The organism is Marinobacter psychrophilus (genome assembly GCF_001043175.1).
Taxonomy (GTDB): domain Bacteria; phylum Pseudomonadota; class Gammaproteobacteria; order Pseudomonadales; family Oleiphilaceae; genus Marinobacter; species Marinobacter psychrophilus.
Window position 1 is genome coordinate 2016686 of sequence record NZ_CP011494.1, and the last position, 57671, is coordinate 2074356.

Genomic DNA, 57671 nt, shown 5'->3' on the forward strand with positions numbered 1-57671 from the left:
CTTCACTCTGGCGAAACAATTCAGGAAACGACTGTGGGTGAGTTGAACATCGCAGGGTTGCCTGCCGTTACAACGCCTGCCGGTTACTACGCTTCGGGAGCCCCGTTCGAGATCATTTTTCTTGGTAAGCTTTGGTCTGAACGCGAACTGATTGAACAGGCATTTGCCTATGAGCAGGCAACGTTGCATCGCAATCCCGCAGTTTAAGGGGGTCAGTCAGAATATTTCGCATGTAGCTAGACTATATTGAAACGATAGTGCTTTTGTTACTTCGTCTTCAATTTCAAGATGAATTCAGTGTGATTCGTTGCTTTAGGATTAAGCGTTGACGACTTTTTTTTGTTTTAACCTACTAGCAGAGGATCACACTGTTCGAGCTCGCATTTGCTGTGCCCGACAGGAGGGTTTTGAATTCATGGCAGAGCTCTTGTCCATTGAAGAAACTGGACAGAAAATTCAATGTCAGATGGTGCCTCAGAAAAGCAAAGACCTTGTTCTCAGCGACGGAATCATTGGATATTTGAAGCAAGCTCGCTTACCAAAAGCCCAAAATATCAACGTGGATAACTGAGAATTACCAGTGCTGGACAGTTTAAAGGAGCGATCATAGACGGTAGGTCTCTTCGATAGGTTGACTTGGATCGCTTCAACGCATCAGCACCCTTAGTGTAGGCCGCAGGCAACGCTAGAATCTCTTTGAGCTTGAACGATCGCTGAGCAGAAGTTTCGGGGCTAAGCTCGTGGACTCGAAGCCCGAGCTTAAAGCTAATTTCAACCAGCGCTGTGTTCTTTTTCTGGTATCGGTGTTTGGATGACGCACAGGAGGTGAGAGAACTGATCGGGCGTAAGTACGCGAGCCTGGACGGTTTTGCTCATCGGAAAGGCTCCTGGTAAAGGATTAGATGAAAGGTCAGGGCGAAAACAGAATCCGTAATAATGTTCTTTTAACGGATTTTTGGTCAAAGAGTGGTAATAACGTAGACCACGGTTGGGGTTTTATCTTGCAGAGTCACAAACAAAGCTTATTAACCAATGTATTTCGGATATTCAAACTCGGTAACGTCTCCAATATTGGCTCGATTTGCCTTTAGGTTATGATGCCGTGTTCCAAGAGTGCAACCAGCGTCCTAAGCCAATCAATCCCATCGCGAGTTTTTAAACACTCCGCAGGAGTTTGTGACCGGGCCTAGAAAAGGGCTACGCAACCAACCAACTCAGATAGCTTTCGGTTGTGAGACGGTAGTACGCCAGATTAAGTACTTTGCGTGGAAATTAAGTACTTTGTGTTGAAAAATTAAGTACTTTGTGTGGTCGTCCATCCAGCAAGTGGGCGAGCAGAGTGTACAGGTACGCCCATTTTGTCCAATACTCCTAAATATTGGACATTTCATAGTGAGTGCTAAAGAGGGGTTTGGTTCGCAACCTTTGACGCCTTTCCTCAAATCTGGCTGGGCTTGACGTTGCCGACATCAGTTAATGGCAATGCCACGTTCTATAAGACGGCTCCTCAGCAACTCGACCCTGCGTCGATTCACTCCCAGATCGTAGAATCCGATAAGCGATTGCGACCTCACGTCCAGATGTTGTTTGTCGGAATCAACCAGCAGTTCGAGATAATCCGGGTAGCCAAGCAAGTCGCTGCGACAAGTGATATCCGCATACCCAAATCGAGCACTGTTGAGCGAAGCGCCAGGCAGTTCGATCGCCACGGCTCTGATCAGCGCCCAGGACGACTGACTCAGTGGTTCAGCCAAACGGATAGGCTCCACAAAATAAAGACCATTAGTGGACGTGCTCGATACGCAGTTTAAAAATGGCGCACAGCCATCAAGGCTGAACTGGACGCCTGCAGGAGGCACTTTACCCGTAGAGGCGCATCCTGCAAGCAGGAGTATTGAGATGGCCAAGAAATGACGCATAGCGATGAGGTGCCCCTGACAAGTGTCCCGATGGGAACAAGAGAAGTTAATTCAGTGCATCTTGCACTGCTGACCCATGAATAAACAAATCCTTACTCCGAGCCTGTACTGCGCATAATGTATATTATGTTAAATTAACTATAGTGACGGGATGTTTAGGCAAGTTAAAACGATCAGAAAATAGCTGGCCGCCGGCCTGCATAACCTTGCGAGAGTTGAAATGGCTGAGAGGCCGTTTGGCCGCTGCCCTGCCCGGCCTTCGTCAATCCGAGGCGCACCCATACGTGCCCCCGGTGATCTACGAAAGACCAAAAATTAAATTTGGTGCTCGATGTCGGCAATACCAAACGTGTGCCTTACGCTCTATACCCCATCACGTGTCGCTAGACTCGGGTAATGCGGAGAGGCGCTCTTTCATCCAGCTGATCAACCCCCCGCGAAGCAAGAACCGTACTTGTCGCGGCGACATGGCGTGACGCATCTCGAATTTGTACTGGCGCGTAACGTTTTCGACCACCAGCTCGCCGCCCTCTGTCAGCACTTGACGCAGATTGCTCAGGCGCAACACGTCTTCGGTTTGAATGCCGTCGTAGTCCTCAGGATCAACGAAGGTCAGCGGTAGCACGCCAAAATTGATCAGATTCTGCGCGTGGATCCGCGCAAAACCCTTGGCTAGAACCGCGCGCAGCCCAAGATACTGAGGGCCTAATGCCGCGTGCTCTCGACTTGACCCTTGCCCATAATTGCTGCCGCCCACCACCACGTGGCCGGGCAACTGCTTGGCTCGCGTGGCGTAGGTGGGATCGAGTCGGTCGAAGGAAAACTCGGCGATCTTGGGGATGTTGCTGCGAAACGGCAGCACCCGCAAGCCCGGTGGCATGATCTCATCGGTGGAAACATCATCCGCCACTTTGAGCAAAACCCGCACTTCGATCTCATCAGGCAGCGGCTCGAAGTTCGGCAGCGAAGCAATGTTCGGGCCCTTCACAAGGTCCACGTGCAGCGCCTCCTCAAGCGGTAACGGCGGCATGAACATCGCGCGGTTGATAATTGGGTGGTCTGGGTCCGCGATGCGTGGATAGGAGATGCCAAGCGTGCGCGGGTCGGTAATCACGCCGGTGAGTGCGGACGCCGTGGCTGTCTCCGGACTGACCAGGCACACCTTGTCTTCACGGGTGCCTGAACGGCCAGGAAAGTTGCGCGGCACCGTGCGCAGAGAAATCTCGTTTGTGGCTGGCGCTTGACCCATGCCGATGCAGCCGTTGCAGCCAGCCTGGTGCAAGCGCGCGCCAGCGTGCAACAAGTGGGCTACGTGGCCGTCGCGTACCAAGGTTTCGAGCTGAGCTCGGGAAGTGGGGTTAATGTCGAACGACACGCGGTCGTTGACTTTGCGATCCTGAACCATCAGCGCCGAAACGGCGAAATCACGGTAGCCCGGATTGGCCGACGATCCAATGTAGGTCTGGTAGATCCGCTCGCCGGCAACCTCGCTGACCGGGCGCACGTTCCCGGGGCTGGACGGCATGGCGATCAGCGGCACCAGGCTGGACAAATCAATCTCTTCGTTCACATCGTAGGTTGCGTCTGCATCCGCGGCCAGCTCGACCCAATCCTCTTCCCGCTGCCAGGCGCGCAGAAAGCGGCGCACCTCCAGATCGGAAGGGAAAACGGTGCTGGTCGCGCCAAGCTCGGCGCCCATGTTGGCGATCACGTGTCGATCCATCGCACTCAGTGTGGCCAGCCCCGGCCCGTAGTACTCGACGATCCGGCCCACACCGCCGTCGACGCCATGACGGCGCAACATCTCCAGGATCACGTCCTTGGCGCTCACCCAGTCCGGCAAACTGCCGGTGAGCTTCACGCCCCAGATCAGCGGCATACGGGTGAAGAACGGTTCGCCCGCCATTGCCAGCGCCACTTCCAACCCACCAGCACCGATGGCCAGCATGCCAATTGCGCCGGCGGCCGGCGTGTGGCTGTCAGAGCCAAGCAACGTCTTACCCGGTTTACCGAAATTTTCCTGGTGGCAAGGATGACTCACCCCGTTACCAGGTCGCGAATACCACACGCCGAAGCGCTGACAGGCGCTGCGCAGAAAAAGATGATCGTCGGGGTTTTTGAAGTCTTCCTGAATGATGTTGTGGTCAACGTACTGGACGCTCACTTCAGTCTTCACCCGGTCCAGGCCCATCGCCTCCAGCTCCAGCATCACCAGCGTACCGGTGGCGTCTTGAGTGAGCGTCTGGTCAATGCGGATCCCGATCTCCTCGCCGGGTTTCATGTCGCCATGCAACAGATGCGACTGAATCAACTTCTGCGTAACGTTCATGCTCATGATCTTTCTCCCAACTTTGATAAGATTACGGAATCACACAAAGTTAATGTAGCAATCCTATTTTCATCGCGGCAAATTAGAGGCACCCATCAAAAACTCATCCGCCGCACGCGCGGCCTGACGACCCTCACGGATTGCCCACACCACCAGCGATTGGCCGCGCCGCATGTCCCCCGCGGCAAATACTTTGTCGATCGAGGTCTGGTAGCAACCGTCGCCATCGGTGGTTGCTTTAACATTGCCGCGCCCATCTTTGTCGACAGCGAATGCTTCCAGCACTTGGGTCACTGGCGACACAAAACCCATCGCAAGTAAAACCAAATCCGCTTTCATTTCGAATTCAGAATTTGGCACCTCCTGCATCTTGCCGTCTATCCATTCAACGCGGGCTGCAATCAGCTTCTCGACCTTGCCGCCCTTCCCTTCGAAACGCTTGGTTGCAACCGCCCAATCCCGGTCGCAACCTTCTTCTTGTGACGAGGAGGTACGCAACTTGATCGGCCAGTACGGCCATACCAACGGCTTATCCTCTTGTTCCGGCGGTTGCGGCATCAGCTCAAATTGCGCCAGGCTGGCTGCGCTATGACGGTTGCATGTGCCTACGCAGTCTGAACCGGTATCGCCACCACCGATAACAACGACGTGCTTACCGCTAGCCATGATCTGTTTGTTGAGTTTGTCACCTGCATCCACCTGATTTTGCTGTGGCAGGAATTCCATCGCAAAATGGACGCCTTCCAGCTCACGACCAGGCACTGGCAGATCGCGCGGCAATTCGGCACCGCCCGCAAGGATGATGGCATCGAAATTTTGATCGAGTTGCTTTGGCGAGATGGCTTCTTTGGTCCAGTTGATGATGTTTGACGGAAAATCTTCGCCGATCAACACACTGGTGCGGAACTGCACGCCTTCGGCTTGCATCTGCTCAATGCGGCGGTCGATATGCGACTTTTCCATCTTGAAGCCCGGAATGCCGTAACGCAGCAAACCACCAATTCGATCGTTTTTTTCGAACACAGTCACATCGTGACCAACACGCGCGAGTTGCTGGGCTGCAGCCAGACCAGCAGGGCCGGATCCAACCACGGCAATTTTTTTACCTGTTTTGAAGGCTGCTGGTTGCGGCATAACCCAACCGTTTTTCCAGCCCTTGTCGATGATGAAATGCTCGATTGATTTGATGCCAACCGCATCGTTGTTGATGGCAAGCACACAGGCAGATTCGCACGGTGCGGGGCAGATGCGGCCGGTGAATTCGGGGAAGTTGTTAGTTGAATGAAGTGTCTCTAACGCTTCGCGATAATTGCCGCTATAAACCAGCTGATTCCAGTCGGGGATGATGTTGTTAACCGGGCAACCGGTCATGCAAAACGGGGTACCGCAGTCCATACAGCGCGCACCCTCCGTTTTCGCTTGTACATCTTTCAACGGCAGGATGAACTCTTTATAGTTCTTGACGCGTGAATCGGCTGGTAAATACGATTCTTTCTGACGCTGAAATTCCATAAAGCCGGTTATTTTACCCATTGCCTACCTCTGTCTTATCTAACTCTCCTTGCCAGGGAGAGGGTTCGGGGTCGAATCCCCATCCTGACCTTCCCCCGCAGGAGGAAGGTACTGGCGTAGCAAACTTACACTGCGTTTTTTTCTTTCTGCCGAATAGGCACTCGCGCCACATTCATCTCACTCAGTGCGCGTTTGTACTCGTTCGGGAACACTTTGATAAATTTGTTGCGGCCATTGGACCAGTCATCCAGCAAATTGCGTGCATGCGTGCTGCCGGTGTACTTGAAATGGCGCTCAATCAGGCACTTTAGAATCGCCTCGTCAGTCTCACTTTGATCGCCACGCAGCAGGCTATGCCATATCGAGCGATCGACTTTCGCTTCTTGCTCGGCGTGGGCGAGGACAGGTTCCAGCGTGACCATCGCCATATTGCATTTTTTGGCAAAATCACCGTCAGGGTCCCACACGTAAGCAATACCGCCAGACATACCGGCGGCAAAGTTGCGGCCGGTATGTCCGAAAACCACCACTGTGCCGCCCGTCATATATTCGCATCCATGATCGCCGACACCTTCAACCACTGTAATGGCGCCGGAATTACGCACTGCGAAACGCTCGCCGGAGACGCCGTTGAAAAATGCCTCGCCGGCGATCGCGCCGTATAAAACGGTGTTACCGATGATAATATTGTCGTCTGCCAAACCGGGAAACTCTGTATTCGGACGGACAATAATGCGTCCGCCCGATAAACCTTTGCCGACGTAATCATTACCTTCGCCGACTAGATCTAGCGTAATGCCGTGCGCCAGAAACGCGCCGGCCGATTGACCTGCAGTCCCTAGTAACTGGATGTGAATGGTATCGTCGGGCAAGCCTTCGTGACCGTATTTTTTGGCAACGACGCCAGACAGCATGGTGCCAACCGTGCGGTTAACGTTCCTGACCGGCAAAGTGAACGAGACTTTTTCACCTTTTTCGAGCGCTGCTTTCGCTTGCGCGATCAGCTGATGGTCAAGCGCTTTTTCCAAGCCGTGGTCCTGCTCCTCCGTGTGATAGCGAGGTACCGAAGCAGGTACTTCCGGCTGATAGAAAATCTTGCTGAAATCAAGCCCCTTGGCCTTCCAATGCGTAATCGCTTTTGACTTGTCGAGCAAGTCGACGCGACCGATCAATTCATCAAATGTGCGTATACCGAGTTGCGCCATCAACTGCCGCGCTTCCTCGGCTACAAAGAAGAAATAGTTGACTACATGTTCTGGCTTGCCGGAGAACTTGGCGCGTAGCAGCGGGTCTTGTGTCGCGATGCCGACCGAGCAGGTATTGAGGTGGCATTTACGCAACATAATGCAGCCCTCAACCACTAGCGGGGCGGTTGCAAAACCGATTTCGTCCGCGCCCAGCATGGCCGCAATGACGATATCTCGGCCGGTTTTCATTTGGCCATCGGCTTGTACCCGAATGCGGCTGCGCAATCCGTTCAGCACCAGCGTTTGCTGGGTTTCCGCCAAGCCCAGTTCCCAAGGTGTTCCCGCATGTTTGAGTGAAGACAACGGCGTGGCGCCGGTGCCGCCATCATGACCGGCAATCACCACGTGATCGGCCTTGGCCTTGGTGACGCCGACCGCGACCGTGCCAACCCCGACTTCGGACACCAACTTAATGGAGATCGACGCGCTAGGGTTTACATTTTTCAAATCGTGAATCAGCTGCGCCAAGTCTTCGATCGAATAAATATCATGATGCGGCGGCGGCGAAATCAAGCCCACGCCCGGCACCGAGAAACGCAATTTTGCGATATATTCAGACACTTTGTAGCCCGGCAACTGCCCACCTTCTCCCGGCTTGGCGCCTTGTGCCATCTTGACCTGGATTTGATCAGCGGAATCCAAATACGCGGCTGTCACGCCAAAGCGACCCGCCGCGACCTGCTTGATCCTGGAGCGCACCGAATCGCCATCTTGCAAGACAATATCGGCTTCAATCTGGTCATGGCCGATAACAGATGCCATGGTCTCGCCCTGCTTGACCGGGATGCCTTTCATCTCTTGGCGATAACGGCTCGGATCTTCACCGCCTTCGCCGGTGTTGGACTTGCCGCCGATACGGTTCATTGCGACCGCCAACGTGGCGTGCGCTTCGGTGCTGATCGAGCCAAGCGACATTGCGCCAGTGGCGAAGCGCTTGACGATTTCTTTCGCCGGCTCGACGTCATCCAGCGCAATCGCCTTAGACGGGTCCAGCTTGAATTCAAACAAACCGCGCAGGGTCATATGCCGCTTGCTTTGGTCATTGATGATCTGTGCATATTCTTGGTAAGTGCTAAAACTGTTGGATCGGGTCGAATGCTGCAGCTTGGCAATCGCATCCGGCGTCCACATGTGCTCTTCGCCGCGCACGCGAAACGCGTATTCACCGCCGGCATCGAGCGCATGCGCCAAAACCGGATCGCTGCCGTAAGCTTGCTGATGCAGACGTAACGCCTCTTCTGCTACTTCGACGACGCCGATACCTTCAATATTGGATGCAGTGCCTTTGAAATATTTGTCGATAAGCGACTTATTCAAGCCGATCGCTTCGAAAACTTGCGCGCCGCAGTACGACATATAAGTCGATATGCCCATTTTCGACATCACCTTCAACAAACCCTTGGCGAGCGCTTTCTGGAAATTCTGGATGGCTTTTTCCGGCGATAAGTCACCGGACAATCTGTTGGCCATTTCCGCTAGCGTATCCATTGCCAGATACGGGTGGATGGCTTCTGCGCCAAAACCGGCCAGCAGCGCGAAATGATGCGTTTCGCGGGCAGAACCGGTTTCCACCACCAGGCCGGTTGACGTGCGAAAACCCGTGCTAACCAGGTGCAAATGGATTGCCGACGTCGCGAGCAAGGCCGGGATCGCTACTTGCTCGGCGTTCACCTTGCGGTCGGACACGATCAGGACATTATGGCCCGATTTGATTGCATCCACCGCTTGCGCGCACACCGATGCCAGGCGCACTTCCATGCCGTCTTTACCCGAGGCCACCGGATAGCAAATGTTCAGTTCGTAGGATTTGAAATTACCGCTGGTGTGGGCGCTGATGTTGCGCAGCTTGGCGATGTCTGAATAGTCCAGAATCGGTTTCGATACTTCCAAGCGCATCGGCGGATTGTTGTTATTGACGTCGAGCAGGTTTGGCCTGGGGCCTATAAAGGATACCAGTGACATTACCATCGCCTCGCGGATCGGATCGATCGGCGGATTCGTCACTTGCGCAAACATCTGCTTGAAGTAGTGATACAGCGGTTTGAGCTTGTCAGACATCACAGCCGGCGGCGAGTCGTTGCCCATTGAGCCCGTCGCTTCTTCGGCATTCAGCGCCATCGGCGACATCAATACCCTGACGTCTTCCTGGGTGTAGCCAAATGCCTGCTGACGGTCAAGCAAGGATGCGCGGGTATTTTCTGCCGATGTTTGCGTCTTGATGTCGTTGAGCGTGGTTTCGTGAAGCTTAATGTCGTCCAGATTGATACGCACCGAATTGATCCACGACTCGTAAGGCTTGGCGTTGGCGTAGGTATCTTTAATTTCCTGGTCATCGATGATGCGCCCAGCTTCGAGGTCGATCAGGAACATCTTGCCAGGCTGCAGGCGCCATTTCTTGATAATTCTGGATTCGGGAATCGGCAGCACGCCGGATTCGGATGCCATCACCACCAGGTCGTCGTCCGTTACGATATAGCGCGCGGGACGCAAACCGTTGCGATCCAGCGTGCCACCGATGTAACGACCATCGGTGAACGCTATCGCGGCAGGGCCATCCCACGGTTCCATCATCGCGGCGTGGTATTCGTAAAAGGCGCGGCGGTTGTCGTCCATCAACGTGTGATTTTCCCAGGCTTCGGGGATCATCATCATCATCGCTTGCGCGATCGGATAGCCTGCCATCAGCAGCAGTTCAAGCGCGTCATCGAAGCACGCGGTGTCAGACTGCACGTCGTCAATCAGCGGGAACAATTTTTGCAAATCGTCGCCCAGCACGGTGGATTTCATCACGCCTTCACGCGCGCGCATCCAGTTGACATTGCCCTTGACGGTATTGATCTCGCCATTGTGGGCAATCAGACGAAAAGGGTGGGCCAGCGGCCATTCCGGAAAGGTATTGGTTGAAAAACGTTGATGCACCAGTGCCAGTGCGGAAACGCAGCGCTCATCCTGTAAGTCTTTGTAATAAAGACCGACTTGAGCTGCCAGCAGTAAACCCTTGTAAACAATGGTACGGGCCGACATCGAGGGTACGAAAAACTCTTTGCCGTGGGGCAAATCCAGCGCCTGGATCGCGTGACTGGAAGACTTACGAATCACGTACAGTTTACGTTCCAGCGCGTCGCTCACCGTGATGTCTGGCCCGCGACCTATGAAGATCTGGCGGATCACCGGCTCTTTTTCACGCACGGTAGGCGACATCGGCATCTCGGTGTCGACTGGCACGTTGCGCCAACCCAGCACGACCTGCCCTTCGGCGCGCACCACACTTTCTATCTCTTGCTCGCATGCGATACGGGATGTCGTTTCTTTCGGCAAGAAAATCATGCCTACGCCATATTCTTCGGGCGGCGGCAGTTCGACACCCTGCTTGGCCATCTCGTCGCGATAGTACTGATCCGGCAGTTGAATCAGAACGCCCGCGCCGTCGCCCATCAACTTGTCGGCACCGACCGCGCCGCGATGGGCGAGATTCTTCAGGATGAGCAAGCCTTGCTTAACGATGGAATGGCTTTTATGGCCTTTGATATGGGCGATAAAACCGATGCCGCAGGCATCATGCTCGTTGGCAGGGTTGTAAAGGCCGTATTGCTGGGCGTGTTTGATTTTGGCTTCGATGTCGTGCTTGTGTTCCAAAGCGCACTCCTCATGGATGTTGCGGGAATCGGGCAGCGGCAAAATGGCGCGTTTATCCACCGTGGCGATGGCGGACAAGAATGACGATTTGGACTTCATTATATTCCTTAACGGGCTTCAGTGAAGCTATATCAGTCATGACACAGTCCTGAAGAGAGCAAACGCTGATGCCGAACAGGGCTCATCGCGGTTCAGCTCCGGTGACAGAGCCTTTCACCGTTACCGGTTTGCCCTGGATAAAGTTGATGCAGACTCCGTCGAGTTCTTCCAAAAACAGGGGCGCGCTCATGAAACCGCACGTATAGGGCGCCTGCCCGTCCCGACTGCAGCCGTCGCTTTCCAGATGTTGACACGACGTGCAGACGCCGAAGTGAGGCTTGCCTCTTTCTTGCGTCACCTGGCCGAGCAAGCGTTGCAAGGCACTGGCAAAATGACTTTGGACACTGGGAGGTAGTGATTCCGCAGCACGGACCAGAGATTCGAAGGGGTCGTTCGCAAGAATGCCCCGGGCTTTCTCGGTCAGAACGAGCCGGACACTGCGCCTGTCGTCCTCTGACCGCATGCGTGTCAGATAGCCTTGGGTTTCGAGGCTTTTGATTGTCTGTGACGCCGTACCCCGCGTTGTAGCATGAAATGCGGCGAAGGCGGACGGCGTTTGCGAGAAACGGTTGGCCTGTGCGAAGTATCTAAGCGCAGCCCATTGGGCTGCTGTCAGCCCCTCTGCGAGACCCTCGCCGGACGCTATGCGTCCCAAGTGAAAGACCAATTCCGCGTTAGCGCGACCGTTCATTTCCAGCTCCTTGATCATACTCAATTTGGTGACGTCTAATTTCAAGCCCCCTCGGTAATTTTTTTATAATAGCGATTAACAACTAATTTAACAAGATTGTAGTTTCGGAGCGATACCATAATATGGCCGTATTCGTGAAGGGTGTGAGGCCATAAAAATCGTTGATAGCTCACCTTTTCACTATTCAGACCATAACCAGATAATGTCCAATGCGATAGCGTTTCGATACTATATTGACAAGTTAGCCATGCTTACTTAGTATCGTTACGACACTAATTAAGGAAAAAAGCGATATGGGCGCGCTTACCAGCCATCAGCAAGAAAGCCGAGGCCCGTCACGAATGATGACGGGAATGTGCTTCGATAACAGCTATGCCCGCCTGCCCGCCACCTTTTATCAACACTGTGAGCCTCTCCCAGTAGCGGCACCAGAATTGCTCGTACTGAACAAACCTCTGGCCGGGGAACTGGGGATGGATGATTCAGACTTGATGGCAAATAGCGATCACTTAACGCAACTGTTTGCCGGTAACCGGTTGCCGATGAATGCACAGCCACTGGCCATGGCCTATGCCGGGCACCAGTTTGGCCAATTTATGCCGCAACTGGGAGACGACCGGGCGATTCTTCTGGGTGAGGTTATCGACGGCTGCCAACAGCGCCGTGACCTGCAACTGAATGGCGCAGGCCGGACACCGTTTGCAGGGAGTGGAGATGGCCGTTCGCCGCTCGGACCGGCAATACGTGAATATCTGGTGAGTGAGGCGATGCATGCGCTGGGTGTTCCCACTACCCGAGCACTGGCGTTGACGACAACCGGCGAAAAAATATACCGCCAGGGAGCGGAGGCGGCAGCTGTTCTGGCAAGAGTGGCCAGCTGCCATATTCGGGTAGGTACCTTTGAGTATTTCGCCCGGCGTCAACAGTGGCAGCCATTGCGGCAGCTGGCTGATTACAGCATTGCCCGCATAGCCCCTGAATTGATGATCGACCCCGATCCGTATCTCGCGCTGTTGCGCCTGATGGTAGCGCGGCAGGCAAAGCTGGTCGCACACTGGATGAGTTTGGGGTTTGTTCATGGGGTGATGAACACCGACAACATGTCTCTGGCCGGCGAAACCCTGGATTATAGCTCCTGCGCCTTCCTTGATCATTACGACCCCGATGCGGTGTTCAGTCCGATCGACATTACCGGCCGGTATGCATACAACAGCCAGGGTTTCGCGGCGCAATGGAACCTTGCTCGTCTGGCTGAGGCCCTGCTTGCACTTTTTGATGGGTCAGAATCCCAAGCCGTGGCCCAGACCTCGCGGGCGGTGCAGGAGTTCTGGCCAATGTACGAAGAACATCTGCTAGACCTGATGCGGGCCCGCCTTGGCCTGGAGGCTGTGATGCCGGAGGACCGCCAGTTGATTCAGGATCTGCGGCAGCTGTTGGCCCTGCAGAAAGTGGATTACCACACTTTTTTCCTGAGCCTGGCAGAGGATGTGGAGGGCGGCGGCATCACGGCAGGGCTTTTCGGTGCTGATGCCGGTGATTATCTGAACTGGTACCGACGTTGGCATCTCAGGCTGACACTGACCGGCCGCAGCCCTTGCCAGTGTGCGCATGCAATGGCTACGGCAAACCCTGTGGTTATACCGCGCAATCATCTGGTAGAACACGCCATTCGGCGGGCCCAAGAGGGAGATTTCAGTGAGTTTCACCAACTTCTGGAGGCTGTCACCCGGCCGTTCGAGAAGCCGGCAAACGCTCGATATCTGCAGCCACCGAAGCCGGAGGATGTCTTGCGCAGCACGCTTTATGGCACTTGAGACGGTTTGTTCGTGGGTCCGAGAGGGAGTGTAGTCTCCGGTTTATAGGGTTACAGCGATGGTGACCTTAGGTGTTGAATCAAAACCGCAAAAACCAAGGCTCTTGGAGCCTTCAATGAAAGATAAGGAGTGACGATCATGGCGACCACTGATAAAGAAGTGAACGAGCTGGTCAAGCGGGAATACGAACACGGTTTCGTGACTGAGATTGAATCCGACACTTTCGAACCTGGATTGAACGAGGACGTGATTGCCCGCCTTTCCGGCCTTAAGAAAGAGCCGGAATGGATGCTGGAGTGGCGGCTAAAGGCCTATCGTCGTTGGCTGGAAATGGATGAGCCGAACTGGGCGCACGTGGGTTACCCAAAAATTGACTACAACTCAATTTCCTATTATTCCGCGCCCAAGCGCAAAGAAGACATGCTCCAGAGCCTGGACGAAGTCGACCCGGAGCTACTCAGAACCTACGAAAAACTGGGCATCCCCCTGCACGAGCGTGAACAGCTGGCAGGCGTGGCGGTCGATGCCGTGTTTGACTCAGTTTCAGTAGCGACAACGTTCAAAGAACCACTCGCCAAAGCAGGCGTGATTTTCTGCTCCATGTCCGAAGCCATTCAGGAACACCCGGAGCTGGTCAAAAAATATCTGGGTTCTGTCGTTCCGGCGGGTGACAACTTCTTTGCTGGCCTGAACTCTGCGGTCTTCTCCGACGGCACCTTCGTGTACATACCGAAAGGCGTGCGTTGCCCCATGGAACTGTCTACCTATTTCCGCATTAACGCAGCCAACACTGGGCAGTTCGAACGCACCCTGATCATCGCCGAAGACAGCAGCTACGTCAGCTATTTGGAAGGCTGCACCGCGCCTATGCGGGATGAAAATCAGCTCCACGCAGCTGTGGTCGAACTGGTGGCCCTGGACGACGCCCAGATCAAGTACTCCACCGTTCAGAACTGGTATCCAGGCGATGAAAACGGCAAGGGCGGCATCTTCAACTTCGTTACCAAACGTGGCGCTGCCATCGGTAAAAACTCCAAGATTTCCTGGACTCAGGTAGAAACCGGCTCTGCCGTTACCTGGAAGTATCCGAGCTGCATCCTTCGGGGCGAAAACAGCGTTGGCGAATTCTACTCCGTGGCGCTGACCAACAATTACCAGCAGGCCGACACTGGCACCAAGATGATCCACCTCGGCAAGAATACGTCCAGCACTATCATCGCCAAAGGGATTTCTGCCAGTAACAGCTCGAACGCCTATCGTGGCCTGGTGAAGTTTGGCCCAGGCGCAGAGGGTGCGCGCAACTTTACCCAGTGCGATTCACTGCTGATTGGCGACCGCTGCGGTGCGCATACCTTTCCGTACATCGAGAGCAAAAATAAATCGGGCATTATCGAGCATGAAGCCACGACCTCCAAGGTCAGCGACGAACAAATGTTCCTTTGTCGTCAGCGCGGAATCAACCCTGAACAGGCCGTTTCGATGATTGTGAACGGCTTCTGTAAAGAGGTGTTCAAGGAACTGCCGATGGAGTTCGCCGTTGAAGCTGGCAAATTGCTTGAGGTGAGCCTTGAAGGCTCTGTCGGTTAAAAACAGAATTTGAGATTACAGAGAGAAGCCAATACATGCTGAACATCAAAAATCTACACGCGTCCGTTGAAGGTGAAGAAATCCTCAAGGGCATCAACCTGGAAATTAAAGCCGGGGAAATTCACGCCATTATGGGTCCCAATGGCTCAGGTAAAAGCACCTTGTCACAGGTGCTGGCAGGCAGTGAAAACTTTGAAGTCACCGAGGGTGAAGTCACCTTCAACGGTGAAAATCTGCTGGACCTAAAAACCGAAGAACGGGCCCGCGAAGGCATTTTCCTGGCGTTTCAGTACCCGGTAGAGATTCCAGGCGTCAGCAACCTGCAGTTCCTGCGCACCGCCGTCAATTCCATGCGCGGCCACCGTGGCGAGCCGGAGATGAATGCGGCTGAGTTTATGAAACATGCGAGGGAAGTATCCATGCAAGTTGATCTGGATCCGGCCTTCCTTAAGCGCGGCGTAAACGAGGGCTTTTCCGGCGGCGAGAAAAAGCGCAACGAGATTTTGCAGGCGCTGCTGCTTCAACCCAAGCTGGCCATTCTGGACGAAACCGATTCCGGGTTGGACATTGATGCGCTGCACGTGGTTTCGGACGGTGTTAACGCCCTGCGCGCTAAAGATCGAGCCATCTTGATGGTGACTCACTACCAGCGCCTGCTGAACCACATTGTGCCGGACTATGTTCACGTGCTGGCCGATGGAAAAATTGTCAAATCTGGCGGGCGCGAGCTGGCCTATGAGCTTGAAGAGCGCGGCTACGGCTGGCTCAACGTGAAAGACAAAGAAGCCACAGACAGCTAAGGAGGACACCGAATGAAGTCAGCACCCACGCTTTCTCGCGTCTTTCTTGAGCCAGCCGGCAACTACCTGCCCGAGCCTTTGCTCGAATTGCGCAAAAAAAAGGGTATGGCTCTGGTGGATATGCCATTGCCGACCCGTAAAACCGAGAACTGGAAGTATTCCGTCCGCCACCTAAAGCTGTCGGATGAGCTTGCCGTTGCCCTCCCCTCTCGTGGCAAGGAAGGCACCAGCCTGTCCACGGCTGGATACCACGTAGTTTTTCGCAACGGCGTAATGGTTCCGGAAGCCAGCGACTTTCCGGATCTTGACGGCATTCGTATTCAGCGGTTCTGCGACCTTGACGACCAAACTGTCGCTGCGCTGGCAGAACGCCTGGACAACACGTTGGACAGCCAAACCGTGCAGATGGCCAGGCTGAACTCCGCCCGGTTTGAGGATGGCCTGTTTATCCAGCTGGACAAAGAAGCCGTTCTCGACCAGCCGCTGTTTATCATCCATGAAGTCACCGCTTCGTCGGTAGGTTCCGCCTATCCGCGGATTTACGTCGATGCGGCAAGGCACAGCCAGATGACGCTGGTAGAAGAGTACATTTCCAGCGGTAGTGAGCCGGTGATGGTTAACACGGTCACTGAATTTGTTCTGGCGGAAGGTGCCCGAATAACCAGCGTGAGGCTTACTCTGGAAGGCGAAAGCGTTCAGCACATCGGTGCAACGGGTGTTCGCCAGGCGGCTGCCTCGCGTTTTGAAAGCCACTGCGTTGGCTTTGGCGGCCCGCTGCGTCGGCACGATCTGCAGTTGCGCCTTGAAGGTGAAGGGGCCGAGTGCAAACTGAACGGTGTCGTGGTCACGCAGGGCAAGCAGCATTATGACAACCACACGTCAATCGAGCACATAGCAGCCCATTGCAACAGCGAAGAAACCTATCGCAACATCGCTGCGGGCCAATCTCATGCGATTTTCAATGGGCGTATCCATATTCATCAGGATGCCCAGAAATCCAACGCCAATATGAGCAACAAGAATCTGTTGCTCTCAACCGGTGCGGAAATCGACACCAAGCCCGAGCTGGAAATTTACGCCGACGACGTAAAATGCGCCCACGGCGCCACCATTGGCCAGCTCAATAAAACCTCGTTGTTTTACCTGGTTTCCCGTGGTGTCGGTCGTCGCGAAGCCAACACGCTGTTGACCATCGCATTTATCAACGAACTGGTTGAACAGATTCCTGTTGAAGCGGTTCGAGAAGCCGTGCAGTTTCGGCTGAATGACTTTTTCACTCAAACGTTTCAGGAGGCGTGAGCCGTTATTCACGACCCTGCAGAAAATCCAGCGTCTTTTTGCCTGATGGAGGTGGAACCATGACAACCGCAGTATTCACACCAACCGTTGCCGTCACCATGACGCCAAGCGCGGTCAAACACGTGCTTAAACAAGTGAACAGGCAAGCGCAAGCCAAAGGCATTCGCCTGGCCATTCGGAAGAGCGGTTGCTCCGGGTTCAAGTATGAAACCCAATGGGCCGAGGATGTCGCAGCGGACGACAAAATCTTCCATATTGACGGTGTCGATGTTTACGTCAAAGAAGAGCACCTGGCGCTGGTCAACGGTATTGAAATCGATTTCGTGACGGAAGGCGTGAACTCCGTGTTCCTGTTCCGCAATCCGAATGCCACCGCTGAGTGCGGTTGCGGGGAAAGTTTCACCGTCTCTTGATTGATATCAAACAAGACCCGATAAGGCATGCAAGAACGTGAAGTGGTCCTGACCAAACTCGAGGTAGACGCCCGACCGGTGCTGACAGTATGTCAAGAGTTTCCCTCATTTCCAAAGGGCCAGAGGAGGTAACGATGACTTGTAACAAGCCTGAGCAAAGTAAAGATGAGAGCTGGGATCAACACTTGGCGTGGATGGATCCTGTAAGCAACGAGTGTAAAACCAACCAGCTCAAGCGCCGGCGTGAAAACGCAGAACAGGGGGTATAGCTCGTGAACATTAATGCGGAAGTAACACCAGAAGCCCATGGTTTCCTGATGTCCTTGCTTGCAAAGCAGGCAGTGCCTGGAATGACGGTGCGTGTTTACATGGAGAATGGTGGCACTCAGAAGGCCGAGACCTGCCTGGCCTTCTGCCCGCCCGGCGAAGAATCAGCCAAGGATTTCAGGAAAGAGTTTGGTGACCTGATCCTCTATTTCGACGCGGCGAGCGTGCCTTATCTACAAGACATGCAGATCGGCCTTGATGAAGAGGATGGTCTTCAGACCCCGACGATCAAGGCACCGAACTCGAAAAAACTGGCAAAGCAGCCCAAGACATTTGTTTTGTCAGAAGACTGTCCTGCGTTAAAGGTGCCCTCCGGTGAGTCTGTCACGCTAACGCAGGGAGCTTCTGTCTTGATAACCCAAGCGCTTGGCGGCAGCTTCACTGTTAACTACCAGGGCAATCTGTATCGACTGTCCCCAGAAGTTACCCGGAAACTGGGCTTTCAGTCAGACGCCATCGTGTTTGAACCCCCTGAGGATGGGAAAATCAGTGATCAGCAATGCTGGGATGCGATGCGACTGGTCTACGACCCGGAAATTCCGGTGAATGTTGTAGGTCTGGGTCTCATCTACAAACTGGATATTGACCAGGACAAACACTTTGTATTTGTTGAAATGACCCTGACGTCGGCGGGTTGTGGAATGGGCGCCATTATTGCCGGCGACGTAAAAGACAAGCTATTGCAGGTCCCGAATGTTAAAGACGGCAAGGTGGATGTGGTGTTTGATCCGCCCTGGAGCTACGACAACCTGGAGGAGGAAGCGCGGCTGGAACTAGGGCTAATCTGAGCCAGCATCGTGACCAGTACTGGCAAGGGAAGCGACCATCAGAAACAAGTGGAATTTCTGGCCTACTTAGGTCCTGCCCTGGAGCACCAACATGCTGACCGATGAAGCTGAACGGATGCGGACCGCCAGAAATGACCGTATCAGCCACGAACGAGACGGATCTGTCGCGACTCTAATGAACACCGAATACTCGCCGGGTCGAGCCCGGGCCATCGCTTACGCCAATGTTGCCCTTGTCAAGTACTGGGGCAAACGTGATGCGGACTTGAACCTGCCGGACGTCGGCTCGATCTCGATCGCGCTGGACGCGCTGTGGACCCGCACCCGGGTAGAACTGGATCCGGCGCTGGAGCAGGATAGCTTCGAGCTCAATGGTCAGATTGAGGCCTACGGTTCAGGGCGCGTGACGGCACTGCTGAAGCGCATGCGCTCCATCGGTGGAAGTGAAACCCGGTCTCGGGTTTTCAGCCAAAACAACTTTCCTACCGGTGCTGGTCTGGCCTCGTCGGCGTCGGGTTTCGCCGCGCTGGTGACTGCGGCGGATCGCGCCTACGGGTTGGATCTTTCTCCCTCCAGGCTTTCGGAGCTTGCGCGAATCGGGTCCGGCTCCGCCGCGCGCTCGATTTTTGGTGGATACGTGGAGATGCACCGCGGCGAACTCCCCGACGGCAGCGACAGCGTCGCCGAACCCTTGGCCGCGGCGGCGGACTGGCCGTTGGCGATCGTAATCGCGGTTAGCGAGCGCGGTCGAAAGTCGGTGGGATCCACTGAAGGCATGCAGCGGACCGCACAAACGTCACCGTTCTATTCAGCTTGGGTGAACAATCAACCCAACGACCTCGCGCTGGCGCGAACGGCTATCGCGACTCGTGATTTCGATGCGCTGGCGCACGTTTCTGAAGCGAGCGCACTGGCCTTGCACGGCCTGGCCATGTCGGCCCGGCCGGGTCTTCTGTATTTCAATGCAACGACCATGGAATGCCTGCATCGCATACGTCGTTTGCGCGGCCGGGGCGTTGCGGTGTTTTTTACCGTCGATGCCGGCCCTCAGGTTAAAGCGATATGTGCACCGGAAGCGGCAGATACGGTGGCCGCAGCGCTCGAGGATGTGCCCGGCGTGACTGAAATTCTGCGTGCTGGGCTGGGCAGTGGTGCGGTGAGCATGGACGACGGTCAGACGTGAATGTGAACTGCGTCCAGGCCTCTGCGCCGGGCAAACTGCTTTTAATTGGTGAATATGCCGTGCTCGACGGGGCACCGGCGCTGGTGATGGCGGTGGACCGGAGGGTGAAAGTCCGGTTGCAGCGGGCATCTAGCGGTACGGGCTGGTTGAGTGCCGTTCAGCTCGGATTTGAGCGGGCAGCCATGCGGGTCGAGGGCGATGTGTTGCGCTGCGATGGCGCAGATTCCTCCGTGCTGGGCCTAACCGGTCGGTTGATACCGGGCATCATGCGGGTGCTGGGCCGGTCACCCGGCGAGATCACGACAATGAACGTCGAGATCGACTCTGGGGCCCTTTTCGAATCCGACCGCAGACGATTGATAAAGCTAGGCTTGGGCTCGAGTGCGGCCGTCTGCGCGGCACTGGCGGTGGCGTTGACCGAGTGGTTCGCAGAGACGGCAGGTCCGGCGGATCCGCGCGCGCGCCTGCGTCGATGGTTGCCGGTTTATCGCGAATCACTGGGCGCCCGTGCCAGTGGCGCAGACCTGGCCGCGGCGTTTTGCGGTGGTATCAGCGAATTTCGATCCACCGACGAATTCGCGATCTGCACACCGACGAACTGGCCAAAGGATCTACATTGGCGCGCAATATGGACCCGTCAGGCTGCCCAGACCACGGATTTCGTCGGTGCGTTCGATACCTGGAAGCTGGCGGATCCTGTTAGTGCAGGCCGGATTCGGTCCCGCTTGGACGAGATTGCGCGCCACGCCGCCGCCAACGCGCACGACGGGGCTGTCCTGTTCGATGCTTGCGCCGCCTACGCCGCTGAGATGGTCGCGCTGGGCGATGCCATGGGCAAGGAGGTCATGACCGCCCCCCATCGACGGCTGGCCAAACATGGACACGAGTGCGGGGTGGTCTACAAGAGTTGTGGCGCCGGTGGTGGCGACCTTGGAATTGCCCTGGCGCGTGATGCAGAGAAACTCCGGGCATTCGAGCTCGGCGTCTCAGATTGCGGTGGGGTTCCCTTAAACTTGGCAATATCGGAATTTGGCGCAGAAGCTGCGTGGCGCCCGGAGCCCGAATCGGGCAGAAAACTTTAACAAGGAACAAGCATGGCAAGAATTCCCGAGTTCTACAAACTTTCGGTTTCGCAGCGGGTTCGCGAAGTTCGCAAGCAGGGCCTGCTTTCGAACCAGGATTACCAAGCGCTGGCTAGCGGCAATCACACGCTCTCGATCCAGTCGGCCGACAAGATGATCGAAAACGTCATCGGCGTCATGGGGCTGCCGTTGGCGCTGGGCCTGAATTTCCTGATCAACGACAAGGCATACGCCATTCCACTGGTCGTGGAGGAGCCTTCGATCGTTGCGGCGCTGAGCTCTGCGGCCAAGATCGCACGGGCCGGCGGCGGCTTCCGGGTCGAAAGCTCCGAGCCGATTTTGATTGGCCAGATCCAAGTCGTTGACGTACCGCATCCGCAGCGCGCCAAGGCGGCACTGTTGCAGCGTAAAAGCGAAATCCTGAACCTTGCCAACAGCCTGCACCCAAACATGGTGGCTCGCGGCGGCGGGGCCAAGGATCTCCAAGTGCTGATTCACCCATCATCGGGCCAGCGCGGTGACATGGTCGTCGCCCACCTGCTGGTGGATACGTGCGACGCGATGGGCGCGAACCTGGTCAACACAATGTGCGAAGGCGTTGCCTCACTGGTCGAGAATATCGCCGAAGGCAAGGTGTTCCTGCGGATTCTTTCAAATCTGACCGATCGAGCCCTGGTCAAGGCCCGGGTCTCGATTCCGCTGGACGCGCTGGCCGGCCGCGGTTTCGATGGTGAGCAGGTGCGCGACGGAATCATCCTGGCCAACGAATTTGCCTCGATCGACCCCTACCGTGCGGCGACCCATAACAAGGGCATCATGAACGGAATCGATGCCGTGGCGCTGGCCACAGGCAATGACTGGCGCGCCCTTGAGACGGGCGCCCATGCCTGGGCTGCGCGCGGATCCCACTATACGTCGCTGACCCAGTGGACGCGGGGCGAAGACGGCTCGTTGGAAGGCGAGCTCGAGATTCCGATCAAGGTCGGTATTGTCGGGGGTGCGCTGCAGTCCAATCCCACGGCGGCAATGAACCTCAGGCTTCTGGGCGTGAGTTCGGCGCGCGAGCTGGCCGAAGTGATGGGCGCGGTGGGTCTTGCGCAGAACTTTTCGGCAATCCGCGCGCTTGCGACCGAAGGCATCCAGCAAGGCCACATGACGCTGCACGCCCGAAGCGTGGCAGCCGCGGCCGGTGCAACACCAAAAATCTTCGAAACCGTCGTCGACCGGCTGATCGAATCCGGCGAGATCAAGATCTGGAAGGCGCGAGAGTTAATCGAGCAAGCCGTCAGCCCTCGCGTGAAGGCCGCTAAGGAGAAGCCGCAGTCTGAAACCGCTACCGAGGAACGCAACGTATCCAGCGGACACGGCAAGATCATCCTGTTAGGCGAGCACGCAGTTGTTTACGGGCGGCATGCGATCGCGACGCCGATACCGTTGGCCATACAGGCGCACGTGCAGCGCGGCGGGGACGGCGTGGAACTGATCATTCCGCGCTGGGGCGTAGAGCAGCGATTGCACCGAAGCGCAGAAAAACAGCATGCTTATGAGAAATCCTTGGCGATTATTTTCAAGACGCTCGGACTCGAACGCGAAAGCATGCGTTTGGAAATTTTCCCCAACGTACCGCGAGCCATGGGACTGGGCGGATCGGCGGCGATCGCGGTGGCCACCATTCGCGCACTGGACCGTTGTTTTGAACTCGGCCTGGATGACGAGCGCGTCAACGAGCTGGCGTTCGAGTGCGAAAAGATCGCACACGGGACGCCATCGGGTATCGATAACACGCTCTCGACCTATGGCCAGACCATGCTCTTCCGTTCCGGTGAATCGCCGCTGCGCAAGGTGATCGAGATCGATCAGGCCGTGCAGTTGGTCGTCGGTATCAGCGGTGTCGAGAGCCTGACCGCGGCGACAGTCTCGCGTGTTCGCAAGGCACGCGAAGCGCACCCCGAGCTGTACGAAACTATCTTCAACCAGATTGATTCGCTGGTGATCGAGGGCGTGGATGCGCTGGTCGGGCACAAGCTCGAGACGCTGGGAGAGCTGATGAACATTTGCCATGGCCTGCTGAACGCGATGCAGGTGTCGAGCTGGGAACTGGAGGAAATGATCCAGATTGCCCGCCGCCACGGTGCTCTCGGGGCAAAGCTCACCGGTGGCGGTGGTGGTGGTTCCATCATTGCCCTGTGTCCGCCGGAACCCGGCGCTGCCGATCGAATAGAATCGGGTATCCGTGAAGCCGGCTATCAGACGATTCAGGTTACAATGGGCGGTAAGCCGAAAAATAGGTGAGGATATGCGCGAAAAAGTATCGTTCGATGACGAGCCCCTTATACTCGTTGATGAAGATGACAACGAAGTAGGCTATCGCTCAAAAAGCGACTGCCACGAGGGCCATGGAACCCTGCACAGGGCGTTCTCGATTTTCCTGTTCGACGAACAGGGCCGAGTGTTGCTGCAGCAGCGTGCTGCGGGCAAACCGCTCTGGCCGCTGTACTGGTCCAACAGCTGCTGTTCGCATCCCCGACGCGGTGAGACAATGGACCAAGCGCTTCACCGCCGTCTACGGGAAGAACTGGGGCTGGAAGCGTCGCTGACATTCGTTTACAAGTTCATCTACCAAGCCGATTTCGGTGATCGCGGTGCTGAGCACGAATTGTGCCACGTATACATCGGCTCATCGGGCGGCGAAGCCCGGGTGCACCCGGCTGAAATTGCCGACTGGCGCTGGGTGCCCATCGAAGAAGTGACTCGCGAGCTCGAAGACGCGCCATCCGAGTACACACCCTGGTTCAAGATGGAATGGAAGGCACTGATGGACCAGGGGCGCAACCATATCGACACTAGATAGTGAACGAACTGCCGCAACCACAGGTTGAGCTGGCGTTCGGGTTCTGCACGACAAACTGTGCTCCTTGCAGCCCCTCCTGATAATCGACCATTGCGCCTACAAGATACTGATAGCTCATGGGGTCGACCAGAAGACTCATGCCGTCTTTTTGAATCACCGCGTCTTCATCATCTTGCACCTTATCGAACGAGAAGCCGTACTGAAATCCAGAGCAGCCGCCGCCGGTTACGAACACCCGAAGCTTCAGGTTCTCGTTGCCTTCTTCTTCGACCAATTCACGTACTTTGGACACCGCACTTTCACTGAGAAACAGCGGGGTTATGGTGTGTTCCTGGACTATGCTCAAAATTGCCTCCGGGTACTTTGGTATTTGACTGTTTTTTGCATCACGTATTTGGCTGTGCTAAACGTTGCAAATGTTTTTTAGCGATGGGATCGCCCTGCTCTGCTGCAAGACGATACCAATGGCCCGCCAGGGTCATGTTCAGCGCGATACCTGAGCCATTTTCGTAAAGCTCGCCCAGACTGCGGTGTGCTAAAGCAAAATTTTGTTGTGCGGCGAGCTGCATCCAATAAAAAGCGATGGTCTCATCTTTAGGCACTCCACGGCCCCGCAAGTATCGCATTGCCAATAAACGTTGCGCACGGGCGGAGCCTTGCTCAGCATCGGTTTGTAAACCCACCACCGATTCTTCCCAGGTCAAAAATGCTTTTTTTTCGGTCATGACGAGCAGCTGTAGTGCGACGATCCGCCAACTTCGAAGAGCTCCAGTGGCTTCAGTCGATAGTATTTCTTCTCTACGTCTTGCGATTGCTCGGCGTATGGCTGGGTCATGACGTCCTGCAGTTCTCGTACTAGAGAGTAGTTACCGGCTGCTGCTTGCTGATACGCAGGCACAACGAACCACTCCCGCAAACTGTATTTTGGGTTGACGAGTTTCATCTCTTGAGAGAGCTCCTCATGAGCGCGAGGCGGAGTTGCCGTTGCGTCGGTTGTACTGATAATGCCGGCAAGCGTTTTCCATTTTGTGAGCCACTCCTCCCAACGCTTGTCCATGCCTTCGAGGTCTGTTTTCAAAGTTGAGCCTTTATAAAAGCTTTTTTTGAGCACGCCAATGTCGTCGGGCACCGTTGAGAGTTGGCGAAAGAAAACGGTGTAATCAACAGATGTTTGCATCATCAACGTTGTGAGTTCACTGAATAAGGCTTGGTGAAAGGCGGCGAGCCCAAGTTTGGCAGCCCACATCTTCTTCATTTGCGTTTGCATCGCTTTTGGAAAATCACCTTGGATCTCGTCGAGCTCAATTAGACGGTCCTGATGCGCCGTCAGCAACGGGCGTAACGCCGAACAAAACGTGTGGAAGTTACGTTCGGCGGCTTCTGGCTGATTCAGGAACGAGAAGTGGTGTCCGCCGCCCGTCCATGGCTGGTACTGCGGATCAAATGCATCGCAGAATCCGAAAGGGCCGTAGTCGAGGGTGAAACCGCCGGCCGCACAGTTGTCACTGTTAAAGTTTCCCTGGCAATAGCCGACACGAATCCAGTTCGCTACAAGCGATGTGAGTCGACCGCGAAACTCCCGCGCAAGCAACACCACTTTTTCGCTGGTTGCCAGGTTCTGATCGATGACGTCACCATATTCACGGTCGATCAGGTGCAACACAATCTGCTCAAGCTCTTCCATCGCTTGCGGGTGTTCTTTCTTGCGTGCACGGCGACCGAAGAGCTCCAGTTGACCAACCCGAATAAACGAAGGTGCAACCCGCGTCGAGATGGCGACAGCGTCCGATACCAGCGTGTCCGGATCTCTTGAATGCGAGCCTTCCGAATACCAGGGCCTCCTGACCTTCTCTGTTTTCGACACGTACAAACTCAGCGAACGCGATGTTGGCACCCCAAGCGCGTGCATGTGCTCCTGCGCCAGAAACTCCCGAACACTCGACCGTAGAACGGCCCGGCCGTCCGCGCCGCGGCAGTATGGCGTGCGGCCGCCACCCTTAAGCTGCATTTCCCAGCGCTGACCGTTGATGACGGCTTCAAGCACCGAGATGGCGCGCCCGTCGCCGTACCCGTTGCCAGTTTGGAACGGGCACTGTTGAATGTACTCGGTGCCATAGATAGAAAGCGCGTAGCCACATGCCCAACCGACCTTGCGCATCGGCTCTGGAACGAATGCGATGTCGCCGGAGAATACACGAACAAAGTCGGCCGACTGCGCCATGCTGTCGGCGAAGCCCAATTCGCGAAACAGGTTTTTGCTATGCGCGACGTACTCCGGGTTTTCGATTGGCGTGGGAGTGACGGGAACATAGTGGCCCGTGAAAACTTGTCGTGGGGCGTGGTCGTGTCCATTTACTGTCGCGTCAGGGTCGCAGTTGAGGGAATCCATAAGCGAATAATTTGCCAACGTTGCAAGATCGTTGAGCGTCGAGATATTAGGGGCGGTTTTCTGGGGCGGTCGCTTTATCACAATGACTCCTTATGGCGCGGGTAGAAAGGTTGCGTTCCTGCTGCGTGGTCGGTCACATCAATAATCTCCTCGATTTCCGGAGCGACTCTTTTGAGCATGACTTCGAATCCCTGCCTCAGCGTTACCTGAGAGGACGCGCATCCCTGGCAGCCTCCGCTCATGGTGATAGAAAGCTTCCCTTGCCGTACCCCCACAATAGAAATCTTCCCGCCGTGGTTAGCGATTGAACGATTGACCTCTTTATCGAGCAGTTCCTGAACAGCCGTCGTGAGCTCTGCATCGGTTTTTCCTTGCCTGCTGTTAGCAACAGGCATCTCTAGGATCGCCGGAACGCCGCTGCGCAGTTGCGTACGGATGGCCATTCCGATATCTGCTTTCAACCCTGACCAAGAGGCAGTCGGTTCTTTGCAGACGGTCACCACGCTATCGGCAATCAGCACGTTAGCCACGCCAGTAAGCGCGAACAGTTGCTCTCCGAGCGGCGAACCCACGGCTCGTTCTTTGTTGCCAAAAAAGAACGGGCCGCCAGGATGCAAGGTACGGCTGACGATGAACTTGCACGTGTCAGGATCGGCGAGCGAAGATTCGGCGCGAATACTGACCGGTTGATCTGCAAGCAGAAAATTAGACATTTTCAACATCGCCCGCTGCAGCGCTCGCACCCAAGGCGCGTAGGTTGTTAAATGAATATATTCCGCTGTTATGGCCGTCGTTCCAATCGAATTTGACCGCGTAGTTACCGATGCTCACGATCTGTTGCGGAGTCACATCAGGTCGTATCGTCTTTGGATCGAGCAGCTTGCGTCCGCTCATCTCCTCGACACAAAGGGCGCAATGACATGCCAGGCGCAGATCGCGGACGTCAAAGTCATCGCGATGACCATCCTCCCAGAGAACGGATAAAGTGCGCGGATCGCGACGCAGTAAACCGATCGGGGTGTTTTGTGATCCAGCCGGCCGCGCCGCATCTTCCGCCCAGTCCGGAGCCCCGTCGTTGCTGTCCCATGTCCAGACAAAGGGTTTTAGTACGGTGATCGACGCGTGAAGTTGCTCTACAAGCGCCGTAGCGATGGATGCATACACCTTGGAGCTAACCGATGTTGGCTGTCCCGCCACGATCGGGAGACCTTCATCACCGCTGGTAACGACATCGACATCGAGAGGTAAGGCACCCAGAAACGGGACATTAAGCTCTTCGCTCATCTGCTCACCGCCACCGTGACGAAAGATATCCGTGTTCTCGCCGCAGTGAGGACAGGTGAAGGTGCGCATGTTCTCGACTAGTCCAAGAATCTTGACCTGCACTTTCTCGAACATCCGCAAGCCTCGGCGAGCGATCTTGAGGCTCACAGTCTGTGGCGTCGTTACGATCACTACGCCCGACAGTGGCATACTCTGTGCCAGCGTCAACTGGACATCGCCCGTGCCGGGTGGCAGGTCAAGAATCAGGTAGTCCAGCGATCCCCATTGCACGCCGTCGACGAACATTTTGAGGTATTTTCCAACCATTGGCCCGCGTAAAACAGCCGGCTCGTCATCTCCGGTGAGCATGCCCATCGACACCACCTTCAGGCCGTGCTGTTCCGCCGGGATCATCTTTCCCTCCGGGGTCGTCGCTGGCCGCTCACAGGTTGGGATGCCGAGCATGCCGGGGATACTGGGGCCAAGAATGTCGGCGTCTACGATTCCGACGCGCGACCCTAGCCGCTGCAGTGCTAGGGCTAAATTTACACTCACCGTGGATTTTCCGACGCCGCCCTTGCCACTTCCGACGGCGATGATGTGACGTATCCCCGGCAGCTTATCGGTGCTAACGGCCGACCTAGGTGATGCGTCAGGCGCGTGAGATTGATTACGGTCAGTGTTCTGCATGGTTAAATTCCTTGTATTTTCAATTAACGGGGGAGAACGTGGCTTTGATCTCTGCCGCCAAAATAACAACCGATCCCAGTTCATACGCTTATTGCCTACCATCATTTTGCGAAAGTCGATAAACCTGAAACTCAGTAGGTCGGCATCGTGCCGTCGATTTGCAGAGCCCAGGCGTGAACGCCACCTGTAAGGTTGCTAACGTGGTTAAAACCCTGTTTTTGTAAAAACAACCCGACTTGCATACTACGTACGCCGTGGTGGCAGATGCAGACAATTGAATGCTCCAGGTCCAGTTCGGAAAGCTTGTCATGAATGGTATTCATCGGCATCGTCAACGCACCGCTAATATGACAGATCTGGAATTCCCACGGCTCACGCACGTCGAGTAATACGGGGTTCGGGCGCGCGGCATCTACGAACCATGCTGCGAGCTCTGGTGCAGTCAAGCTCTGCATCGTTGCAAGCCCGCCTATTAATGGTTTTGAGGTCATCAAGCCAGCGCTGACTGAAGCAATTTCTGCAGTTCACCTTGCTCATACATTTCACGCACAATGTCGGCACCACCGACAAACTCACCCTTGATATAGAGCTGAGGAATGGTCGGCCAGTCGCTGTACACCTTGATGCCATCGCGGATTTCCAGATCAGCCAGCACATCGACAGCAGCAAAATCCCGCACGCCGCAGGCATTCAATATCTGCACCGTCGTATTCGAGAAACCACACAGTGGAGACTGGGGCTTGCCCTTCATATATAACACGACGGTATCCGTTGTGATCTGACTAAGAATTTTTTCCTGTACGTTCATTCGTGATTTCTCCGACGTTATTGGGTGCCCGATTGCGCCCAGGTTTGGGGCGTAAAAGTGCGCATGGCCAGCGCGTGAATCTCCGAACCCATCCGATCTCCGAGTGCCAGATAAACCAGTTGATGCTGCTGTATCTTATTTTTGCCGGCAAATTGCTGGCTCACAATGACCGCTTCGAAGTGTTGGCCGTCATCGCCCTGCACTTCTACGTGATCGCAGGTCAGGCCATTGACGATGTAGTCTCTTAGATCATTCGCTGTCAGCACTTTGTCCTCCTAAGGGTTACCAAGGCCTCGTGACCTTCACCAATACGGCAGTATTATAGTATCGTTCCGAAACTATAATGTTGTCAAGATAGTTTAAAAACGCGGCGACCAAAACCTGACCAAAGGGGGATGAACTGGACAGTCATGCGAACGCCGATTGAGTCTTTTACCCGGGGTATGGCTTCACAGACAATAAAAAACATTGAAGCCATAAGCTATTTGACGCGCATACGCTCAGAAAATGATGGGCGCAAGGTTCAGTTCGTTTTGACTGAAAAAACTTGGAACGATCTCCCTCGAACCTGCGGTCGCAAAATAAACTGTATTTTGCTTTAACAGAGCTGTGCGAAGTGGTCCGCATTGGTGTTCTAGCCCCGCGTTGTATTCACGAGATTCAACTCTGATAAGAGCCACTTTGCCGAGAAGGAAAATACATGCTTTTTGTTACTGGAGAATGCGGCATTATCATCTAGACTAAGCGCTAATACGTATTTTTTAAAAGTTTGACACGTATAAACGCGATGTAAAGTCGACAATTGTTAGGAGGGATTTCTGAATACCCATAAAGTTCTTGTAAAATGCACAATCTGCCTCTGAAGTTGCAGTTCGCGGACAGTGCACCACCGTCCGGCCTGAACGCACCAATAAGCGGCGTTTTTGTAGGCAATAAGCACCAAGATAAACGCTCGTTTTCAGGGATGAAGTTTTATTACTATAATAATCATAAAGTTATACAGACTGGCTTGCACTTTGCTTTAGCGCAGTGGGTGTGTAACTAACTGAAACTTCGGAGATTTACGTTAATGAAAAAACAACTCTTACTGGTCGCCATTGCGACAACTCTCGGTGGCACCCTAATGGCAGGAAGTCTGCAGGCCGCAACCCTGGACGACGTTAAATCAAGAGGGCACGTGCAGTGTGGTGTTACCTCCGGTTTGCCGGGTTTCTCCCAGCCAGATGAAAACGGCGACTGGACCGGTATCGATGTGGATACCTGTCGCGCAGTAGCGGCCGCAGTCTTTGGCAGTGCGGACAAGGCACAATTTACGCCGCTGACAGCGAAAGAACGTTTTACCGCGTTACAGTCCGGTGAGATCGACGTGCTTTCCCGTAACACCACCTGGACCCTGACCCGCGATGCTTCCCTGGGCCTTAATTTTACAGGCGTCAACTACTATGACGGTCAAGGTTTTCTGGTTAGCAAAAGTTTGGGTGTAAACGACGCTGAGCAGTTAGACGGCGCAACGATCTGTATTCAGGCGGGCACGACAACCGAACTGAACCTGGCGGACTATTTTCGCACCAAAGGCATGACTTTTAACCCTCTGGTATTCGACACCTCCGAGCAGACTGTCAGTGGCTTCGCTGCTGGCCGTTGTGATGTTCTAACCTCTGACCGTTCACAGCTGGCCGCCTTGCGCAGCAAACTGGAAGACCCCAGCAGCGCGATCACCTTGCCGAACATCATTTCAAAGGAACCTCTTGGCCCTGTCGTTCGTCAAGGCGATGACCAATGGTTCAATATTGTGAAATGGGCGTTGTTTGTGCAAATTAACGCGGAAGAACTGGGTGTCACCCAGGCCAACGTTGCAGAAATGAAGTCGTCTACAAACCCTGAAATCCAGCGTCTGCTCGGCACCACCGGTGACATGGGCGAGAAGCTCGGTGTACCGGCTGACTTCGGCTTCCGGATCATCCAGACCGTCGGTAATTACGGCGAAATGTACGATCGTAACGTTGGACCAGACACCCCGCTTGGGCTCGACCGCGGTCTAAACGCCTTGTGGAATAACGGCGGTATCATGTACGCGCCACCGGTTCGTTAATACCCGATAGCCATGACATTCCGGTTGCTACGTGACCGGAATGTTTGACGTTCAGTTGCCCCTGAAAACCAGGAGCATTTTTCGGGTTAATCTATGAACGAATCCAATATGACTCCTTCAAACGGCGCGCGGCCAAAGCCCTGGAACAACCCCAAGGTACGGATGTTTGTATTCCAGACCCTCGCGCTGGCTACTGTTTTCTGGTTTGGCTGGACACTGTTCCATAACACCCTGAGCAATATGGAAAGCCGCGGTATTAGCACAGGTTTCGGCTTTTTAGACGAGACTGCGGGCTTTGGCATCATCATGACCTTGATTCCCTACGACTCCACCATGACCTATGGCCGCACTTTTTTTGTCGGTCTGCTTAATACCTTGCTTGTCTCCGCCATGGGTGTTGTAGCGGCTACGATCATCGGTTTCGTTGTGGGTATAGCACGACTTTCCAGCAATTGGCTCATTGCCAAGTTGGCGCTGATTTATATTGAAACCATTCGTAATATTCCGCTCCTACTGCAAATTTTCTTCTGGTATTTTGCAGTACTGCAAACTCTTCCCAGCCCACGGCAAAGCCTTGACGTAGCTGACATGTTTTTTCTCAGCAATCGTGGTCTTTATTTCCCGACTGCAAGCGCAGAGCCTGAATTCGGCTGGGTAATGGCAGCGTTGATTACGGGTATCGCCGCGGCAGTTTTCGTACACCGCTGGGCCAAGAAACGCCAACTCCGCACCGGCCAGTTATTTCCGGCCTTACGGGTCGGGACGTTGCTGGTTCTGGCTTTGCCACTGCTGATGTTCATGCTGGTCGGCAGACCCCTGGTTTGGGAAATGCCGTCACTGACCGGTTTTAACTTCACCGGTGGCGCTTCAATACTACCGGAGCTTGCCGCACTCTGGATTGCCCTGTCGCTCTACACCGCCAGTTTTATCGCGGAAATTGTCCGCTCCGGCATTCTGGCGGTAGATCGTGGCCAAACGGAGGCTGCGAGTGCGCTTGGTCTTCGGTCCAGTTTCACCTTGCGACTGGTCATCATTCCACAGGCCATGCGAGTCATCATTCCGCCGCTGACCAGCCAATATCTAAATCTGGTTAAAAACTCGTCGCTGGCAACCGCGATCGCCTATCCAGACCTGGTATCGGTGTTTATGGGCACCACCTTGAACCAGACAGGACAAGCGGTTGAGGTGGTTGCCATCACCATGGCTGTTTATCTCACTATCAGCTTGATCATTTCGGGTCTCATGAATATTTATAACCGCGCCGTAGCGCTGCAGGAGCGATGATGAGTCTTCCATCGGAATTGCCGCCCCGTCAGGACATCGGTGTTACTGGCTGGATGCGTAAAAACCTGTTTTCAAGCTGGTACAACATAGTACTGACGCTGGTAGCCGCCTACCTGGTGATTACGAGTGCGGGGCCGCTGCTGAACTGGGTGATTTTTGAAGCAACGTTTACCGGCGAAAGTGCTGCTGACTGCAATGGTGAAGGCGCTTGTTGGCTGTTTGTCGGTCAACGGTTGAATTTCTTTATCTACGGATTTTATCCCGATGCCCTGCAATGGCGCGTTGACATCATGTTCGGCCTGCTCGCGGTAGCTTTTGTGCCTCAATTTGTTGAGCGCTTCCCGCGCCGCAAGTGGTTCGGTGTCTTCGGGCTGACCGGCCTGCCGCTGATCGGATACATCCTGATCCCCGGTGGCTGGTTTGGACTGGAAGAAGTTCAGAGCAGCCGATGGGGCGGCCTGATGCTGACGTTAATCCTTGCCTATGTCGGCATTCTGGCCGCATTGCCAATAGGCATCGTACTGGCACTTGGGCGTCGCTCAGACATGCCTATTATTCGCGGTATGTGTGTCGTCTTTATTGAAGTCTGGCGTGCTGTGCCGTTGATTACCGTGCTGTTCATGGCGTCCGTAATGCTACCTCTATTCCTGCCGGACGGGGTCAACTTTGAAAAGCTGATGCGGGCGTTGATCGGTATCACTCTTTGGCAATCGGCCTATATGGCAGAGGTGGTACGAGGTGGCCTGCAAGCAATCCCGAAAGGTCAGTATGAGGCTGCCAGCGCTCTGGGGCTGGGCTATTGGCGCAAAACCGGGCTGGTGGTATTGCCGCAGGCACTGACACTGGTGATCCCCGGTATCGTCAACACCTTCATTTCCTTATTCAAAGACACCACGCTGGTCCTCATTATTGGCCTGTTCGATATTCTGGGAGCGGTGCAGTCGACCATCACTGACCCAGCCTGGCGCAACGTCACTACGGAAGGTTACGTCTTTGTGGCCTTCTGTTTCTGGATTTTCTGTTTCGGCATGTCCCGTTACAGCCAGAACCTTGAACGAAAACTCGACACTGGTCATAAAACTTGACGGGACACCAACATGACTGAGCACAACACGGCACAAAACCCGGAGAGTGCGCGCACCGCTCCGGTTGAATTGACCAAGCGCACTGACAAGACCATTATCAAAGTCGCCGACATGCATAAATGGTACGGCTCCTTTCACGTACTCAAGGGCCTGAATCTTGATGTGAAAGAAGGTGAGCGGATCGTTATTTGTGGACCTTCCGGTTCAGGAAAATCAACATTTATACGGTGCATAAACCGGCTGGAAGAACACCAGCGCGGTCAGATCATTGTGGACGATGTGGAGCTTACTGACGATGTGAAGCAGATCGACACCGTGCGCAAGGAAGTCGGCATGGTGTTCCAGCACTTCAACTTGTTTCCGCACTTGACCGTGTTAGAGAACTGCTGTTTAGCACCGCTTTGGGTGCGTAAGGTACCCAAGCGGGAAGCCCTCGCCACCGCTATGGAATATCTGGAGCGGGTGAAAATTCCGGAGCAAGCGGACAAATACCCAGGTCAACTTTCCGGTGGCCAACAACAGCGCGTTGCCATTGCCCGGGCGCTGTGCATGAAACCAAAAATCATGCTGTTTGACGAACCCACCTCAGCGCTAGACCCAGAGATGATCAAAGAAGTATTGGACGTGATGATTGAGCTGGCCGGCAGTGGCATGACCATGATTTGTGTCACCCACGAGATGGGCTTTGCCAAAACCGTAGCGGACCGGGTGATCTTCATGGACCAAGGCGAGATTGTGGAGTTGGCGCCGCCAGGGGAGTTCTTTTCGAACCCCAAAGAAGCGCGGACACAACAGTTTTTGAACCAGATTTTACAACACTGATACCGATGTAGCTGGTGGCAGCTCACGCCTTTACGAGAGCTGTGCCAGCGGAGTGAACTTATTATCATTCACCCAATCACTGGTTTATAGTGCATCGCCTTAACAGACTTACGATAACTCTATGGCTAACCCATCTCCGAAAAGCTACCGCGCCCGGCTCCCTAACGTTTGGGCGATAAGCACCTTTGCTATTGCTTTACTGGTAGCACTGCCTGTGCTTGTTATACTTGCTCATGTATTTTTTCCCTCGGGGGAGGTCTGGCAACATCTCGCCAGCACGGTCTTGGGCCGTTATCTGAGTAACACCGTCGTGCTGAGCGTAAGCGTTGCTGTGGGTAGCACGCTCATTGGTACGGCTTGTGCCTGGCTCGTGGTGATGTGCCGCTTCCCTGGCAGACGCATATTTGAGTGGGCTCTTTTGCTGCCATTGGCTGTGCCGACCTATGTGATCGCTTACGCCTATACCGACTTTCTGCAATTTGCAGGACCGCTGCAGAGCACCTTGCGTGAATGGTTTGATTGGCAGCACGGTGACTATTATTTTCCAAATATTCGCTCATTGGGCGGCGCTTCCCTACTCATCACCATGGTGCTCTATCCGTACGTTTACCTGCTTGCCCGTGCTTCCTTTATGGAACAATCAGTCAGTGCGCTTGATGTGGGACGGACCCTGGGATTAACACCGTGGAAGATGTTTAACCGCGTTGCTTTACCGTTGGCGCGTCCCGCCATTATTGGTGGCGTGTCTTTGGTGTTAATGGAAACACTCAACGAGTTCGGCGCGGTTCAGTTCTTTGGCGTTGATACATTTACCACGGGTATCTACCGAACCTGGTTCGGATTAGGTGAGCAGGTTGCGGCTGCTCAATTAGCCGCCTGCTTACTGGTGTTCGTGTTCATCGTTGTAGTTCTTGAGCGCGCCTCGCGCGGTGGCAAACAATACCACGCATCCGTTCGTTACCAGGCACTGCCAGAATACGCTTTACGTCCAGGACAGGCCGTTTTGGCATTTGCCGTCTGTTTCTTACCACTGCTGATCGGTTTCATTGTCCCAGCCCTGGTATTGCTCGAAATGGCAGTCACTACGGGAGACAAGCTCTTTGGAACCCGTTTTCTGACCTTTGCGTTTAACAGTATTAGCCTTGCCTCGGGCGCGGCGCTAGTCGCCGTTGTCCTGGCTGTGTTGCTTAGCTACGGGGCAAGGTTGAATGCCAGCCGCTGGGTCAGAGGAGCGAACCGCGTCGCGTCGATGGGATATGCCATTCCGGGCTCCGTCGTCGCGTTGGGCATCATGATTCCCTTGGCCTGGCTAGATCAACGGCTGAATCTTTTTCTACGTGACAATTATGGTTTTATGGTCGGATTGATCTTCACCGGCACAGCCTTTGTGTTGATATATGCTTACGCAGTGCGTTTCCTGGCGGTGTCTTTCAACACCATTGAAGCCAGCATGGGGAAAGTGACCCCTTCCATGGATGCTGCTGCACGAACACTTGGCCAAACCGCTGGCGGCGCATTGCGTAAAGTGCATACGCCCATTATGCGCGGCAGTTTGCTGGCCGCGGGTATTCTGGTATTTGTGGACGTAATGAAGGAGCTGCCTGCCACGATCATCCTGCGACCGTTCAATTTCGACACGCTTGCCGTACGTGCCTACAGTCTGGCGTCTGACGAACGGCTGGCCGAATCTGCCACGTCATCGCTGTTCATCGTCGCTGTGGGCATCATTCCTGTTGTTATTCTCAGCTTGGCAATGCGTCACTCCCGTCCCGGCAGCGGCACACGCTAAAGCTTAGAGCTTGTTGCGCTGCTGGAAGAGAAATACCTGCGACATATCGAGGCTCAAAGACACGGGTTGCCCTTCTTCTGGCAGAAAAACACCGGGTACACGGGCATGCAAATGCGCTTCTTGACCGTCCGCGTCGTGTGCGCAAACGTGTAACAGGCTGCTGGCGCCGAGCAGTCTTGACATCAAAATATGGCTGCTCTGGGCGTTGTGAACCTTGTCAGTCAGGGGCGTAACTTTCACCGCCTCCGGGCGAATCAAAACCCTTAAAATACTACCTTCAGAAAAATTGCGGGCGTCCAGTTGGCCGAATGGAGTCCGGACAACGCCGTCGCGAACGACGCCAATGTGTTTGTTCACCTGCCCGAAAAAATTCACGACAAAGGGATCAACCGGGCTGCAATACAGATCCGTCGGCGTGCCTGTCTGAACAATATGACCCTCGCGCATCAAAGCAATGCGATCCGCCATAAACATCGCTTCTTCTGGGTCGTGTGTCACTAATAGCGTTGCCGTATTCAGCTCTTTGAGAACATGCAGCGTGTCATCCCGAATTTGATCACGCAGACGTGCGTCAAGACTTGAAAAAGGCTCATCCAATAACATCACCTGCGGCGACGGTGCTAACGCCCTGGCAAGGGCAACCCTTTGCTGCTGACCACCAGAGAGCGTATGGGGGTAAGCCTCCGCACACGAGGCCATCCCTAAACGACTTAGCAAATCTAATGCGTGGGATTTCCGTTTACTCTTTGATAACACACTGATACCAAAACAAACGTTTTCAAGCACCGTTAAATGCGGAAACAGGGCCGACTCCTGAAAGGCAACGCCTACGTTGCGTTTTTCCGGTGGCCAATGCGTCCCATTCGGTGCAGAAACCAGATCACGGCCTACATAAACTCTGCCTTCCGAAGGTTTTTGCAGTCCGGCAGCTATGCGAAGCAACGTAGTTTTGCCGCAGCCGGATGGGCCTAACAGGCATACTACCTCACCCGCTTTTATCTCCAAGCTGATATCTGTCACTGCTTTGTGCCTGCCAAAATGGCAATGGACACGGTCAAGCATGAGAGCAAAATCAGCTGAATCTTCGCCGATGGCGAGGCTATCAATGGATTTTTTTTGAAAAACACTCATGGCGTAAAACCAGATTTTGTATCGGGATTGTTAGCTTACATAAATCGTAATCTTAATACGCATTGTTTTTTATGACAGTACTAAAAAATAATGATAATCATTCGTTGACTTCTGAGCGCTGCTCCTTTTAAATTCACTTGAGAATGACAACTATTAACATTGTTGACATCAAAACAGAAGGAAATTAGCACAGTGATCAATTTCAAAATCAAACTAATGACTATTGCTTTGGCTGCCACCATGACGGCAGGCGGTGTATCCGCAAATGAAGTTAACTTGTATTCGGCCCGACACTACGATTCTGACCAAGCTATTTACGAGGCTTTCACAGACCAAACCGGCATCGAGGTAAACCTCATTGAGGGTGACTCAGACGCATTGATTCAACGAATCAAGCGTGAAGGCGTGGCTAGTCCGGCCGACGTTCTAATAACGGTGGACGCAGGTAACTTGTGGCGAGCGGATCAAGAGGGTGTTTTTCAGCCAGTGAGTTCAGACATACTCAATAGCCGCCTGCCAGAATCTATGCGTCATCCGGAAGGCCATTGGTTTGGTTTTAGCCAACGTTTGCGAGCAATTTACTACAACCGGTCGACATTCGATCCTGCCCGGATCAGTAACCTTGAAGATCTGACAAAAGCTGAATTTAAGGGCGAGGTGTGCATCCGCTCCTCTAGCAACATCTACAACCAATCGTTAGTGGCAAGCCTGATAGACCATCTTGGAAAAGAAGGCGCTGAGCGATGGGCGCAAGGCGTTGTCGACAACATGGCACGGGCTCCACAAGGTGGCGATACTGACCAGATTCGCGCCGTCGCTGCGGGTGAATGTGATCTGGCGGTTGGTAACCATTATTATTATGCCCGTTTGCTCAATTCTGCTGATGAGGCCGACCGGGAAGTAGCCCGCAGTGTTGGCATCATTTTTCCAAACCAGTCCGGGCGCGGCGTCCACGCGAATATTGGTGGCGCTGGCGTTGTCGCCACAGCACCCAATCGTGAAAATGCTGTCCGTTTCCTCGAGTTTTTAGCGTCTGATACAGCGCAGGAAATCTTTGCTGGAAGCAACCATGAGTACCCTGCAGTTAAGGGCGTGCTTAAGAACCCGGTTCTAGATTCATGGGGTGATTTGAACATCGATGACATCAACGTCAATGTGTTAGGTGAGAACAATCCAGAAGCAGTGCGTATTTTTGACCGGGTCGGATGGCGTTAATTTTAACGTCGTTGCATTGATTTGATGACCCCCAATCAGGGCAAATCTCTTCAAGCGGGTGCGACCGGTGTCGCGCCCGCTTTTCTATAACGCTACTCTGGCTTATTCTCATAGCTCGCAGCCCAGCTGGTTCGGCCAAGCTCTGGCGCGCGTGTAACGTCTCTTTCCGGGACCACTAGAATGTCGAACAACTCCCTCGAATCGTAATGAATTACGCACAAACGAGACGCAAATTCGGCGAATGACAGCGATGCTTCACCCTGTCGCTCCCCATTGCCTTGAGTCGAGCAATTAATCCCTTGCCCCCAACCCTGGCCGCTGTCGTTATTGGGATTATAAAAGTTGAGCCGCATCTTGCCATAGCGATCAAGACTGACGCGGATAATGGTGATGGCGTGGCGCCCTACAAGGCGCCCACCACTGTCGGTGACTGCAATACCGGCCGGTTGCGGATGTATAACGGGTATGCTGCCGTTGTAATAAGGATGACAACAGGCGTAGAAATGGCGTATAAAATATTGATAATCATGAATTTTTCCTGTCTCGCGGCTAATAACGCCTAGAAAATCCTGCCCTACCCACCAACCGTACATTTCCGGGTTAATCCAGCGATGCAAATCATCGTCGCGCTCACCGCACAAGCGCCCCATCTCCGCATAAATGCGATCAAGATGGGGCACCAAAATCAGTGACACCGGATCCACATCGGTGGGCAATTCTTTGGCGAGACCTGGATCGAGGTGCTGTGAGGTAATCCGCTGACCTTCGAAGCGCATGATGACATCGTCATCGCGGGCCGCCCAGGCGACCAGCTGCAATAGAAAATCGGCGTCGTTGAAAGCCCACATGGAAAGACCAATGACCAACTGACTTGCAATCTGGCCGACCATCTGCCCGATGCCGCTGGTCTGTATGGAACGCTGGGCTAGCAATCAACGCACTTCGTCCACCAAACTGTCGAAGATGCTTTTGTGGCGCTAAGGAAGCTATTGATTCAGGCGCTCTCGTTTCAATTTGTGACCAAATCGTCTATATTATGGTAGGGGTTTGAAATAAATAACCTTTTAAAACCGCGCAATGAGAACGTCTTCAATCTAAGTGTCTCGCCTAATTTCGGGTTACTCAAACGCCTCCCTAAACGAAATTATTTACCGGCTCGGTTTCCATTTTGCGCTCCAAATCCAGCGCAGCTTTTTTTAGACACGCCTTTAAGGAGCACGTCGAATGTCAATAACATCTGAGAAAGAGCTACCCCAATCGGTAACAGCCTGGCTTGACCCGGAAATGGACTCGGTTAAAGGGACCGAAACTCCCAAAGATCCGAGCAAGGGCTACATCGCACTGCTTGGCTGGAGTGTTAATGCAATCAAGGCCGCGCAAAAGTTCGACCGCCGCTACATCGTAATTGCACCAGATTGGGCTGCTGATTTTTGTACGGCAAACAATATTCCTTTCATTGCATGGGATTTTCTCCGCTTGAATGATCGGTCTCTGGAGATCGCAAAAAGGCTTCAGGCAGAAGGTGTCGATGTGGCAATACCGCTGTTCGAAGAAACCGTCGAATGGTCTGGCGCCATCAACTCTGTCTTGCTGAACAGCCCACGCATGTTCGGACAGTCCATCTTGTTCCGCGACAAATCACTGATGAAACGCCGCGCTCAACTGGGCGGCATTCGTGTCGGGATCTTTGAGGAAGCGCACGATAAAGAAGACATCGTTCGCTTTATGAAGCGTGTTAACCAGACTTTGCTGAAGCTTGACGGTGACCCGGACGACCCGATCCACGTCAAAGCGTTCGACAAAGCAGGTTGTCTGGGTCACAGGATGATCCGCAAGGTTGAAGAAATCGACTACATACCAGCCGAAGACTACCCCCTGCTAATGGAAAGTCACCTGGATGGTTGGGAATTTGCCGTTGAAGCCTGGATTCACGATGGAAAAATCAAATTTCTGAATATTTCCGAATATGTCACCTTAGGTTATTCGGTGTTTGTTCCTGCTACCGATCAACTCGAAAGCTGGCGCAACGCGATCACCAAGCAGATCGAGTTGCTGGTTAAAACCTTTGACATCCAGTTCGGTTTGATTCATCCCGAGTACTTCGTAACGGCTGACGGCGAAATGTACTTTGGCGAGGTTGCTTACCGCCCACCCGGATTCAAAGCGTTCGAATTGATTGAGAAAGCTTATGGGTTTAGCGCTTATCAAGCGTCAATGCTGGTTTTTGACCCCAAAAGCACGGAAGAAGAAGTGGACGCCTTTTTCCCGCGGGAAGTGGTTGATGCAAAATGCTACGCAGGTTGCTTCGGTGTCTACCCAAGGCGTCGTGTGGTCAGCAAACTCGAAATGCCCAGTGCAACAGTTGATCATCCTTACTTCGAGTCTCACGAATTGGTCGCACCGACGGAAGAAACCGTTCCTGATCGGTCAGCTTTTGGAACGCATTGGGGCCTGATATTCTTCACAGGTGACGATCCCATCAAAATGCGAGACCTGCTGAAAGCCCAGGAAGATCTGGACTTCTACGTTTAAGGGTTTGGCTTACCCCATTCGGAGTCTACGCAGCGAGCCGTGCCTGTCAGGCGCGGCTGTGAACGTGTATCAAAAACTCCGTTCCCTTGTTGTCTGACTGTGCGATCTCCAGATCCCAGCCCAGTCGTTCGCAAACCAACCGCACGATCAGCAGTCCAAACGTGGTGTTACTAAACTCTCCGGCCGATGAAGTAATGGCACTGGGCGCTCCGATCGTGCTCAAGTGCTCCGTTATTTTACTAGGGAGCCCGAGGCCGAAGTCTCGCACCGAGATTCTGTTTTCGATCAGACGAACCTCCACCCCGGCATGAGTGTGCCTTAGCGCATTTTGCAGCAGGTTGCGAAACAACATTCGCACCAGAGCGGGATGGGTTTTGACTCTCAGTTCAAGGTTGTTATTGCAGACAGAGATTCGTCCGGCGTGGGTCGGATTTCCATGCTCTAAGTCATCAATGGTGTTTTGAACGATGTCTTGCAGCACAAGGGTTTTGGCGTCACCTTCGGGCGCCTCACTGCGGGCGAGTTCAAGCAGTACGTCGGTATCGTCGCGCATGGTTTGCATGGCTCGACGAATACGGGACAGGGTTTTCTGATCGGGCGCCGATAAGCTTTGGCGTTGTTCCAATACATTCAAGGCGCCGCTCATCACGGCCAGAGGCGTACGTAGCTCATGGCTGGCCAGCTTAACAAACGATTTTTCTCGCTCGATATGATGTTCAAGAGCAGACAAAAAACGGTTAAACGCCTCGGCAATATCACAAAACTCTTGGTCACGGTAATCCGTGGCGATGTGCTCCATTGAAGACCCAGGCACCGTGTTCAGTACTTCGTGGGTTAACTTTTTAAAAGGACGTATCAAGTACTGCGCGCCTGTCCGGGCAACAAAAAAGCCAATAAGGACCATTAAACCCGCCACGCCCACCAGGACGAGCAAAACCAAGCTCTCACGATTCTCCATGATGGTGATATCTTTGGCTAGAAAGAGCTTGCCAGCAGGCTCTTCGAGCTGCCGGCCGTAAATCAGCAGCGTTGTCTGCCCTACTTCAATTTCCTGGGAAAACGGCAAAGAGAGGTTTTGGAAATACGCTGGCATCACTGCGTCTGCCTGGCCTTCTGGTAGAAAAACGGCCACAAGCTGCGCCGTTTTAATAGTTTGAAAATGCCCTTGCTGAAGTTGTTTGGTGAAATGCTCGGCTTCAGCTTTGAGCTCCAAACCCAGAATGGTGTCCTCAACGTCATTAACAAACAATTCGACAATAAACATCGACGTCGCTGTGGTGGCAGCAATCAGAAAAAACAGCGTTCGCGCCAGGTGAGCGGTTAAAGAAGACTTCATGGCGCCTCAAGATTCCCTGTTGCTGGTACTTCCAGGCTGTACCCTCGCCCATGAATTGTTTTTACCAGTCCGTTACCCAAGCCTGCCAGCAAGGATTTCCGAAGCGTATAAACATGAGTGCGAAGGCTGTGGCCTTCGTTTTCTCCATGGCGAGCGCCCCATACAGCATCCGTTAACACCTCATGGCTGAGAAAGCTCGGATACGCCCGCACCAACAATTCAAACAGACGGGCTGGCGTGCCAGACAAAGTCATTTTCGATCCGCGCAGCTCTACTTTTAATGTACCCGGATCAAACCTAATATCACCGGCCGTCAGAACCGGTCTCTGGGGCGAATGGCGCCGATGCAACGCTTCAATTCTTAGCTGTAGCTCGCGCAGCTCAAACGGCTTCACCAGATAATCATCCGCACCGCAATCAAACCCCTTTTCCTTGTCGGTAAGGGTGCTGAGTGCCGTCATTAGAATGACTGGGGTCTGGTACTGCAGATCTTGACGGATACGCCGACAAATATCATAACCATTGACGCCAGGTAACATCAGATCCAGCACAATCACGTCATAGCTTTGTGTCGCCAGAAGATGCAAAGCCGTTAAACCATCCGAAGCAAAGTCGAGGCTGTAGCGGTCTTCACCCAAAAACTCGAACAGGTTTTCCGCTAAATCGACCTGGTCTTCAATAATCAACAGTCTAAGAGGAGACTGAACAGGCGCTTTCCGAGAAACGTGGCTAGAACTTTGGCCGGAATCTTGAAGAGAAGCTTGATTAGATGTCATTCGAGCGAACTCCCTTGGTCTCAGACACCGATTGCTGATCGCGGCGAAATCCATCAATGACCAGCAATTGATAGCGCTTATTTTCCATAACTTTCCGAGCGGACGGCAATAAATCGGCGACTTTTTCGCCCGACCATTTTTTGGGTACCGCCACATACAGGTGTTCAAATGCGCCAACGTGGGGGAAATTGTCTAAACCGTTCCTGGTGACTTCCAACGCCGTTCCACCTGAGTAAAATCTGGCTGAAAATGGCAGATCGTCCAGATAGATCAACGGGCTGTCATCAGCTTCCCTGATCTGTTGATAATAGGTTACCAGTTCCTTCTCTGTTTTGAGCGGCGTCCAGCCCAAGACGGCGACACACACAAATCCGGTCAGTAAGACAGGCACAAACGCAACCAAGCCACCACGCAAAGAAGACAACCAGAAAGGCTTACATTCTGACACCCAGCGGCCGATCAAAATGGCGGTAAACGGCAGTGAAGGCAATATATAAGTCCAGAGTGTATTACCTGCAAGCGTGAAAAACAGCATCGGTGCCAGTGCGCTTACCAGCAAAAAGCTAACGCCCGGGCTCAATAGTGTGCTGCTTACGATGCCGTGTCTTTTGCCCCTGAACCACGCCAGTGCCAGACTCAACAATGCGACTATGCCCCAGGGGAATGAGGCCCACAACCAGAACATCCAGATCATGCCTTTTGGTTGGTCGTGTGCGCTGCCGTAAAGGTCACCTGCCCACCCCGGATCCAGAAACCGCCGAATATGCTCCCCAATAATAAAGTAGTCCAGAAAGCCGGGGGTCTTTAATTCTGCCAGTATATACCACGGGCAGACCAGCACGGCTGTCATCAGTGTTCCTCGCAACCAGGGCAGTCGCCTCAGATTGTTGACGGCTTCCCGCCATGAGAGCAATAACCACAGCACGATGGGAATTCCAACCAGCACCAAGGCCAAAGGCCCCTTGGACAGCAGCCCAATCACCAAGCCAATAAAGAAAAGCCAGCGCCACCGACCGCCTTCCCCCATCATCACCAAACAGAAACTGGCTAAAGTGAGGGTTGTGCCCAAGGCCAGAAAGGCATCTGTCATCACCGCGCCGGCGCTGATATACGTCAGGGCCATGGTGGCGAAGACCAGGCTGCTCCATTGAGCCACCTGAACACTCCAAAGTTGCCGCGCCAATCGCCAAACCAACCAGACCATGGCAAGCGTAGCCAGCCAAGAGGGAAAACGCAGCGAAAACTCCGACACACCAAACACTTTGATAGCCGCCGCTTGGGCCCAAAATGACAAAGGCGGCTTACCCCAAAAAGGAACACCGGGCTCAAACCAGGGTGTAATCCAGTCTCCGGTTTCGGCCATCAGGCGGGCAATCTCCGCGTAGCGGGGTTCGGTGGTGTCGGCAAAGGGAAACAGCGCCATGCCGATGAAGCGACTGGCCATTATTGCTGCCAGTATCAGCAACCAAACGTTAAACCGCTTTGACATGACGCGTCTCCGTCATTTCTTGACTGGCCTGTTGGCGAAGACCCTCTCGACTTTCGAAGACTTCCTCTGTTAGGTAGACCGGTCGCTGCTTCGATTCTATGTAGGTCTTGCCAACGTATTCACCCACGATGCCTACGCTCATCAGTTGAATGCCCCCTAAAAAGCTGATGATGGCCACAAGCGAGGGATAACCGCTGGTCGCATCACCCAGCATGATGGCCTTTACCACAATCCACAGTCCGAAGACCGCGCCCATAGTGGCGGCCATGAGCCCGATCACGGTCGCCCAGCGTAAGGGTGAAATAGAAAACGAGGTCAACCCTTCAAGAGCCAAGCCTACCAACCCGGGGTAATCCCATTTCGTTTCCCCGGCCACTCGCGGTTCACGGTCGTACTGAATAACCTGAGTGGGCATGCCAATCCAGGCAAACAAGCCTTTCATATACCGATTGCGCTCCTTCAGCCCCAATAGAGCATTAACCGCTTTGCGGCTCATCAGCCGAAAATCGCCGGTATCCACCGGAATATTCGTCCGACTGGTTCGGTTCAACAGACGGTAAAACAGATGTGCACTCCAGCGTTTAAACGCAGTTTCACCCGCCCGGGAACGACGCTGCATAAGAACAACGTCCACACCAGATTGCCAGCATTCGACCATAGCCGGAATCTGTTCGGGTGGATCTTGCAGATCCGCGTCCAGAACGATTACCGCATCGCCCCTGGCGTGTTCCAGTCCCGCCGTCATTGCAGCTTCTTTGCCAAAATTACGGCTTAGTTTGACCAAACGGACGCCCGGCGTTCGGTCAATAACATTGCGAATGTACTGGGCACTTCTATCGTCACTGCCATCATCAACCAGCACGACCTCCCAGCGCAGATTCAGTGTGGCAAGCACGGGTAAAACCCGGTCGAAAAATAGTGGCAGCATCGGGCGCTCGTTGAAGAGCGGCACCACCAGAGATAGCAGCTGCTTATCAAACGGCAAAACAGGGAATTCAACGCGTTTGTTCATGGAAAACCAGCCTTTGGTAAACGATGTAATTCAGTGCAGCAACAAGAGCTGTCGTCACGACTTGTGACAGCGGTACAGAAAGTGCCAGAACGTTATTGAGCAGGAAGAAAAAGACGAGATTGCACAGCCAGGCAACAAAGCATGAGCCGATATAGCGCCAGAGCGTGACCCTGTGGGGCCCGGCATTGCGGAATGCCAGGCGCCGCTGGAGGCCATAGTTGAGTGCAGCGCCAGACACGCTTCCGCTTGCGGTTGCCAGTGTTGGCTCAAGGCCTGCGGCGATCAGCGCTGCCATGACAAACCAGTGAAACAGAGTGGCAAGGCCACCAGCAGCCATGAACCCTTGCAATTGACGCGGTAAGAATTGCTTCATTATGAAATGACCACCACATTGACGACTGATAAAGTCGGCCTGACATTGAAAGGCTACGATAGCCCACCCCATGTCATGGCTTTGTGGAGGTTTCGTCAAAAAAATGTCAAAGTGCCACTGCACCAAATAATCGACCAAAGCCAGCCGCGAGTGACATTGCCAGAGCGCCCCAAAAGGTCACCCTGATTTCACCAAACACTATTGGGGCACAGCCTGCTTCTGCGGCAACCGCGCCTAGAAAAGCGAGAAAAACCAGTGAAGACACGGCAACAACAGAAATAGGTTGGCTACCGGGGACAACCCACGCTGCTGCTAACGGAAGTGTGGCGCCCACGGTAAAAGTTCCTGCCGAAGAGAACGCTGCCTGAACAGGCTGGGCGCGGGCACTTTCCGAGATACCGATCTTATCCTTGGCATGTGCGCCTTGTGCATCTGGGCCATTAGCTGTTCAGCAAATGGCTTCGCCAAAGCCGACTCAAGCCCTTTGTGTTGGTAGATCAGAGCGAGTTCTTCTGTTTCACATTCAAAGTCTTCTGCTTACGTTTTTTTCAATCGCCAGATCGGCTTTTTCAGTATCAGACTGAGAGCTGACGGACACGTACTCGCCCGCAGCCATAGTCATAGCACCTGCAACCAAACCAGCAAGTTCTATCAAAGCCGTTTATTGCAATATCACTATCGAGCGCCAACTTGACATTTTTCGTCACGTCGCCATCCACTACGTTGACGGCATTCGAGATATTCCGCTGTATACCTTCGAAATTTCCGGGGGGCTTATTGCAAGGCGTCAATAGTAAAAGGCGGCACAAGGTGATGCTAAAAAACTGTGTTCCACGATATTGACTCATCTTAGTTTACTCATTGCTGGCAGGGTTTCCGGGTTCTAAATTTTCACAACTAGACTAATGTAATATCAATCGTTATCATTCGCACTCCTATATTTTGCGGAGCCAAATCATCATGAACCCCCTCACTACGGACCTCAGCGGAGCGGCCATAAATCCCCTTCAGCAACTGACCGAGATGGGCGGCCAAGTCATGTGGGTGCTGCTGGGACTGGCGGTTCTTGGCCTGGTGGCGTTCTTCTATCTGGTCATCACCGGTGCGCTCTTCGCACCTCGCCTGACTTCGCGCTTGCGAAAGACCCTCAACCAGTGGCAACAGCAACCGTCACAGTACTGTGTTGAATCATTGGACGACGTCTCGGGTTGGCTTGCCCGATGCAACCCGTTGCCACAGATAATTCGCGTGGCGATGACCACCATGCTTGAGTGCCGCGATGGAACAAACGTGCGTGAAGAATTGGCACGCCAATCCCAGCAGGCGCTGAAGCCATTCGAGGCACCCTTGAAGGTCATCGAAGTGATTGCCGCACTGGCGCCGCTGTTAGGCCTGCTGGGCACGGTAATGGGAATGATGTCTGCTTTTAGCGCCATGTCGGTGGCCGAAGGTCAGGCCAATGCTTCGCAACTCAGCGGCGGTATCTACGAAGCACTGACCACCACCGCGGCGGGGCTGGTTGTAGCAATTCCGTTTGCGGCTATTGCCGCCTGGGCGGAATTCCGCCTGCGCCTGCTGAACCTGATGATCAATGACACCCTGGTGCGGGTGATTACCACGCCCATTGGGGTTCGCGAAACCCGGGTTCGATCAACAGAAAAACCAGCGCCCGCGGTAACTGAAGAGCCCCGGGCGGCTCAACGTGATGCCACCTATGCAACTGGTTGAACCCCGCCCGGCCCGGCCGCTACCGATTCGCTTGACGCCGCTGATTGATGTGGTGTTTATCCTTTTGGTGTTCTTCATGCTGACCACCCGGCTGCTGCCCGTGGAGCATCTGTTGCTGGACAACGCCACCACGCCGACGGGGTCAGCCACCAGCGCGTCAATCTCGGAAATAACACTCTACGGTGATGGCACCCTGGGCTGGCGCGGGCAACATCTATCAATCCCCGCAATGGTCAGGAAATTTACTGAGAACGGGACTGGGGAAGTGAACTTAAAAGCAACTGGGGAGGCTTCGCTGGCGAATTTCACAACCACCCTGAGCGCCCTGAAAAGCGCCGGTATCGACGTTCACTGGATGCGCGCAAACGCGTCATCGAATCGTGAGGGTCAGTGAGTCGTGAGATTGTTAAGCAATACACAGCCGACGACGTTGTCCGATCCGATTGCCGGTAGCGAAAAAACACTGCTGTCCCGAGTGGAAGACAACCTGTTGCCGCTGATCAATCTGGTTTTCCTGTTGCTGATGTTTTTTATCGCGGTAGGTCAATTGAGCTCCACATCCCTGCCCGAACTTCCGGACTCCCAGTCTCAACAAACGCCCGAACAACCCCAGGCGGATCTGGTCGTCAAAAGTTCCGGTGACTGGTTTGTTGATGGCCAGTCAATCGACGAAGCCCAATTACTGGATTTTCTGCCCGTACCCAATGACAAAACGCCTTTGCGTATTGGGGCCAACCGCTCCATGACGATGGCCGCTATGGAAAAACTGTTTCAGCGATTGGAAAGCGGTGGCTACAAGGACATTGTCTTACTGGTCCAGCCCGGATCATGAGCAGACGGGCGCACGTACTAATTCTACTGATAGCAATCGGCCTGACGGGAACGATACTGCTTATCGCACTATCCACGGCGCAGCCGCTGATTATACTCCCCGAGGGCAATGATCCGGTAAACCGGACTGGATCTATTCACATTATATTGGCTGACCAGACACCTGAACCGGAATCGGACACGCCTGTACAACCAGCAGACGAACCGAAACAACAGCCCGAACCTTCACCCAAAAAACCAGCGCCTACACCAAACGCCAAACCTGACCCAATGCCAGAGCCAGAGCCAGAGCCAGAGCCAGAGCCAGAGCCAGAGCCAGAGCCAGAGCCAGAGCCAGAGCCCGAAAGCGTGGCAACTGCGGTGAATAATGCCAGTAAGCCGATTGCAGAAACCAGCGCCAGAGCAGATGAAGAAGCGGTTACTTCCCAACCTGAAAAAGCGGCAACGTCAGCCAAGTCCACAAAAAAACAGCTACGCGCGGGGGCCTCGCAGAAGACAGACGACTACCTATCAAAACTGGTGCGCCACTTGAGCGCCCACCGGGACTATCCGCGTCGTGCCCGGCGACTGGGCATGCAGGGAACGCCCGTGGTGATGTTCGAGTTTGATCGAGCAGGTCGACTCCTGAGCTATCGCCTGTTAAGAGGCTCATCCCACCGCATACTGGATGACGCTGCGCTCAATATGCTGAAAGAAGCGTCGCCGTTTCCGCCAGTACCGGATGACATGGCCAGCGAGACGTTCCGCTTCCAGTTGCCGGTCGCGTTCCAGCTCCGTTAAACACATCCTAAATGAATTGCATTTCCGCAAAAACAGAACCACCAAAAGCTTTGCAGCGAAATCGATTCCCTTAAGTTAGCGATTCACTCACAGGCCACTGGTGCGCAGGTTGGGCACAAACAAACTCCGTTTGGGTTTGTTTGGGTTTGTTTGAATTATGCAGAGTTAACCTGACACCAGCCCTAAACGTCCGGTTTTCATTCGACCACAACAATATTGAGTTCGGCTTCAAAACCGTCGCTTTGGCCCGCGGCAGGTGATCGCAGGTTCAGGGTTATACCGGCGCCGTTGGTAATGGCTTCAACAATCGCAAGCCCAATACCGGAGCCTTGTGTTTTTGTGTTGGAGCGGACAAAGCGATTACGAAATAAGGCGAGCTTCTCCGGCAATACAACCTCACCGCGATTGACCACTCGCAGGATACCGTCATCTGTCAGGCTGATATTCACAGGTTGATCGTCCGTGCCATGCCTGAGGGCATTCTCGATCAGATTCCGAACCAGAATGGCGAAGGCATCCCGGTCCAGTAATGACCTAACCGCATCATCAGGCACGTTGAGTAGGAGTCGGCCGGGCGCCTGATGATCATAATCGCTGGCGACCATCCGCAGTATGGGCACCAGGTTGTCAACCTGCTCCGATAAAGCACTTCCACCCTCCGCTTTCGCCAGTTCCAGTAACTTCTCTGACAGTCTTGCAAGGGTGCGAAGCGACTCTTCAATCTCGCTGGCTTGTGCTTTAACTCCTGCATCCTGCGTTTCCGTCTTTAACCGCTGTAGCTTGGCCAGTGACGTTGCCAGTGGGGTTCGCAATTCATGGGCGCTGTTGGCGGTAAAACTTCGCTCTGCTTCAATAGCGCGCCGCAGACGTTCCAGCAACCGATTTACCGAGATCATGATGGGTTCAAACTCTTCTGGCAAACGCTCGACTGCGACGGGCGAAAGGTCGCCACCACCGCGGACTTCTATAGACTGCTGCAATCGAACCACTCGGCGAAGTGAACGTTTTATCACCCACCACACCCCAACCAGGCTGATGGGAATCAGAAATATAAGCGGCAACAGTAATGCAAGGCTCGTGTCCAGAACGGCTTCGCGCCTGTGGTCCAAAGGTTCGGCAACCTCGATATAGAGGGTTTCGCTGATGGCTGATTCCCCGTAGATCCGATGAGTTAGCGTGTCAGAGAAGCCTTCTCGCGGAAAGGCGCCGAAAATCTGGGGGTCCGCATCGTGAGATTGCAGCAGCAACTTGCCTGACTTGTTACGAACCAGATAGGTGAGATACTCGTTGTGTTCTTTAAGGGCCAATACCCGCTCCAGACCTGGGTCCCCTTCCCGGTTCAGTATGTCGGTCACCGCCAATGGCAGGATACGCTGCGCTGTTTCCTCCAATGCACTGTCGAACACCTCGTTCATTTCGTGCCGGGCCACCACGCCTGATGCGATAACACCCAACAGCCAGAGCAAGGTCACGCCAAGGGTAAGCCAGGTGCCGAGGGTTTTATGTAAGCTGGTTTTAGTGCTCATTGGGTTCCAGCCTGTAACCCATACCTCTAACGGTCACGATGGCATCGTGCTCCAGTTTTTTGCGCATACGGCTGATGTAAACCTCTATAGTGTTGCTCTCAATTTCGGCCCCGAACTCGTACAACCGGTCTTCAAGCTGAGCCCGCGATAGCAGTATTCCAGGGCGTTGGAGAAATCCCTCAAACAGCGCCCATTCGCGGGCAGTAAGCTCCACCGGCTGGCCGTTACGGCTGATGCGGTGGTCACATAGATCCACTTCAAAGTCCCCGACGCGTACCAACGGATTTGGATTGCCGCGATAACGGCGTGCCACGGCGGCCACCCGGGCAGACAACTCTGATAAGTCAAAGGGTTTCACCAGGTAATCGTCGGCACCGGCGTTCAGCCCCGCGATGCGGTCTGATACTTGGTCCCTAGCGGTCAGAATAATCACCGGGGTTGTGTCACCGGCTGCCCTCAGTTTTTTCAAAAATTCAAAACCGTGACCGTCTGGCAGCATTAGGTCGAGCAAAATCAGGTTATAAGGCGTGGTTTTTACGCTCGTATCAGCGAAAGCGAGGCTCTGCACCCAATCTACGGCATGGCCATCTTCGCTGATTTGATCCCGCACGGCTTCACCCAACCCGACTGTATCCTCAACCAACAGTACCCGCATATCTCACCCTTCGCGTGATCACCAACAACTCATGATACCGCCATTACCTGACAGCAGCCTGAAACCACGTTATTACGGCTCCGTTCCTCCTTGAGCTCTTCGTTAGCTATTCGATGTTTACTGGATCAGGCGCTGGCCTGCCTGCCCATTCAGGCCAGTGTCAGATAGCAACCTTAAGATGGCCTCAACGGATTCAACGGAAGACATGTGATGAATATAAATCCCATTGTTATCACCTTTTCGTTGCTGCTAATGAGCTTCAGCGCCTTGGCCGACGATGATTGCGATGACCCGGTTGCCGGATGGCAGCCGCGGGAGAACTTGCGACAGAAACTTGAAGCGGAAGGTTGGAAGATGTTCCGCATTAAGGTGGATGACGGCTGTTACGAGGTTAAAGGAAGGGACCCAGACGGTCATCGTGTGGAGGCCGAGTACTCACCAGCGACCTTTGAGCTGAAAGAAATGGAGCGGGAGGATGACGATGGTCACGATGGCGATCGCGATGACGGCCATCGCAGCAAGTCTCAAAACGACAGTGAACCAGCGAACGAAAAACGTTCACACAAGAGCGCCATCAAAGGACGCCCCACCATCACTGTTGAGTAACTAAAGAATATTACATCATGAGGAAATTGATGGCTGTAGCTACCTCTATGCCTTGAGCGCGACGCAGGGCTCTGGATTGGTTGATCAGTCAACTGAAGAGCTGTTGCAGAAATATGTACGTTCTGCAAGCAATCAGTTCCAGTTCTGTCACGCCCTATTTTTGACGACCACATTTATGGCCAAGGGCTTAACGGGAAGCCTCCTGCGCCACCGGAAAGTGGCCGCGGGTGGCGTTGGCAAAGCGCACCAGAGCCAGCATAACGGGCACCTCCACCAGCACACCCACCACCGTTACCAGCGCCGCTCCAGACTGTAACCCAAACAGCGCAATGGCGACCGCCACGGCCAGTTCGAAGAAATTACTGGCGCCGATCATACCGGCAGGCGCCGCAACGCAATGGGGCACCTGCCAGGCCTTCGCCCAGCCGTAAGCGATAAAGAAGATCAGCACGGTCTGAAGAATCAGCGGGATCGCAATCAGCAGAATATGCAACGGATTAGCGATAATTACGTCGCCCTGAAAAGCGAACAGCAACACCAGGGTAATGATCAAGCCAATGGGTGTGATGGGTGCCAGGCGTTTCATAAAAACGTTACTGAACCAGTCTATGCCGCGCCGTTTGATAACCGCCTGACGAGTCAAATAGCCGGCGCCCAGTGGAATGACAATATACAAGATCACTGACAGAATGACCGTATCCCAGGGCACCTGAATGTTTGACACGCCCAGTAAGAAAACGACGATGGGCGCAAAGGCGAACAACATGATTAAATCATTGAGCGCCACCTGAACCAGAGTGTAGGCAGCGTCGCCCCGCGTGAGGTAGCTCCACACGAAAACCATGGCGGTACAGGGCGCAGCACCCAGCAATATAGCGCCAGCCAGGTATTCATTGGCTCGTTCGGCAGGAATTAAAGGCGCGAACACCACGGTAAAAAAGAACCAGGCAATAGCAAACATGGTGAAGGGCTTGATCAGCCAATTCACCGCCGTGGTGATAATCAGCCCCTTGGGCTGACGGCGAACGCCGAGAACCGACGTAAAGTCGACCTGCACCATCATGGGGAAAATCATCGCCCAGATCAGCACTGCGACGGGAATTGAAACCTGCGCAACCTCAAAGCGTGACAAAGTCTCGGGGTAGGCGGGAGCGAACTGCCCTATCAGCACACCTGCGGCAATAGCCAGGGCTACCCAGAGCGTAAGAAAACGTTCAAACAGCCCCATACCTTCAGACGCGCTGGGGGACTGTGAGCTTTCAGGTGTGGTCATGCCTCGTTTCCTTTGATCATTGTTAGCGTTGCGTCAGCGACTAGCGAGTTTCTGGCGTCAAATGGCACGCTGATTAACGCGATTTGACAGCGCATCGGCGCTTTCTTTGCGCTCCGAGTAACGATCGGTCAACGCAGTGTTGCGGTCGCGTACCAGCCAGGTGAACTTCACCAACTCTTCCATAACATCGACGATTCGATCGTAAAAGGGTGACGGTTTCATACGGTCGTTTTCGTCGAATTCCATGAAAGCCTTGGGCACTGACGACTGGTTTGGGATAGTCAGCATGCGCATCCATCGCCCTAACACGCGCAGTTGATTCACACTGTTGAATGACTGCGAGCCACCACAGACCTGCATCACGGCCAGAGTCTTGCCTTGGGTTGGGCGCACGGCCCCCAGCGTCAGCGGAATCCAGTCAATCTGTGCTTTCATGATACCGGTCATAGCGCCGTGGCGTTCCGGCGAACACCACACCATGCCCTCAGACCATTCGGCGAGTTCGCGTAACTCCGCAACCTTGGGATGAGACGCATCCTCGGCATCGGGGAGCGGAAGTCCGGTAGGGTCGAAGGTTCGAACTTCACAGCCGAGCCAGATCAGCAGCCGCCCCGCTTCTTCGGAAACCAGCCGAGAAAAGGACCGCTCTCGCAACGAACCATAAAGCATCAAAATGCGGGGAGCATGCCGAGAGGCGCCGGGTCCGACCAACGCCTCCATATCGATGGCGTGAAGCCTATCAGGATCGATGTTGGGCAAGTCATGTAACAGGGTCATTGTGCTTCTCCCGCATGGCGAATCACGTCTCCGTCTTCCTTGGTAAAGTGCGCAATGGGGCTTTTGAGGATATCCAGAACGCGCTCTGACGGTCGGCACAGACGGGCCCCTTTGTCAGTCACGACAATCGGCCGGTTTATCAGAATCGGAAACGCAATCATGGTGTCGATCAACTGGGCATTGTTCAACACCGGATTGTCGAGCTCTAGCTCATCAAAGGGCGTGCCTTTGCGCCGAAGAAGATCGCGGGGCGTTATCTGCATCATCGAAAGCAGTGTTACCAGTTGCTCTCGACTGGGTGGCGTTTTGAGATATTCCACGACTTCAGGCGCTTCACCCGAGGCCCTCATTATTTCCAATGTGTTACGTGAGGTTTCGCATTCAGGATTATGATAAATATACGATTTCATAATTTATTAAAGCCCGTCCGATTGGGTGGAACAGGCCATTAACGAGGATGTGAGCGGCTCACAGACCTGTGGATGGCCCGCACAGCAGTCATTAACAAGAAATTTGATCGTCTCTTGCACACAATTCAAATTTGCTCGATAAATAATGGAGCGACTCTGGCGCTGGGATAGAACAAGCTCTGCACGGGCAAGCACCGACAAATGTGCGGACATGGTGTTGTGCGGAACACCCAGCTGTTTTGCGACTTCACCAGCGGGAAGCCCTTCTGGCTCATGACGAACCAAAAGCCGAAAGGCCTCCAGTCGAGTCTCTTGGGCGAGCGCGCCAAATATTGCTGTTGCTTCTAAAGTTTCCATATGTCCAAGAATATGGACATATGGAAGTCGTGTCAAGCGACACAATACGAAGGTAGGTAATCAGGGTATGCCCAATACTGGAAGCATTTTTATAGAAGAACTACTGTCTAACGAAGAGTGATTTTCCACTACCCTGATTAATTTCTGCAACGACGTTTGCTGCGACGTGCTCTAGACGTTTCTGTGAAAGAGTTTATTTCGCGGTGAATTAACCGAACGACTTCTCATGGCAGATTTAATTAAACTATGCAGATCAAACCTATAAGGACGCTTATGAGTGAGTCAAATAATTGCAAGTCCGTGTTGGCCGCCACTGTCAGGCATCCAGTAGTGACGCCGCCCTCCCCCCTGAGGGCTCGGTTTGTAGCCTTGTTTACAGTGCTAATATTGACGAATCTTCCCGCAATTGCCTTTGCCCAATCAGCGTGCCCTGGCATTCACCTGAAGATTCTGGACATCAGAAACAGCGCTGGAGTGGTAGCGTGCGCGCTTTTCGAAACGTCAGAGGGCTTTCCTACTGAGTTCTTGCAGTCAGCGACGAATATCATAATGACAAAGGTTCAGGATACGCAGGTGCGTTGCGATTTTGTAGGCATCCCGCCGGGAACGTATTCGCTTGCCGTCATTCATGATGAAAATATGGACGGCAAGCTTGGCACCAACGGTATAGGGATCCCCACGGAAGGCTACGGTTTTTCAAACGGCGCAAGCGCCGTGATGGGTGCGCCTTCGTTCGAGGCCGCCAGATTCCCGTACGATGGGCAAAACCTGGACCTGACGATCAGCTTGGGTTACTGAGCCGTATCCACTTGTTCTGTGGGATGTGAGGTCTGACCCCATTCCCGGACCCCATTCCCGCTTGATGTCTCATCCGACGCTCGCCTCCCTGAAAGAAACCAGCCTTCGCTTGTTCTCGTCCCAGAGCGCCAGGCGCACTAACTTGATGCTTTCGCGCAACGTTACCCGGTTGTATGTTTGAAGTTCCGGGTAGTCCTTCAACACCTCGGGCAGACGGTAGCAAGGAATTCGACTCGCTAAATGATGAACATGGTGCACGCCGATGTTGGCGCTGAACCAGCGCAGAATACTCGGCAGTACATAGTAGGAGCTGCCCTGCAACGCAGAGTCATGGGCGTTCCATTGTTCATCGCGTTCCCAGTAGGTGGCCTCGAACTGATGCTGGACGTAGAACAGCCAAACGCCCATGGTGGTCGCAAGCAGCGTGATTGGAATTTGGACAAGCAGGAAGGGTCCCATCCCGACAAGCCAGATGACGCCAGTTGCCAGAACCGCAATGGCCACGTTGGTGCCCAGAGTACTTATCCAGGGCATTGCGCCCGCACGCATGAATCCGAAAGGCAGCCGGTAGTCGAGCAGGAACGTATACATCGGGCCAAAACCGAATAGCACCAAAGGATGACGGTAGAGGCGATAACGCCATTTCTGCCACCGGGGCAAAGCCTGGAACTCGCGCACCGTGAAGGTATCGAGCCCGCCAATTTGTGGCCGATCCAGATTGCCGGAACTGGCATGGTGGAGGTTGTGAGAGTGGCGCCAGAAATCGTGAGGCGTGAGGGTAAGCACCCCGATGATACGGCCGGTCCAGTCATTGCTGCGTCGCGAATTGAAAAATGACCTATGGCTGCAGTCATGCTGGATCATGAACAGGCGTACCAGGAATCCTGCCGCAGGGACGGCCAGCACCAGAGCCACCGGCCAGTATCCGGCACTGACCGCTAACCACATCAGAGCCCAGATCAGAAAAAAAGGGAGTGCGGTGATCAGGATTTCCGCAATACTGCGTGCCAGGTGTGGCTTGCAGTATGCTCTGAGTGTCTGCCTCAGAGATCTGGGAGCTGTATTAAACTCGGGGGTCGATGCTGGCGGTATGCTCATGGTGCTTTTGCCTCGAATCCGGTGTCTTAAACATCAAGCCTACACCAAGGCCAGCCGAAGTGAGTCAGGTGTTTAGCTCAATCTTAACGTGATTGTACCTAGTCGTAGATGAGTTTAGAACCGAGGCGCGCTAGCCTGCGAGCCCGCTCTTACTTACTTAATGAGGCAACCTCGATATGGCAAATGAAAACCTGGAGAAGTTCCGTAAATTGCTATTGGCACAGCGCGATGACCTGCGTTCCACCAGTGAGGTACGGGATGAATCCAGCGCTACTGTTCACCTGGACCAGCAAAGCGTCGGCCGGCTCTCACGGATGGATGCTCTGCAAAGCCAAGCACTAGCCCAAGCTGGAAAGGTGCGGGCAGATCGCCAGTTACGGCTGATTGAAGCCGCCCTCCTTCGTATTGACAACGATGAATACGGAGACTGCCGGGAATGCGGCGAGCCCATTAACCCAAAGCGCCTGGAGGTCGACCCTACAAGCCTCTACTGTATTCATTGTGCAAGGTGAAATTATTTGGAAACCTCAAACTGATGCGCCAACCGGTCGTGACATGGATAGCCACGGCCTAATGTTTGACGGGGCTGTAAGAAAACCAACGAGCCCGTAACCCGGCAAGACACAGGACAACAAAAACGCGAGCAGGTCAGGCCCCATCAACCTAGTCGTCTTGACCGGGTCCGCAATCGCCAGCAACCCACAAACGCTGCCATCCACTGCGGCAAAAATAACGGTGGCACCGTCCTTTCTAAGCTGCTGCGCCTCTTCCTCAAAGGCGGAGGTATCGACGCCTTCTAATTTCATCAGCAACCGATTGCCCAGCAGGACTTTTTTCCCGTCGACCTTGCCAGTGACACCTTTACCGTTCGGAGAGTCAAAATCCCTGGCGTCCGGCAAGCCTGTTTGGTCCGCAGGCCAATCAGCAAAAGCGATAAAATACAGGTGATTCAGTTTCGGGTGACATCCTTCCCCTGGCCTCTATCACAACACGTCAAACTGAACTGCTACTGAAAACGGGCGGTCACTGCCGTTTTTTAAATGACTATTCGATATGAGTCATAAGTTGCGTTCTTGGGTCAGGACGCATCTGTCGGCCGAACACTACTTGAGCGCGCCTTCTACAGCATCCAGAAACCCTGTCATGTCCACCACCTGCTCTGAGTCCGG

Annotated in this window: 55 protein-coding genes and 2 pseudogenes (2 of these 57 running past the window's edge); 27 read left to right on the forward strand and 30 right to left on the reverse strand. The window is 54.0% G+C overall.

Annotation, left to right across the window (positions count from 1 at the left end; all coding sequences use genetic code 11):
* Positions 1-207: the 3' end of an amidase gene (locus ABA45_RS09030; protein ID WP_048385490.1), read on the forward strand. Its footprint begins 1350 nt before the window's first position; 207 of the gene's 1557 nt are visible here — the last part of the coding sequence; its start codon lies beyond the left edge, outside the window; its stop codon occupies positions 205-207.
* A 208-nt stretch (positions 208-415) separates the two neighbouring features.
* Positions 416-571 carry a hypothetical protein gene (locus ABA45_RS18895; protein WP_157035537.1) on the forward strand — a complete coding sequence of 52 codons (156 nt, stop codon included), beginning with the start codon at positions 416-418 and terminating at the stop codon, positions 569-571.
* A gap of 898 nt (positions 572-1469) precedes the next feature.
* On the opposite strand, the gene ABA45_RS18535 is transcribed toward ABA45_RS18895, so the two are convergent.
* The 5 genes from ABA45_RS18535 to ABA45_RS09055 all read right to left on the reverse strand — a co-directional run bounded on the left by ABA45_RS18535 (position 1470) and on the right by ABA45_RS09055 (position 11478).
* Positions 1470-1919, reverse strand: coding sequence for a DUF1499 domain-containing protein (locus tag ABA45_RS18535; protein WP_084708310.1), 450 nt, complete (start codon positions 1917-1919; stop codon positions 1470-1472).
* A gap of 373 nt (positions 1920-2292) precedes the next feature.
* The gene (locus ABA45_RS09040) at positions 2293-4254 is read right to left on the reverse strand and encodes an aconitate hydratase (protein WP_048385493.1); all 1962 of its coding nucleotides are present in this window, start codon (positions 4252-4254) and stop codon (positions 2293-2295) included.
* Between the two features lie 63 nt (positions 4255-4317).
* Positions 4318-5781 (reverse strand): glutamate synthase subunit beta, encoded by a 1464-nt coding sequence (locus tag ABA45_RS09045; RefSeq protein ID WP_048385495.1) that lies wholly within the window; start codon positions 5779-5781, stop codon positions 4318-4320.
* Positions 5782-5885: 104 nt separating this feature from the next.
* Complete coding sequence (locus ABA45_RS09050) at positions 5886-10742, reverse strand: glutamate synthase-related protein (RefSeq protein WP_198146949.1); 4857 nt, start codon at positions 10740-10742, stop codon at positions 5886-5888.
* Between the two features lie 82 nt (positions 10743-10824).
* Positions 10825-11478 (reverse strand): MarR family winged helix-turn-helix transcriptional regulator, encoded by a 654-nt coding sequence (locus ABA45_RS09055; RefSeq protein ID WP_227505986.1) that lies wholly within the window; start codon positions 11476-11478, stop codon positions 10825-10827.
* 248 nt (positions 11479-11726) lie between these two features.
* Here ABA45_RS09055 and ABA45_RS09060 point away from each other — a divergent pair, with 248 nt between their 5' ends.
* From ABA45_RS09060 to idi, 11 genes are all read left to right on the forward strand, one after another.
* Positions 11727-13247 (forward strand): protein adenylyltransferase SelO, encoded by a 1521-nt coding sequence (locus tag ABA45_RS09060; protein ID WP_048385499.1) that lies wholly within the window; start codon positions 11727-11729, stop codon positions 13245-13247.
* 138 nt (positions 13248-13385) lie between these two features.
* Complete coding sequence (gene sufB, locus ABA45_RS09065) at positions 13386-14834, forward strand: Fe-S cluster assembly protein SufB (protein WP_014871221.1); 1449 nt, start codon at positions 13386-13388, stop codon at positions 14832-14834.
* A gap of 35 nt (positions 14835-14869) precedes the next feature.
* Positions 14870-15634 (forward strand): Fe-S cluster assembly ATPase SufC, encoded by a 765-nt coding sequence (gene sufC / locus ABA45_RS09070; protein ID WP_048385500.1) that lies wholly within the window; start codon positions 14870-14872, stop codon positions 15632-15634.
* Between the two features lie 12 nt (positions 15635-15646).
* Positions 15647-16933, forward strand: coding sequence for a Fe-S cluster assembly protein SufD (sufD, locus tag ABA45_RS09075; protein ID WP_048385502.1), 1287 nt, complete (start codon positions 15647-15649; stop codon positions 16931-16933).
* Between the two features lie 59 nt (positions 16934-16992).
* Positions 16993-17346 carry a HesB/IscA family protein gene (locus tag ABA45_RS09080; protein ID WP_048385504.1) on the forward strand — a complete coding sequence of 118 codons (354 nt, stop codon included), beginning with the start codon at positions 16993-16995 and terminating at the stop codon, positions 17344-17346.
* A 134-nt stretch (positions 17347-17480) separates the two neighbouring features.
* Complete coding sequence (locus ABA45_RS19590) at positions 17481-17615, forward strand: hypothetical protein (protein ID WP_264753013.1); 135 nt, start codon at positions 17481-17483, stop codon at positions 17613-17615.
* A 3-nt stretch (positions 17616-17618) separates the two neighbouring features.
* On the forward strand, positions 17619-18461 hold the full coding sequence (locus ABA45_RS18280; RefSeq protein ID WP_053076156.1) for an iron-sulfur cluster assembly protein: 843 nt from the start codon (positions 17619-17621) through the stop codon (positions 18459-18461).
* 91 nt (positions 18462-18552) lie between these two features.
* Positions 18553-19644 (forward strand): diphosphomevalonate decarboxylase, encoded by a 1092-nt coding sequence (gene mvaD / locus ABA45_RS09090; RefSeq protein ID WP_227505987.1) that lies wholly within the window; start codon positions 18553-18555, stop codon positions 19642-19644.
* A complete protein-coding gene (locus ABA45_RS09095) occupies positions 19641-20726 on the forward strand; it encodes a mevalonate kinase family protein (protein ID WP_048385506.1) in 1086 nt (361 codons plus the stop codon). The genes mvaD and ABA45_RS09095 overlap by 4 nt, the downstream gene beginning before the upstream one ends.
* A 12-nt stretch (positions 20727-20738) precedes the next feature.
* On the forward strand, positions 20739-23018 hold the full coding sequence (locus ABA45_RS09100; protein WP_048385508.1) for a hydroxymethylglutaryl-CoA reductase, degradative: 2280 nt from the start codon (positions 20739-20741) through the stop codon (positions 23016-23018).
* A gap of 4 nt (positions 23019-23022) precedes the next feature.
* Positions 23023-23577, forward strand: coding sequence for an isopentenyl-diphosphate Delta-isomerase (gene idi / locus ABA45_RS09105; RefSeq protein ID WP_048385510.1), 555 nt, complete (start codon positions 23023-23025; stop codon positions 23575-23577).
* Here idi and erpA read toward each other — a convergent pair.
* The 8 genes from erpA to ABA45_RS09145 form a co-directional block, all read right to left on the reverse strand.
* Positions 23570-23923 carry an iron-sulfur cluster insertion protein ErpA gene (gene erpA, locus ABA45_RS09110; protein ID WP_014871238.1) on the reverse strand — a complete coding sequence of 118 codons (354 nt, stop codon included), beginning with the start codon at positions 23921-23923 and terminating at the stop codon, positions 23570-23572. The two genes, idi and erpA, sit on opposite strands and share 8 nt — an antisense overlap.
* 40 nt (positions 23924-23963) lie before the next feature.
* Positions 23964-24302, reverse strand: a complete 339-nt coding sequence (locus tag ABA45_RS09115) for a tetratricopeptide repeat protein (RefSeq protein ID WP_048385512.1) — start codon at positions 24300-24302, stop codon at positions 23964-23966.
* Positions 24299-26047: a protein adenylyltransferase SelO gene (locus tag ABA45_RS09120; RefSeq protein WP_048385514.1), complete on the reverse strand. Its 1749-nt coding sequence runs from the start codon at positions 26045-26047 to the stop codon at positions 24299-24301. Before ABA45_RS09120 ends, ABA45_RS09115 begins: the two co-directional genes overlap by 4 nt.
* Entirely contained in the window at positions 26044-26679 is a 636-nt protein-coding gene (locus ABA45_RS09125; protein WP_048388894.1) for a NifU family protein, read from the reverse strand. The genes ABA45_RS09120 and ABA45_RS09125 overlap by 4 nt, the downstream gene beginning before the upstream one ends.
* Positions 26672-27919, reverse strand: coding sequence for a P-loop NTPase (locus tag ABA45_RS19695; RefSeq protein WP_048385516.1), 1248 nt, complete (start codon positions 27917-27919; stop codon positions 26672-26674). The genes ABA45_RS09125 and ABA45_RS19695 overlap by 8 nt, the downstream gene beginning before the upstream one ends.
* Before the next feature lie 131 nt (positions 27920-28050).
* Positions 28051-28410, reverse strand: coding sequence for a rhodanese-like domain-containing protein (locus ABA45_RS09135; protein ID WP_198146951.1), 360 nt, complete (start codon positions 28408-28410; stop codon positions 28051-28053).
* Positions 28410-28727, reverse strand: a complete 318-nt coding sequence (gene grxD, locus ABA45_RS09140; RefSeq protein ID WP_048385518.1) for a Grx4 family monothiol glutaredoxin — start codon at positions 28725-28727, stop codon at positions 28410-28412. Before grxD ends, ABA45_RS09135 begins: the two co-directional genes overlap by 1 nt.
* Positions 28728-28744: 17 nt before the next feature.
* Positions 28745-28993 (reverse strand): BolA family protein, encoded by a 249-nt coding sequence (locus ABA45_RS09145; protein WP_048385520.1) that lies wholly within the window; start codon positions 28991-28993, stop codon positions 28745-28747.
* Positions 28994-29796: 803 nt separating this feature from the next.
* Between ABA45_RS09145 and ABA45_RS09160 the strand changes: the two genes are divergently transcribed.
* From ABA45_RS09160 to ABA45_RS09180, 5 genes are all read left to right on the forward strand, one after another.
* Positions 29797-30819 carry an amino acid ABC transporter substrate-binding protein gene (locus ABA45_RS09160; RefSeq protein ID WP_048385526.1) on the forward strand — a complete coding sequence of 341 codons (1023 nt, stop codon included), beginning with the start codon at positions 29797-29799 and terminating at the stop codon, positions 30817-30819.
* A gap of 93 nt (positions 30820-30912) precedes the next feature.
* A complete protein-coding gene (locus ABA45_RS09165) occupies positions 30913-32103 on the forward strand; it encodes an amino acid ABC transporter permease (protein WP_048385528.1) in 1191 nt (396 codons plus the stop codon).
* Positions 32103-33188, forward strand: a complete 1086-nt coding sequence (locus ABA45_RS09170; RefSeq protein ID WP_084708311.1) for an amino acid ABC transporter permease — start codon at positions 32103-32105, stop codon at positions 33186-33188. The genes ABA45_RS09165 and ABA45_RS09170 overlap by 1 nt, the downstream gene beginning before the upstream one ends.
* 111 nt (positions 33189-33299) lie before the next feature.
* Complete coding sequence (locus tag ABA45_RS09175) at positions 33300-34010, forward strand: amino acid ABC transporter ATP-binding protein (protein WP_319803526.1); 711 nt, start codon at positions 33300-33302, stop codon at positions 34008-34010.
* Positions 34011-34131: 121 nt separating this feature from the next.
* Positions 34132-35799 (forward strand): ABC transporter permease, encoded by a 1668-nt coding sequence (locus ABA45_RS09180; RefSeq protein WP_048385532.1) that lies wholly within the window; start codon positions 34132-34134, stop codon positions 35797-35799.
* Positions 35800-35802: 3 nt separating this feature from the next.
* Here ABA45_RS09180 and ABA45_RS09185 read toward each other — a convergent pair whose 3' ends face one another.
* Positions 35803-36930 (reverse strand): ABC transporter ATP-binding protein, encoded by a 1128-nt coding sequence (locus ABA45_RS09185; RefSeq protein WP_048385534.1) that lies wholly within the window; start codon positions 36928-36930, stop codon positions 35803-35805.
* A 192-nt stretch (positions 36931-37122) separates the two neighbouring features.
* Here ABA45_RS09185 and ABA45_RS09190 point away from each other — a divergent pair, with 192 nt between their 5' ends.
* Positions 37123-38145, forward strand: a complete 1023-nt coding sequence (locus tag ABA45_RS09190; RefSeq protein ID WP_048385536.1) for a Fe(3+) ABC transporter substrate-binding protein — start codon at positions 37123-37125, stop codon at positions 38143-38145.
* A 92-nt stretch (positions 38146-38237) separates the two neighbouring features.
* Here the strand turns inward: ABA45_RS09190 and ABA45_RS09195 are convergent, their stop codons facing one another.
* On the reverse strand, positions 38238-39077 hold the full coding sequence (locus tag ABA45_RS09195) for a hypothetical protein (RefSeq protein WP_227505989.1): 840 nt from the start codon (positions 39075-39077) through the stop codon (positions 38238-38240).
* Positions 39078-39369: 292 nt separating this feature from the next.
* Here ABA45_RS09195 and ABA45_RS09200 point away from each other — a divergent pair, with 292 nt between their 5' ends.
* Positions 39370-40677, forward strand: coding sequence for a carboxylate--amine ligase (locus ABA45_RS09200; RefSeq protein WP_048385538.1), 1308 nt, complete (start codon positions 39370-39372; stop codon positions 40675-40677).
* A gap of 46 nt (positions 40678-40723) precedes the next feature.
* Here the strand turns inward: ABA45_RS09200 and ABA45_RS09205 are convergent, their stop codons facing one another.
* The 6 genes and pseudogenes from ABA45_RS09205 to ABA45_RS19595 form a co-directional block, all read right to left on the reverse strand.
* The gene (locus tag ABA45_RS09205) at positions 40724-42013 is read right to left on the reverse strand and encodes a sensor histidine kinase (protein WP_048385540.1); all 1290 of its coding nucleotides are present in this window, start codon (positions 42011-42013) and stop codon (positions 40724-40726) included.
* The gene (locus tag ABA45_RS09210; RefSeq protein WP_084708313.1) at positions 42010-42789 is read right to left on the reverse strand and encodes a response regulator transcription factor; all 780 of its coding nucleotides are present in this window, start codon (positions 42787-42789) and stop codon (positions 42010-42012) included. Before ABA45_RS09210 ends, ABA45_RS09205 begins: the two co-directional genes overlap by 4 nt.
* Positions 42779-44278 carry an ArnT family glycosyltransferase gene (locus ABA45_RS09215; protein ID WP_048385542.1) on the reverse strand — a complete coding sequence of 500 codons (1500 nt, stop codon included), beginning with the start codon at positions 44276-44278 and terminating at the stop codon, positions 42779-42781. The genes ABA45_RS09210 and ABA45_RS09215 overlap by 11 nt, the downstream gene beginning before the upstream one ends.
* On the reverse strand, positions 44262-45290 hold the full coding sequence (locus ABA45_RS09220) for a glycosyltransferase family 2 protein (RefSeq protein WP_048385543.1): 1029 nt from the start codon (positions 45288-45290) through the stop codon (positions 44262-44264). The genes ABA45_RS09215 and ABA45_RS09220 overlap by 17 nt, the downstream gene beginning before the upstream one ends.
* Positions 45274-45663: a GtrA family protein gene (locus ABA45_RS09225; protein WP_048385544.1), complete on the reverse strand. Its 390-nt coding sequence runs from the start codon at positions 45661-45663 to the stop codon at positions 45274-45276. Before ABA45_RS09225 ends, ABA45_RS09220 begins: the two co-directional genes overlap by 17 nt.
* 106 nt (positions 45664-45769) lie before the next feature.
* A pseudogene (locus ABA45_RS19595) lies at positions 45770-46318 on the reverse strand (VIT1/CCC1 transporter family protein).
* 305 nt (positions 46319-46623) lie between these two features.
* On the opposite strand from ABA45_RS19595, the gene ABA45_RS09235 reads away from it, so the two are divergent.
* The 4 genes from ABA45_RS09235 to ABA45_RS09250 are packed head-to-tail and all read left to right on the forward strand — an operon-like array spanning position 46624 to position 49002.
* Complete coding sequence (locus ABA45_RS09235; RefSeq protein ID WP_048385546.1) at positions 46624-47391, forward strand: MotA/TolQ/ExbB proton channel family protein; 768 nt, start codon at positions 46624-46626, stop codon at positions 47389-47391.
* Complete coding sequence (locus tag ABA45_RS09240; protein WP_048385549.1) at positions 47378-47785, forward strand: ExbD/TolR family protein; 408 nt, start codon at positions 47378-47380, stop codon at positions 47783-47785. The genes ABA45_RS09235 and ABA45_RS09240 overlap by 14 nt, the downstream gene beginning before the upstream one ends.
* A 9-nt stretch (positions 47786-47794) precedes the next feature.
* The gene (locus tag ABA45_RS09245; protein ID WP_227505992.1) at positions 47795-48223 is read left to right on the forward strand and encodes an ExbD/TolR family protein; all 429 of its coding nucleotides are present in this window, start codon (positions 47795-47797) and stop codon (positions 48221-48223) included.
* A complete protein-coding gene (locus ABA45_RS09250; protein WP_048385553.1) occupies positions 48220-49002 on the forward strand; it encodes an energy transducer TonB in 783 nt (260 codons plus the stop codon). The genes ABA45_RS09245 and ABA45_RS09250 overlap by 4 nt, the downstream gene beginning before the upstream one ends.
* A gap of 197 nt (positions 49003-49199) precedes the next feature.
* On the opposite strand, the gene ABA45_RS09255 is transcribed toward ABA45_RS09250, so the two are convergent.
* Both ABA45_RS09255 and ABA45_RS09260 read right to left on the reverse strand, forming a co-directional pair.
* Positions 49200-50528 carry an ATP-binding protein gene (locus ABA45_RS09255; RefSeq protein WP_048385555.1) on the reverse strand — a complete coding sequence of 443 codons (1329 nt, stop codon included), beginning with the start codon at positions 50526-50528 and terminating at the stop codon, positions 49200-49202.
* Positions 50518-51183 carry a response regulator transcription factor gene (locus tag ABA45_RS09260; protein ID WP_048385557.1) on the reverse strand — a complete coding sequence of 222 codons (666 nt, stop codon included), beginning with the start codon at positions 51181-51183 and terminating at the stop codon, positions 50518-50520. Before ABA45_RS09260 ends, ABA45_RS09255 begins: the two co-directional genes overlap by 11 nt.
* A gap of 210 nt (positions 51184-51393) precedes the next feature.
* Between ABA45_RS09260 and ABA45_RS09265 the strand changes: the two genes are divergently transcribed.
* Positions 51394-51789 carry a PepSY domain-containing protein gene (locus ABA45_RS09265; RefSeq protein WP_048385559.1) on the forward strand — a complete coding sequence of 132 codons (396 nt, stop codon included), beginning with the start codon at positions 51394-51396 and terminating at the stop codon, positions 51787-51789.
* Between the two features lie 187 nt (positions 51790-51976).
* On the opposite strand, the gene arsB is transcribed toward ABA45_RS09265, so the two are convergent.
* The 4 genes from arsB to ABA45_RS18550 are packed head-to-tail and all read right to left on the reverse strand — an operon-like array spanning position 51977 to position 54606.
* On the reverse strand, positions 51977-53062 hold the full coding sequence (arsB, locus tag ABA45_RS09270; RefSeq protein WP_048385561.1) for an ACR3 family arsenite efflux transporter: 1086 nt from the start codon (positions 53060-53062) through the stop codon (positions 51977-51979).
* Between the two features lie 57 nt (positions 53063-53119).
* Entirely contained in the window at positions 53120-53839 is a 720-nt protein-coding gene (gene arsH, locus ABA45_RS09275) for an arsenical resistance protein ArsH (RefSeq protein ID WP_048385563.1), read from the reverse strand.
* Complete coding sequence (arsC, locus tag ABA45_RS09280; protein ID WP_048385565.1) at positions 53836-54249, reverse strand: arsenate reductase (glutaredoxin); 414 nt, start codon at positions 54247-54249, stop codon at positions 53836-53838. The genes arsH and arsC overlap by 4 nt, the downstream gene beginning before the upstream one ends.
* A 6-nt stretch (positions 54250-54255) precedes the next feature.
* Positions 54256-54606, reverse strand: a complete 351-nt coding sequence (locus ABA45_RS18550) for an ArsR/SmtB family transcription factor (protein WP_084708314.1) — start codon at positions 54604-54606, stop codon at positions 54256-54258.
* A gap of 387 nt (positions 54607-54993) precedes the next feature.
* Between ABA45_RS18550 and ABA45_RS09285 the strand changes: the two genes are divergently transcribed.
* A complete protein-coding gene (locus ABA45_RS09285; RefSeq protein ID WP_227505993.1) occupies positions 54994-55404 on the forward strand; it encodes a DUF2141 domain-containing protein in 411 nt (136 codons plus the stop codon).
* 69 nt (positions 55405-55473) lie between these two features.
* On the opposite strand, the gene ABA45_RS09290 is transcribed toward ABA45_RS09285, so the two are convergent.
* A complete protein-coding gene (locus tag ABA45_RS09290; protein ID WP_048385567.1) occupies positions 55474-56502 on the reverse strand; it encodes a fatty acid desaturase in 1029 nt (342 codons plus the stop codon).
* Between the two features lie 176 nt (positions 56503-56678).
* Here ABA45_RS09290 and ABA45_RS09295 point away from each other — a divergent pair, with 176 nt between their 5' ends.
* Positions 56679-57014 (forward strand): TraR/DksA family transcriptional regulator, encoded by a 336-nt coding sequence (locus ABA45_RS09295; RefSeq protein ID WP_048385569.1) that lies wholly within the window; start codon positions 56679-56681, stop codon positions 57012-57014.
* 153 nt (positions 57015-57167) lie between these two features.
* Here ABA45_RS09295 and ABA45_RS19600 read toward each other — a convergent pair.
* Both ABA45_RS19600 and ABA45_RS09305 read right to left on the reverse strand, forming a co-directional pair.
* Positions 57168-57401, reverse strand: a pseudogene (locus ABA45_RS19600) (haloacid dehalogenase); the annotation flags it as partial.
* 204 nt (positions 57402-57605) lie between these two features.
* Positions 57606-57671, reverse strand: the 3' end of a protein-coding gene (locus ABA45_RS09305; RefSeq protein ID WP_048385574.1) for an isocitrate/isopropylmalate family dehydrogenase. It continues 1671 nt past the right edge of the window; 66 of the gene's 1737 nt are visible here — the last part of the coding sequence; its start codon lies off the right edge, out of view; the stop codon is at positions 57606-57608.

Bases quoted from the DNA above. Each gene is read 5' to 3' on its own strand.
- ABA45_RS18895 (WP_157035537.1), top strand. From the start codon at position 416: ATGGCAGAGCTCTTGTCCATTGAAGAAACTGGACAGAAAATTCAATGT.
- ABA45_RS18535 (WP_084708310.1), bottom strand. From the start codon at position 1,919: ATGCGTCATTTCTTGGCCATCTCAATACTCCTGCTTGCAGGATGCGCC.
- ABA45_RS09040 (WP_048385493.1), bottom strand. From the start codon at position 4,254: ATGAGCATGAACGTTACGCAGAAGTTGATTCAGTCGCATCTGTTGCAT.
- ABA45_RS09045 (WP_048385495.1), bottom strand. From the start codon at position 5,781: ATGGGTAAAATAACCGGCTTTATGGAATTTCAGCGTCAGAAAGAATCG.
- ABA45_RS09050 (WP_198146949.1), bottom strand. From the start codon at position 10,742: ATGAAGTCCAAATCGTCATTCTTGTCCGCCATCGCCACGGTGGATAAA.
- ABA45_RS09060 (WP_048385499.1), top strand. From the start codon at position 11,727: ATGGGCGCGCTTACCAGCCATCAGCAAGAAAGCCGAGGCCCGTCACGA.
- sufB (WP_014871221.1), top strand. From the start codon at position 13,386: ATGGCGACCACTGATAAAGAAGTGAACGAGCTGGTCAAGCGGGAATAC.
- sufC (WP_048385500.1), top strand. From the start codon at position 14,870: ATGCTGAACATCAAAAATCTACACGCGTCCGTTGAAGGTGAAGAAATC.
- sufD (WP_048385502.1), top strand. From the start codon at position 15,647: ATGAAGTCAGCACCCACGCTTTCTCGCGTCTTTCTTGAGCCAGCCGGC.
- ABA45_RS09080 (WP_048385504.1), top strand. From the start codon at position 16,993: ATGACAACCGCAGTATTCACACCAACCGTTGCCGTCACCATGACGCCA.
- ABA45_RS19590 (WP_264753013.1), top strand. From the start codon at position 17,481: ATGACTTGTAACAAGCCTGAGCAAAGTAAAGATGAGAGCTGGGATCAA.
- mvaD (WP_227505987.1), top strand. From the start codon at position 18,553: ATGCTGACCGATGAAGCTGAACGGATGCGGACCGCCAGAAATGACCGT.
- ABA45_RS09100 (WP_048385508.1), top strand. From the start codon at position 20,739: ATGGCAAGAATTCCCGAGTTCTACAAACTTTCGGTTTCGCAGCGGGTT.
- idi (WP_048385510.1), top strand. From the start codon at position 23,023: ATGCGCGAAAAAGTATCGTTCGATGACGAGCCCCTTATACTCGTTGAT.
- ABA45_RS09115 (WP_048385512.1), bottom strand. From the start codon at position 24,302: ATGACCGAAAAAAAAGCATTTTTGACCTGGGAAGAATCGGTGGTGGGT.
- ABA45_RS09125 (WP_048388894.1), bottom strand. From the start codon at position 26,679: ATGTCTAATTTTCTGCTTGCAGATCAACCGGTCAGTATTCGCGCCGAA.
- ABA45_RS19695 (WP_048385516.1), bottom strand. From the start codon at position 27,919: ATGCAGAACACTGACCGTAATCAATCTCACGCGCCTGACGCATCACCT.
- ABA45_RS09135 (WP_198146951.1), bottom strand. From the start codon at position 28,410: ATGACCTCAAAACCATTAATAGGCGGGCTTGCAACGATGCAGAGCTTG.
- grxD (WP_048385518.1), bottom strand. From the start codon at position 28,727: ATGAACGTACAGGAAAAAATTCTTAGTCAGATCACAACGGATACCGTC.
- ABA45_RS09160 (WP_048385526.1), top strand. From the start codon at position 29,797: ATGAAAAAACAACTCTTACTGGTCGCCATTGCGACAACTCTCGGTGGC.
- ABA45_RS09165 (WP_048385528.1), top strand. From the start codon at position 30,913: ATGAACGAATCCAATATGACTCCTTCAAACGGCGCGCGGCCAAAGCCC.
- ABA45_RS09170 (WP_084708311.1), top strand. From the start codon at position 32,103: ATGAGTCTTCCATCGGAATTGCCGCCCCGTCAGGACATCGGTGTTACT.
- ABA45_RS09175 (WP_319803526.1), top strand. From the start codon at position 33,300: ATGCATAAATGGTACGGCTCCTTTCACGTACTCAAGGGCCTGAATCTT.
- ABA45_RS09180 (WP_048385532.1), top strand. From the start codon at position 34,132: ATGGCTAACCCATCTCCGAAAAGCTACCGCGCCCGGCTCCCTAACGTT.
- ABA45_RS09185 (WP_048385534.1), bottom strand. From the start codon at position 36,930: ATGAGTGTTTTTCAAAAAAAATCCATTGATAGCCTCGCCATCGGCGAA.
- ABA45_RS09200 (WP_048385538.1), top strand. From the start codon at position 39,370: ATGTCAATAACATCTGAGAAAGAGCTACCCCAATCGGTAACAGCCTGG.
- ABA45_RS09205 (WP_048385540.1), bottom strand. From the start codon at position 42,013: ATGAAGTCTTCTTTAACCGCTCACCTGGCGCGAACGCTGTTTTTTCTG.
- ABA45_RS09210 (WP_084708313.1), bottom strand. From the start codon at position 42,789: ATGACATCTAATCAAGCTTCTCTTCAAGATTCCGGCCAAAGTTCTAGC.
- ABA45_RS09215 (WP_048385542.1), bottom strand. From the start codon at position 44,278: ATGTCAAAGCGGTTTAACGTTTGGTTGCTGATACTGGCAGCAATAATG.
- ABA45_RS09220 (WP_048385543.1), bottom strand. From the start codon at position 45,290: ATGAACAAACGCGTTGAATTCCCTGTTTTGCCGTTTGATAAGCAGCTG.
- ABA45_RS09225 (WP_048385544.1), bottom strand. From the start codon at position 45,663: ATGAAGCAATTCTTACCGCGTCAATTGCAAGGGTTCATGGCTGCTGGT.
- ABA45_RS09235 (WP_048385546.1), top strand. From the start codon at position 46,624: ATGAACCCCCTCACTACGGACCTCAGCGGAGCGGCCATAAATCCCCTT.
- ABA45_RS09240 (WP_048385549.1), top strand. From the start codon at position 47,378: ATGCAACTGGTTGAACCCCGCCCGGCCCGGCCGCTACCGATTCGCTTG.
- ABA45_RS09250 (WP_048385553.1), top strand. From the start codon at position 48,220: ATGAGCAGACGGGCGCACGTACTAATTCTACTGATAGCAATCGGCCTG.
- ABA45_RS09255 (WP_048385555.1), bottom strand. From the start codon at position 50,528: ATGAGCACTAAAACCAGCTTACATAAAACCCTCGGCACCTGGCTTACC.
- ABA45_RS09260 (WP_048385557.1), bottom strand. From the start codon at position 51,183: ATGCGGGTACTGTTGGTTGAGGATACAGTCGGGTTGGGTGAAGCCGTG.
- ABA45_RS09265 (WP_048385559.1), top strand. From the start codon at position 51,394: ATGAATATAAATCCCATTGTTATCACCTTTTCGTTGCTGCTAATGAGC.
- arsB (WP_048385561.1), bottom strand. From the start codon at position 53,062: ATGACCACACCTGAAAGCTCACAGTCCCCCAGCGCGTCTGAAGGTATG.
- arsH (WP_048385563.1), bottom strand. From the start codon at position 53,839: ATGACCCTGTTACATGACTTGCCCAACATCGATCCTGATAGGCTTCAC.
- arsC (WP_048385565.1), bottom strand. From the start codon at position 54,249: ATGAAATCGTATATTTATCATAATCCTGAATGCGAAACCTCACGTAAC.
- ABA45_RS18550 (WP_084708314.1), bottom strand. From the start codon at position 54,606: ATGGAAACTTTAGAAGCAACAGCAATATTTGGCGCGCTCGCCCAAGAG.
- ABA45_RS09290 (WP_048385567.1), bottom strand. From the start codon at position 56,502: ATGAGCATACCGCCAGCATCGACCCCCGAGTTTAATACAGCTCCCAGA.
- ABA45_RS09295 (WP_048385569.1), top strand. From the start codon at position 56,679: ATGGCAAATGAAAACCTGGAGAAGTTCCGTAAATTGCTATTGGCACAG.